This is a genomic window from Psychrobacter sp. 72-O-c (assembly GCF_904846605.1).
Classification (GTDB): domain Bacteria; phylum Pseudomonadota; class Gammaproteobacteria; order Pseudomonadales; family Moraxellaceae; genus Psychrobacter.
Genome location: NZ_CAJHBI010000009.1, coordinates 57,672 through 108,818, shown reverse-complemented (window position 1 = coordinate 108,818; position 51,147 = coordinate 57,672). Strand labels below are relative to the sequence as shown.

General features: G+C 44.3%; 59 protein-coding genes and 1 tRNA gene (1 of these 60 cut by a window edge). 33 read left to right on the top strand and 27 right to left on the bottom strand.

The features are described 5' to 3' along the window. Positions 1-124: 124 nt before the first annotated feature. Positions 125-322, bottom strand: coding sequence for a hypothetical protein (locus tag JMX97_RS04985; protein WP_227671454.1), 198 nt, complete (start codon positions 320-322; stop codon positions 125-127). Positions 323-719: 397 nt separating this feature from the next. Between JMX97_RS04985 and asd the strand changes: the two genes are divergently transcribed. Beyond that, positions 720-1,853 (top strand): aspartate-semialdehyde dehydrogenase, encoded by a 1,134-nt coding sequence (gene asd, locus JMX97_RS04980; RefSeq protein WP_201555835.1) that lies wholly within the window; start codon positions 720-722, stop codon positions 1,851-1,853. Positions 1,854-2,003: 150 nt separating this feature from the next. Here asd and JMX97_RS04975 read toward each other — a convergent pair whose 3' ends face one another. After that, on the bottom strand, positions 2,004-2,669 hold the full coding sequence (locus JMX97_RS04975) for an SOUL family heme-binding protein (RefSeq protein WP_201555834.1): 666 nt from the start codon (positions 2,667-2,669) through the stop codon (positions 2,004-2,006). Between the two features lie 279 nt (positions 2,670-2,948). On the opposite strand from JMX97_RS04975, the gene tgt reads away from it, so the two are divergent. Beyond that, entirely contained in the window at positions 2,949-4,100 is a 1,152-nt protein-coding gene (gene tgt / locus JMX97_RS04970) for a tRNA guanosine(34) transglycosylase Tgt (protein WP_201555833.1), read from the top strand. Between the two features lie 202 nt (positions 4,101-4,302). On the opposite strand, the gene JMX97_RS04965 is transcribed toward tgt, so the two are convergent. From JMX97_RS04965 to rimO, 12 genes are all read right to left on the bottom strand, one after another. Beyond that, the gene (locus JMX97_RS04965; protein WP_201555832.1) at positions 4,303-5,655 is read right to left on the bottom strand and encodes a sodium-dependent transporter; all 1,353 of its coding nucleotides are present in this window, start codon (positions 5,653-5,655) and stop codon (positions 4,303-4,305) included. Positions 5,656-5,924: 269 nt separating this feature from the next. Continuing rightward, complete coding sequence (gene lpxA, locus JMX97_RS04960) at positions 5,925-6,704, bottom strand: acyl-ACP--UDP-N-acetylglucosamine O-acyltransferase (RefSeq protein WP_201555831.1); 780 nt, start codon at positions 6,702-6,704, stop codon at positions 5,925-5,927. A 236-nt stretch (positions 6,705-6,940) separates the two neighbouring features. Continuing rightward, on the bottom strand, positions 6,941-7,450 hold the full coding sequence (gene fabZ / locus JMX97_RS04955; protein ID WP_201555830.1) for a 3-hydroxyacyl-ACP dehydratase FabZ: 510 nt from the start codon (positions 7,448-7,450) through the stop codon (positions 6,941-6,943). A gap of 176 nt (positions 7,451-7,626) precedes the next feature. Next, positions 7,627-8,643 (bottom strand): UDP-3-O-(3-hydroxymyristoyl)glucosamine N-acyltransferase, encoded by a 1,017-nt coding sequence (lpxD, locus tag JMX97_RS04950; protein ID WP_201555829.1) that lies wholly within the window; start codon positions 8,641-8,643, stop codon positions 7,627-7,629. Between the two features lie 124 nt (positions 8,644-8,767). Next, positions 8,768-11,191: an outer membrane protein assembly factor BamA gene (bamA, locus tag JMX97_RS04945; RefSeq protein WP_201555828.1), complete on the bottom strand. Its 2,424-nt coding sequence runs from the start codon at positions 11,189-11,191 to the stop codon at positions 8,768-8,770. 263 nt (positions 11,192-11,454) lie between these two features. After that, on the bottom strand, positions 11,455-12,831 hold the full coding sequence (gene rseP, locus JMX97_RS04940) for an RIP metalloprotease RseP (protein WP_201555827.1): 1,377 nt from the start codon (positions 12,829-12,831) through the stop codon (positions 11,455-11,457). Positions 12,832-12,864: 33 nt separating this feature from the next. Continuing rightward, positions 12,865-14,073 (bottom strand): 1-deoxy-D-xylulose-5-phosphate reductoisomerase, encoded by a 1,209-nt coding sequence (ispC, locus tag JMX97_RS04935; protein ID WP_201555826.1) that lies wholly within the window; start codon positions 14,071-14,073, stop codon positions 12,865-12,867. A 153-nt stretch (positions 14,074-14,226) separates the two neighbouring features. Next, a complete protein-coding gene (locus JMX97_RS04930; protein ID WP_201555825.1) occupies positions 14,227-15,036 on the bottom strand; it encodes a phosphatidate cytidylyltransferase in 810 nt (269 codons plus the stop codon). 176 nt (positions 15,037-15,212) lie between these two features. Beyond that, entirely contained in the window at positions 15,213-15,965 is a 753-nt protein-coding gene (uppS, locus tag JMX97_RS04925) for a polyprenyl diphosphate synthase (RefSeq protein WP_201555824.1), read from the bottom strand. A gap of 257 nt (positions 15,966-16,222) precedes the next feature. Continuing rightward, a complete protein-coding gene (gene frr / locus JMX97_RS04920; RefSeq protein WP_201555823.1) occupies positions 16,223-16,777 on the bottom strand; it encodes a ribosome recycling factor in 555 nt (184 codons plus the stop codon). An 89-nt stretch (positions 16,778-16,866) separates the two neighbouring features. After that, on the bottom strand, positions 16,867-17,592 hold the full coding sequence (gene pyrH, locus JMX97_RS04915) for a UMP kinase (RefSeq protein WP_201555822.1): 726 nt from the start codon (positions 17,590-17,592) through the stop codon (positions 16,867-16,869). 194 nt (positions 17,593-17,786) lie between these two features. After that, entirely contained in the window at positions 17,787-19,370 is a 1,584-nt protein-coding gene (rimO, locus tag JMX97_RS04910; protein WP_201555821.1) for a 30S ribosomal protein S12 methylthiotransferase RimO, read from the bottom strand. Positions 19,371-19,505: 135 nt separating this feature from the next. Between rimO and JMX97_RS04905 the strand changes: the two genes are divergently transcribed. From JMX97_RS04905 to JMX97_RS04895, 3 genes are all read left to right on the top strand, one after another. Then, a complete protein-coding gene (locus JMX97_RS04905; RefSeq protein ID WP_201555820.1) occupies positions 19,506-20,861 on the top strand; it encodes a two-component system sensor histidine kinase NtrB in 1,356 nt (451 codons plus the stop codon). Positions 20,862-20,912: 51 nt separating this feature from the next. Next, entirely contained in the window at positions 20,913-22,763 is a 1,851-nt protein-coding gene (locus JMX97_RS04900; protein WP_201555819.1) for a sigma 54-interacting transcriptional regulator, read from the top strand. A gap of 197 nt (positions 22,764-22,960) precedes the next feature. Further along, positions 22,961-23,045, top strand: a tRNA-Leu gene (locus JMX97_RS04895). A 142-nt stretch (positions 23,046-23,187) separates the two neighbouring features. On the opposite strand, the gene JMX97_RS04890 is transcribed toward JMX97_RS04895, so the two are convergent. The 12 genes from JMX97_RS04890 to JMX97_RS04835 form a co-directional block, all read right to left on the bottom strand. Further along, complete coding sequence (locus JMX97_RS04890) at positions 23,188-24,324, bottom strand: tyrosine-type recombinase/integrase (RefSeq protein WP_201555818.1); 1,137 nt, start codon at positions 24,322-24,324, stop codon at positions 23,188-23,190. A gap of 523 nt (positions 24,325-24,847) precedes the next feature. Next, positions 24,848-25,048: a TraR/DksA C4-type zinc finger protein gene (locus tag JMX97_RS04885; RefSeq protein WP_201555817.1), complete on the bottom strand. Its 201-nt coding sequence runs from the start codon at positions 25,046-25,048 to the stop codon at positions 24,848-24,850. A 64-nt stretch (positions 25,049-25,112) separates the two neighbouring features. Then, positions 25,113-25,949 carry a DUF2303 family protein gene (locus JMX97_RS04880; protein ID WP_201555816.1) on the bottom strand — a complete coding sequence of 279 codons (837 nt, stop codon included), beginning with the start codon at positions 25,947-25,949 and terminating at the stop codon, positions 25,113-25,115. A gap of 81 nt (positions 25,950-26,030) precedes the next feature. After that, complete coding sequence (locus JMX97_RS04875; RefSeq protein ID WP_201555815.1) at positions 26,031-26,384, bottom strand: hypothetical protein; 354 nt, start codon at positions 26,382-26,384, stop codon at positions 26,031-26,033. Between the two features lie 70 nt (positions 26,385-26,454). Then, on the bottom strand, positions 26,455-26,673 hold the full coding sequence (locus JMX97_RS04870) for a hypothetical protein (RefSeq protein ID WP_201555814.1): 219 nt from the start codon (positions 26,671-26,673) through the stop codon (positions 26,455-26,457). Continuing rightward, positions 26,673-26,876, bottom strand: coding sequence for a hypothetical protein (locus JMX97_RS04865; protein ID WP_201555813.1), 204 nt, complete (start codon positions 26,874-26,876; stop codon positions 26,673-26,675). The genes JMX97_RS04870 and JMX97_RS04865 overlap by 1 nt, the downstream gene beginning before the upstream one ends. Further along, complete coding sequence (locus tag JMX97_RS04860) at positions 26,873-27,115, bottom strand: hypothetical protein (protein WP_201555812.1); 243 nt, start codon at positions 27,113-27,115, stop codon at positions 26,873-26,875. The genes JMX97_RS04865 and JMX97_RS04860 overlap by 4 nt, the downstream gene beginning before the upstream one ends. Further along, positions 27,112-27,621 (bottom strand): hypothetical protein, encoded by a 510-nt coding sequence (locus tag JMX97_RS04855; protein ID WP_201555811.1) that lies wholly within the window; start codon positions 27,619-27,621, stop codon positions 27,112-27,114. The genes JMX97_RS04860 and JMX97_RS04855 overlap by 4 nt, the downstream gene beginning before the upstream one ends. Continuing rightward, positions 27,614-27,979: a hypothetical protein gene (locus JMX97_RS04850; protein WP_201555810.1), complete on the bottom strand. Its 366-nt coding sequence runs from the start codon at positions 27,977-27,979 to the stop codon at positions 27,614-27,616. Before JMX97_RS04850 ends, JMX97_RS04855 begins: the two co-directional genes overlap by 8 nt. Further along, complete coding sequence (locus JMX97_RS04845; protein WP_201555809.1) at positions 27,972-28,838, bottom strand: hypothetical protein; 867 nt, start codon at positions 28,836-28,838, stop codon at positions 27,972-27,974. Before JMX97_RS04845 ends, JMX97_RS04850 begins: the two co-directional genes overlap by 8 nt. Further along, the gene (locus tag JMX97_RS04840) at positions 28,835-29,071 is read right to left on the bottom strand and encodes a hypothetical protein (RefSeq protein ID WP_201555808.1); all 237 of its coding nucleotides are present in this window, start codon (positions 29,069-29,071) and stop codon (positions 28,835-28,837) included. The genes JMX97_RS04845 and JMX97_RS04840 overlap by 4 nt, the downstream gene beginning before the upstream one ends. Positions 29,072-29,170: 99 nt before the next feature. Continuing rightward, positions 29,171-29,884: an XRE family transcriptional regulator gene (locus tag JMX97_RS04835; protein WP_201555807.1), complete on the bottom strand. Its 714-nt coding sequence runs from the start codon at positions 29,882-29,884 to the stop codon at positions 29,171-29,173. Between the two features lie 155 nt (positions 29,885-30,039). Here JMX97_RS04835 and JMX97_RS04830 point away from each other — a divergent pair, with 155 nt between their 5' ends. The 17 genes from JMX97_RS04830 to JMX97_RS04750 all read left to right on the top strand — a co-directional run bounded on the left by JMX97_RS04830 (position 30,040) and on the right by JMX97_RS04750 (position 42,455). After that, a complete protein-coding gene (locus JMX97_RS04830) occupies positions 30,040-30,288 on the top strand; it encodes a transcriptional regulator (RefSeq protein WP_201555806.1) in 249 nt (82 codons plus the stop codon). A 41-nt stretch (positions 30,289-30,329) separates the two neighbouring features. Continuing rightward, complete coding sequence (locus JMX97_RS04825; RefSeq protein ID WP_201555805.1) at positions 30,330-30,830, top strand: phage regulatory CII family protein; 501 nt, start codon at positions 30,330-30,332, stop codon at positions 30,828-30,830. After that, positions 30,820-31,875 carry a primase-helicase zinc-binding domain-containing protein gene (locus JMX97_RS04820; RefSeq protein WP_201555804.1) on the top strand — a complete coding sequence of 352 codons (1,056 nt, stop codon included), beginning with the start codon at positions 30,820-30,822 and terminating at the stop codon, positions 31,873-31,875. Before JMX97_RS04825 ends, JMX97_RS04820 begins: the two co-directional genes overlap by 11 nt. Continuing rightward, the gene (locus JMX97_RS04815; RefSeq protein WP_201555803.1) at positions 31,872-32,264 is read left to right on the top strand and encodes a hypothetical protein; all 393 of its coding nucleotides are present in this window, start codon (positions 31,872-31,874) and stop codon (positions 32,262-32,264) included. The genes JMX97_RS04820 and JMX97_RS04815 overlap by 4 nt, the downstream gene beginning before the upstream one ends. After that, entirely contained in the window at positions 32,261-33,961 is a 1,701-nt protein-coding gene (locus tag JMX97_RS04810; RefSeq protein WP_201555802.1) for a primase-helicase family protein, read from the top strand. Before JMX97_RS04815 ends, JMX97_RS04810 begins: the two co-directional genes overlap by 4 nt. A gap of 351 nt (positions 33,962-34,312) precedes the next feature. Beyond that, positions 34,313-34,714 carry a hypothetical protein gene (locus JMX97_RS04805; protein WP_201555801.1) on the top strand — a complete coding sequence of 134 codons (402 nt, stop codon included), beginning with the start codon at positions 34,313-34,315 and terminating at the stop codon, positions 34,712-34,714. A 154-nt stretch (positions 34,715-34,868) separates the two neighbouring features. Then, positions 34,869-35,171, top strand: coding sequence for an HNH endonuclease (locus JMX97_RS04800; RefSeq protein ID WP_201555800.1), 303 nt, complete (start codon positions 34,869-34,871; stop codon positions 35,169-35,171). A 151-nt stretch (positions 35,172-35,322) separates the two neighbouring features. Further along, positions 35,323-35,784 carry a hypothetical protein gene (locus tag JMX97_RS04795; protein ID WP_201555799.1) on the top strand — a complete coding sequence of 154 codons (462 nt, stop codon included), beginning with the start codon at positions 35,323-35,325 and terminating at the stop codon, positions 35,782-35,784. Positions 35,785-35,793: 9 nt separating this feature from the next. Further along, positions 35,794-37,512 (top strand): terminase large subunit, encoded by a 1,719-nt coding sequence (locus JMX97_RS04790; protein ID WP_201555798.1) that lies wholly within the window; start codon positions 35,794-35,796, stop codon positions 37,510-37,512. Positions 37,513-37,522: 10 nt separating this feature from the next. Then, entirely contained in the window at positions 37,523-37,747 is a 225-nt protein-coding gene (locus tag JMX97_RS04785) for a hypothetical protein (protein WP_201555797.1), read from the top strand. A 57-nt stretch (positions 37,748-37,804) separates the two neighbouring features. Then, on the top strand, positions 37,805-38,455 hold the full coding sequence (locus JMX97_RS04780; protein WP_201555796.1) for an HK97 family phage prohead protease: 651 nt from the start codon (positions 37,805-37,807) through the stop codon (positions 38,453-38,455). Between the two features lie 3 nt (positions 38,456-38,458). After that, positions 38,459-39,823 carry a phage major capsid protein gene (locus tag JMX97_RS04775; protein ID WP_201555795.1) on the top strand — a complete coding sequence of 455 codons (1,365 nt, stop codon included), beginning with the start codon at positions 38,459-38,461 and terminating at the stop codon, positions 39,821-39,823. Positions 39,824-39,951: 128 nt separating this feature from the next. After that, a complete protein-coding gene (locus JMX97_RS04770) occupies positions 39,952-40,131 on the top strand; it encodes a hypothetical protein (RefSeq protein ID WP_201555794.1) in 180 nt (59 codons plus the stop codon). Positions 40,132-40,136: 5 nt separating this feature from the next. Next, positions 40,137-41,429 (top strand): phage portal protein, encoded by a 1,293-nt coding sequence (locus JMX97_RS04765; protein ID WP_201555793.1) that lies wholly within the window; start codon positions 40,137-40,139, stop codon positions 41,427-41,429. Next, positions 41,410-41,700: a head-tail connector protein gene (locus tag JMX97_RS04760; protein WP_201555792.1), complete on the top strand. Its 291-nt coding sequence runs from the start codon at positions 41,410-41,412 to the stop codon at positions 41,698-41,700. Before JMX97_RS04765 ends, JMX97_RS04760 begins: the two co-directional genes overlap by 20 nt. Before the next feature lie 9 nt (positions 41,701-41,709). Continuing rightward, entirely contained in the window at positions 41,710-42,033 is a 324-nt protein-coding gene (locus tag JMX97_RS04755; RefSeq protein ID WP_201555791.1) for a phage head closure protein, read from the top strand. Positions 42,034-42,155: 122 nt separating this feature from the next. Then, positions 42,156-42,455, top strand: a complete 300-nt coding sequence (locus JMX97_RS04750) for a hypothetical protein (RefSeq protein WP_201555790.1) — start codon at positions 42,156-42,158, stop codon at positions 42,453-42,455. 79 nt (positions 42,456-42,534) lie between these two features. Here JMX97_RS04750 and JMX97_RS04745 read toward each other — a convergent pair whose 3' ends face one another. Further along, positions 42,535-42,852, bottom strand: a complete 318-nt coding sequence (locus JMX97_RS04745; protein WP_201555789.1) for an Arc family DNA-binding protein — start codon at positions 42,850-42,852, stop codon at positions 42,535-42,537. A gap of 110 nt (positions 42,853-42,962) precedes the next feature. On the opposite strand from JMX97_RS04745, the gene JMX97_RS04740 reads away from it, so the two are divergent. The 11 genes from JMX97_RS04740 to JMX97_RS04690 all read left to right on the top strand — a co-directional run. Next, positions 42,963-43,181: a hypothetical protein gene (locus tag JMX97_RS04740; protein WP_201555788.1), complete on the top strand. Its 219-nt coding sequence runs from the start codon at positions 42,963-42,965 to the stop codon at positions 43,179-43,181. A gap of 18 nt (positions 43,182-43,199) precedes the next feature. Beyond that, the gene (locus tag JMX97_RS04735; RefSeq protein ID WP_201555787.1) at positions 43,200-44,093 is read left to right on the top strand and encodes a phage antirepressor N-terminal domain-containing protein; all 894 of its coding nucleotides are present in this window, start codon (positions 43,200-43,202) and stop codon (positions 44,091-44,093) included. Beyond that, positions 44,090-44,332 (top strand): hypothetical protein, encoded by a 243-nt coding sequence (locus tag JMX97_RS04730; RefSeq protein ID WP_201555786.1) that lies wholly within the window; start codon positions 44,090-44,092, stop codon positions 44,330-44,332. Before JMX97_RS04735 ends, JMX97_RS04730 begins: the two co-directional genes overlap by 4 nt. Positions 44,333-44,399: 67 nt before the next feature. Beyond that, on the top strand, positions 44,400-44,786 hold the full coding sequence (locus JMX97_RS04725; RefSeq protein ID WP_201555785.1) for an HK97-gp10 family putative phage morphogenesis protein: 387 nt from the start codon (positions 44,400-44,402) through the stop codon (positions 44,784-44,786). A gap of 13 nt (positions 44,787-44,799) precedes the next feature. Then, positions 44,800-45,150, top strand: a complete 351-nt coding sequence (locus tag JMX97_RS04720; protein WP_201555784.1) for a hypothetical protein — start codon at positions 44,800-44,802, stop codon at positions 45,148-45,150. 40 nt (positions 45,151-45,190) lie between these two features. After that, complete coding sequence (locus JMX97_RS04715; RefSeq protein WP_201555783.1) at positions 45,191-45,625, top strand: hypothetical protein; 435 nt, start codon at positions 45,191-45,193, stop codon at positions 45,623-45,625. A 98-nt stretch (positions 45,626-45,723) separates the two neighbouring features. Next, positions 45,724-46,077, top strand: coding sequence for a hypothetical protein (locus JMX97_RS04710; RefSeq protein WP_201555782.1), 354 nt, complete (start codon positions 45,724-45,726; stop codon positions 46,075-46,077). Positions 46,078-46,154: 77 nt separating this feature from the next. Further along, positions 46,155-46,445: a hypothetical protein gene (locus JMX97_RS04705; RefSeq protein WP_201555781.1), complete on the top strand. Its 291-nt coding sequence runs from the start codon at positions 46,155-46,157 to the stop codon at positions 46,443-46,445. 9 nt (positions 46,446-46,454) lie between these two features. Further along, positions 46,455-49,601: a phage tail tape measure protein gene (locus JMX97_RS04700; RefSeq protein WP_201555780.1), complete on the top strand. Its 3,147-nt coding sequence runs from the start codon at positions 46,455-46,457 to the stop codon at positions 49,599-49,601. 65 nt (positions 49,602-49,666) lie between these two features. Next, positions 49,667-50,008 carry a phage tail protein gene (locus JMX97_RS04695; protein WP_201555779.1) on the top strand — a complete coding sequence of 114 codons (342 nt, stop codon included), beginning with the start codon at positions 49,667-49,669 and terminating at the stop codon, positions 50,006-50,008. A 12-nt stretch (positions 50,009-50,020) separates the two neighbouring features. Further along, positions 50,021-51,147, top strand: partial view of a hypothetical protein gene (locus tag JMX97_RS04690; protein ID WP_201555778.1) — the 5' portion only. Its footprint extends 271 nt past the window's final position; 1,127 of the gene's 1,398 nt are visible here — the first part of the coding sequence; the start codon lies at positions 50,021-50,023; its stop codon lies beyond the right edge, outside the window.

Genomic DNA, 51,147 nt, shown 5'->3' with positions numbered 1-51,147 from the left:
AACCAGACTAGAATTCAAAAGGGCTTGGGCTATAAATCGCCAAGACAGATGTGGTTTGACTTTTATCGTCACGCTGCGTAATTATAATCTCCCAAGTTTATGTGTACGGGATTGACAGCAGGGGTCACTGTCCCATCTGCCACTGCGACCAAAATATCAGCATACTAAGCCAGGCAATAATACCGAGTACTAGAATTTGTATACGCGGGAAATCAACGCTACGTACCCACCAGTTATCCAGTGGCAGCCAACCCCAGAAGGTTATGAAAGCTATTAGCCCTGCCAGCAGCTGTACGCCATAATATAGTAGGGAGAAATCCATAGGGTCTATAAACCTATTATTAAGTTGATGGCCAAACCAATAGCCGATCGCAAGTGTGATGATAAAATTGTAAGTGTCATGATGAAATTATGTTTGCTTTGCTTTGATAGCCAATGCTTACTTTAGCATTTCACACATCAATCGCCTACTGCTAGCCTTTAGTTATCATAAGCTATAATCAAAAAATTACAATCATAGCGAACGTATTTAAAATCAGCGTTACTTATTTCATCTAGATCAACAACCTCTTGGTTAATAACCTAAAGTTATAGTGGCTATAGTTAATAGTGTTTGAAAAACAGATAAAATTGAGCAAAACGCCTTGCTTTTTATAGCCATTCACGGCATTGTTATTGGTTGGCAAAGCAATAAATTACTGCAAATAGGATGAGGTTTAATGAGTAACTTAACGGTAGGCTTAGTAGGCTGGCGCGGAATGGTAGGATCGGTACTGGTACAACGTATGCGCGAAGAAAACGACTTCGACGGTATAACACCCCTGTTTTTTTCAACCAGTAATGCAGGTGGCGATGCGCCAAGTTTTGATGGTATTAACGCAAGCCCACTAAAAGACGCTCATGATATTAAAGCGTTAGCTGATTGTGATGTAATCATTACTTGCCAAGGTGGTGATTATACCCAAAAAGTACATCAGCCATTACGTGATAGCGGCTGGAATGGGTATTGGATTGATGCAGCGAGCACGCTGCGAATGGAAGACGAAAGTATTATTATCCTCGATCCTGTCAATCGTAAAGTCATCGATAGCGCGCTTGCTAATGGCAAAAAAGACTTTATCGGTGGCAACTGTACTGTGTCGCTAATGCTAATGGCTATCGGTGAGCTGTTCAATAAAGGTTGGATAGAATGGGTCAGCGCCATGACCTATCAAGCAGCCAGTGGTTCAGGCGCGAACAACATGCGCGAGCTAATCAACGGTATGGGCGTGCTACATGATGCGGTAAAAGATGAGTTGGCTGATCCTGCCAGTGCAATTTTAGAGATTGATAAAAAGATTGCGCAGACTCAACGCTCAGAGGATTTTCCTAAGCAGTATTTTGGTGTGCCATTAGCTGGTAGCTTAATCCCATATATTGACTCGCAACTGGAAAACAAACAGTCACGCGAAGAATGGAAAGGCGGCGTTGAAACCAACAAAATCCTTGGCAATTCAGAAGCAGACAAGATTGCAATTGATGGTATGTGTGTACGCGTCGGTGCGATGCGCTGTCACGCGCAAGGCTTAACCATTAAGCTCAAAAAAGACATTCCATTAGAAGAAATTGAAGCGGCACTGAAAAACAGCGATAACCAATGGTTAGATGTGGTCGAAGATGATAAAGAAGCGACCGTGAACCGCTTAACGCCAGTGGCAGTCACTGGTACATTGACCGTAGCAATCGGTCGCTTGCGTAAGCTAAATATGGGTGGTGAATACTTAGGTGCGTTTACGGTTGGTGATCAGCTGTTATGGGGCGCTGCTGAACCATTACGCCGGATGCTAAACATTATCCGCGAGCAAAAAATCTAAGCGGATTTTTAATAGAAGTGTATTAGTAGTCATTGGCAATAAGATAAAAAAGACAGCTTAAGCTGTCTTTTTTTTGTGGGTTAATTTTACTGCTATGATTTAGTACAATGTATTTATTAAAAAACCAAGCTTGAAGAACCTAAAGCATTACTATTTCTGATAGGGAATCATAATCTCATTGCGACGCATAAACGGTAACGTCCACGGCGGATTATAACGTGCCAGCTCAGGGGAACCGGTTACAGTTAATTTTTGATTTTGCATCCATGAGCGCAGCGTTTTTGTCTTTTCTGCAACTTTTTTAGTGCCAGCCAACCCCGAGAACTTAATGACACCATAAGTTTTAACCGGCAGCTCTGTAATCGTGATGTCTGGGTTGTTTGGTTTGGGCAGCGTTTGCATGGTATAACGACTTGGCATGACAAATTTTACCCGCCACTTACCATTGGTTTGTTGCATACTCACGGGCGCGGTCATCGCAATTTTTTGTGACTCGCTGTCTTTATTGCTAGCAGGACCATCATCAGCACCTTGTGGCTGCATCATCACGGGTGCGGTCATACTTATTTTACTACTACTACCATTTACTGCTGTATTGTCACCAAAAATATAAGCGGCTAAGGTTTTAAACCCTTGCCGACTGGCGGCATCTTGGTCACCTGTTACCCATGTTTGCGCGACAATTTGTGGATCATAGCGCCGCAGTTCAAAGTCTTCGGTTTGCGCCAAAATCGTATAGTTAGGTTCTTCGGTTGCCATGGCAGCTCCTGATATCAACAATAAACTGCCAAGTAGTGGATAAATAGCGGTCTTCATAACCTGTCTCTCCATTCGAATGGCGATTTTAGTACTTTATTTAATGACCACTTTAGTTAATTAATATCTTAATTAAATCATACTTTACTTACAAGGCAGTCAACTTCTTACTTTACCAATCAACCAACTGGCTTGTCTGTGTCTTTTAAGTATAGGATAAAAAAGTGAATGAAGTCAGACTTTATTGATATGGGCTACCTTACTAATATCCATGTCCAAAAAAATACCTAGCAGTGCTATAATTAGCGCCATTTTCATAGCTTAAATAGTGATTACCATATGCAATTTACCCTACATAAAACTGCCAGCGGTGAAACGCGCGCGCGCCGTGGTACGGTCCATCTTAATCATGGCGAGGTACAAACGCCTGCCTTTATGCCCGTTGGCACTTATGGCACAGTCAAAGGTATGCTCCCACGGGATATTGAGGCTATCGGCGCTGATATCATCTTAGGCAATACTTTTCATTTATGGCTGCGGCCGGGCACTGAGGTCATCGACAAGTTCGGCGGTCTTCATAAGTTTATGCATTGGGATAAACCGATCTTAACGGACTCGGGCGGATTTCAGGTATTCAGTCTAGGCGCGACTCGTAAAATCACCGAAGAAGGCGTGCATTTTAAATCGCCTATCGATGGCGCAAAGGTGTTTTTATCACCTGAAAAGTCTATGCAAATTCAATACAGTCTAAATTCAGACATCGTTATGCAATTCGATGAATGTACGCCCTATCCAGCCACTCACGATCAGGCAAAAAAATCTTTAGAGTTATCACTGCGTTGGGGTCAGCGTTGCTTGGATGAACATCAGAACCTTGGCAGCACCAATGCCCTATTCGGTATTATTCAAGGCAGTATGTATGCTGATCTCCGTCAGCAGTCGCTTGAAGGCTTGCTTGAGATTGACTTCGATGGCTATGCAATAGGCGGTCTGTCTGTTGGTGAACCTAAAGACGAGATGATGGATGTCTTAGATTATATTCCAGATGCGATGCCAGCAGATAAGCCGCGCTATCTGATGGGTGTGGGTAAGCCTGAAGACATTGTCGAGGCCGTGCGCCGCGGAGTGGATATGTTCGACTGCGTAATGCCGACTCGTAATGCGCGTAATGGTCACTACTTTGTCACTGGTAATCTAGATAACGCCGGGGTGGTACGCATTCGTAATAGCCAATATCGTCATGATGAACGTCCGCTAGATCCAGAATGTGATTGTTATGCTTGCCAAAACTTTAGCCGCGCTTATATATACCATCTTAATAAATGTAAAGAAATGCTGGGCGCGCAGCTAGGAACCATCCATAACTTACGCTACTACCAGCGTTTGATGATAGGTATCAGAAAAGCCATTGAACAAGATAAATTTGATGCGTTTGTTAATGATTTTTATAGCAAGCGTGGCCAAACAGTTCCGGAGCTAAACTTACGTTAATTGCTTTACTCTGATTAATTTATGCTAATGATTACTTATTTTAAGACTAGCTTTTAGCACTAAAGAATAGTAATTGCTTTTATAACCTTCAAAACGCAAAAAGGGCTTAAGATTATCTTAAGCCCTTTTTTATTACGCGTAATCGTCAACGCCAATTTTTTGTATTTAATTCTTTGAGCAGTTTGGACTAATCTTAGCTATTTTAGCCTAGTAACGTAGTAACAAACACTACGATAATAGCGATTGGCGCGACAAACTTAGCGACAACTTGCCATATCTTCCAAGCCCCATTAGATAAGCCAAGCTCTTGTTGAATAGTGCGTTGATCCATTTTCCAAGCAAAGAAGATAATCCCCGCAAGACCTGTCAATGGCAATAAGAACTTACTAGTAATTTTATCTAGCGCATCAAATATACCGTTACCCATGATAGTAAAGTCAGACCATAGATTAAATGATAATAGTGCTGCGATACCTAATAGCCAAATGACAGTACTAGCAACAATGGTTGATACGGTACGACTCATTGGTGTCCGCTCTTCTAAGAACTCAACAGTTGGTTCAAGTAAGGATATCGATGACGTCAATGCTGCAAAAGTAATTAATAAGAAGAACAAGGTACCGATGATCGTACCAGCAGTCATGCTACCAAAGGCAATTGGTAAGCTGACAAAGATAAGCCCAGGACCTGCAGCGGGATCAAGACCATTATTAAAGATAATTGGGAAAATAGCCAAACCAGCGGCTAGAGCAATAACTGTATCTAAAATCACCACCGTGCGCGCTGTTTTGAGTAGGTTTACTTCACGGCCTAAATAAGAGCCGTAAGCAACCATAATACCCATACCAATAGAGAGCGTAAAGAAGGCATGGCCTAATGCCGCTAACATAACATCGCCCGTTAATTTACTCAAATCAGGAGCAAATAGATAATTAACTGCCTCACCAAAGCCGCCATTTACCACGTTATAACCGACGATAACGAATAAAATAATACCTAGTAATGGCATTAAAACTTTAGCCGTGGTTTCAATACCTCGGGTTACACCGACACCGACAATCAGCGCAGTTATTGCCATAAACACTGTGTGCCAAATAGTTAACGTACCGGCTGAAGCCAGCATGGCATCAAAGGTGGCGCCAACCGTATCACTATCTTGTCCGACAAAGCTACCAGTACCGATTTTGGTAATATAATTAAGCGCCCAGCCACCGATGACACTATAGAAGGATAGGATTAAGAAGCCACCCAAAATACCGGTAGCACCAATAATACCCCAGCTGCGTGACTTACCTTCGCTTGCCGCCACATCTGTAAAACTATTGACAGGATTTTTTTGCCCACGTCGACCAATTAACCATTCGGCAACCAGTACTGGAAAACCAACCAATGCAATACAGAATAAGTAAGCGATAACAAAAGCTGAACCACCACTTTCCCCGACCATATAAGGAAACTTCCAGATATTCCCTAAACCAACTGCTGACCCTACTGCTGCAAGCACGAAGCCAAAGCTTGAGCTCCACTGCGCATGTTCTTGTTTATTGTTAGCCATTTTGCCTTCCCTGTACTTTTCTTACCGTTTCTGATACCGGTAGCTTATGATTATAAATAGTATTTAATTGTTTAAAATATATATCAATGTGCAATGTGACACACCCAGCAACATTAAGAAAGAATTGTTTACAATTTTCTAGACAATTAGTTTCTGCTAAGCAACCTAAAAAGTCAAGTGGTCATAAAGACAAAAAACCATAACTATTAGTTATGGTTTAATAAGGCAATACATGCTTTCTTATATCATAAGAAAAGTAGTAGTAGTTTTTAGCGGACCACACCACGTTTACTCTGCTCGAGAGAGTCAATTAGCAGCTGAATTTTAGGCTCTTTCGGTAATAGCTCTTCTTTTAAAACACTAAGCGCTTGGACGGTCGTCAGGCCCGATCTAAAAATGACGCGATACGCTTGGCGTAGCATATCAATGGTCGGTTGAGACCATCCTTTGCGGCGCATCCCTTCTACATTAAGACCGTGCGCACCTGCTGGATTTCCCGATACCATAGTAAACGCAGCCACATCTTTTAAAATCAAACTGGCCCCACCTACTAAACTGTAATCATCAACTCGGCAAAACTGATGAATACCTGAATTACCCCCTATAATCGTATGATCGCCAATAGTGACATGTCCTGCAATACCCACATTATTAGCCAATACATTGTGATCACCAATCAAGCAATCATGAGCGATATGGGTATTTACCATCAGCAGGTTATGACTACCAATCTTGGTCAGTCCTTTATCCTGCGCCGTTCCGCGATGCAAGCTACAAGCCTCGCGGACAGTATTATGGTCACCTATCTCAAGCCAGGTACGCTCGCCAGCATATTTCAAATCTTGCGAATCTTCACCGATACTAGCAAACTGATAAAACTGATTGTGTTTACCAATACGAGTTAGCTTGGTTACTACCACATGCCGATGCAAAATGGTATGTGCGCCAATTGTCACCTCATCACCGACAATACAATAAGGTCCGATAGTTGCGGTGTCGTCAATCGTGGCGGATGGTGAGATGAGTGCTGTGGGATGGATCTGACTCATAATGCGGGCCTTTGTATCATTTAATGCGAGTAAATGGTAAAACAAAATACTTATGATTAAGTGTTCTAACAACTAACGATGTGAATCTAATAACTAATTATGTGAATAACATGATTTTTTATATCAATTATTTTCTTATATTAAGTAATCATTAGCTCTAGTTTTTATCACCAGTTATTGTAATACAGTTATTACGATAAAAACTATGTTATTCATTACCAGCAGTTATAAGAAGCTTATTGCTCTTGGCGAGCAATCATCACTTGCGCACTGGCAGCAAGCTCATCTTCGACATGCACGGTACAATCAAATTTATAAATACCATGCCTTTGCATGACTGTTTTTGCACGAATAATCAGCTGGTCACCAGGAATCACGCGCCGTTTGAAGCGAACCTTATCAACACCTGCGAATAAATACAAGTAACCGTCTTCTGCGGTTAATCCCGCGCTAATAAAGCCCAGTACGCCTGAGACTTGTGCCATTGACTCTACCATCAACACCCCTGGCATAATCGGCTCATCAGGGAAGTGTCCATTAAAAAACTCTTCGTTGATGGTAACGTTCTTGATACCAGTAATACATTCGCCAGGCTTACATGCCGTGATTTTATCTACCAACATAAAAGGGTAGCGATGCGGCAAATAGTGTTTGAGCGTATCATAGGTTAACGGTAACGTCAGACCTTGCTCAGACAAGGATTTGAAGTCTTCATCAGTTAGGGTATCGATATCTATGCTGCTCATAACGGAGCTTCCTTGCTATTTTTATAGGCTGTTGGTTTATAGGCTACTGTTGCTTGTTTTTGATACCAATAGGTTATGTTGTTATAAATGTACCTTTTGTTTTTTGCACTTTTTATTCGCTTACCACGACATTAATTATGACAGGGTTAATCGTAATAAGGCCAATTATGACAAAGCTAGTTCCGTCCAAGTTGACGAAAGCGTACAGCAGCGCGGCGCCAGTTAGCCGTTGGCATCGCTGCCGTACCTGAAGAGTAGGAACCGGCAGTTTTAATCGATTTAGTCACCATCGTCATACCAGATAAAGTAACATCGTCTGTAATCTCAATATGACCAGTAATACCGACAGCCCCGCCTATAATACAACGCTTACCAATAGTCGTACTACCAGCGATACCCGTGTTGGCAGCGATAGCAGTGCCATCACCGATACGTACGTTATGCGCCACTTGTACCAAGTTATCGATAATAACATGATTGCCAATTACAGTATCTTCAATGGCTCCGCGATCAACGCAGGTATTGCTACCAATACGTACATAATCACCAATGATTACACGGCCAAGCTGAGCAATACGCTCCCAGCCATGAACACTAGGATTCTGCGTTGGTGCAAAGCCAAAGCCTTCACTACCTATGCTCACTCCGGCATGCAGCCGAACATGACTACCTATGATGCAATCATGCCCTATTACTACTTGTGACTCAAAGACGCAGTCAGTACCGATATTGGTATGCGCTTCAATAACTACATGAGAATTTAAAGCGCTCCGTGCGCCAATTTGTACCTGCTCACCAATCACACAAAAAGGCCCGATATTGACATCATCACCAATCACCGCACTATCAGCAATCACTGCGCTAGGATGAATACCGCTGGCAAATGAGCTTCGTGCAAATAGCTGACTGCCACTAGCATATGCCAAATAAGGCGTTGCCACCACCAATGCCAAAGATGCTGTTGGTACTTGCGCGCGATATTGTTCAGTGACCAGTACGGCCCCAGCCTGACTGTTAGCCAGACTCGATATATAATGAGGGTCGGCTAAAAAACTCAGCTCTGTATCATTGGCATCGTTTAAGCTACCAACACCACTTAATCTGACACACAACTGTGCAGTGCTAAGCTCAGCTTTATTCAATACTGGCTGGCGCTGCTCAATTTGGGATATAAGTTGCTCAATCGTTATCATAGTTAAAATTAATATGATTAATATAAATAACACTAGCACCAAGCTAAAATATCAGCTTAGCAGCCAGTTAAAATAACCGGTATGAAGTAACAGGTATGGAGTAATACTAAACTATCAAGCTGACTTAGAAAGTACTACCAATTTGGAACTGAACTTTCTCAGTCTCATCGCCTTCTTTGTCACCAATCGGTACCGCATAGCTTAGTGATATCGGGCCAATAGGTGTATACCAAGTAATACCGGCTCCGGCACTAAAGCGTAAATTATTATCTTGCGTGAGCAACGGTACATCGGTATCGTCACCACTTGCTGGATCAATAAAGGTACGATCTTCCTTATCCGTGGTATCAAATACTTGGCCGCCTTCAGCGAACAGTACCGGACGCACTTGATCGGCCCAATCCCCTTTAAATGGCATGGGTAAAATCAATTCCGTACCAAAGCTAACTAGCGCGTTACCACCCACTTCTTCATCTTGATATCTTACCGTATTATCAATAGCATCATTATAACTTTGCGATTTAGGGCCAAGCGTAGAAGACTCATACCCTCTTACCGAACCATAACCACCAGCGTAAAAGTTTTCATAGAAGGGCAAGTCATTACCATAGCCAAGCTTGCCATAGCCCCGTGCAACCCAATCTTTGTAGATAGGATAATACAGGTTGCCACTATATATAAGCTTCTGATAACTGGTATCACCAAGACCAATGGTCGCATCGACAGCATGACTCATACCTTTGGTTGGGAATACGGGACGGTCTAAGGTACTATAATCCCAGCCAAATAGTAGGTTATAGGTATTATAATCGTTTTTAAAGCCGGTACGACCTAAAGGATTTCCTTCATCATCATTAAACTTTTCAAACGAACCGCCATCATCGATAATCTGCTGAACGTTGGAAACTCCAAGTCGACTACCACCACGCACCGAGGTCTGGTCAATATTAAGACCGGCACTAACGCGTTTGGTTTCATCGACCGGATAGCTGTAATTCAGCGTACCACCGTAGGAATCAGTCACATAGTTACTGACGTTTCTATCATCATATTTGGTTTCACGATAGTAGGCGCTAACCCCTTGCGAGACCCCATTTTCAGTAAAGTACGGATCCGTATAACCTAAGCTATAAGAGTCGCGAGTCTCTGAACGTGATAACGCCGCTTTGACTCGGTTGCCAGTCCCCATAAAGTTGTTTTGGGTAAGGTCTAACTGAAAAGTAACACCGCCACTTTGTGAATAACCCGCAGCGATGGTTGAGCTACCAGAAGGTTGCTCTTCAACGGTATAGTTGATATCGACTTGATCGGGCTGGTTGGGTACGGGCTTGACATCTACGTTAACGCCTTTAAAAAACCCTGTGCGCATCAAACGTGTGCGTGACAATTGGATCTTCTCACTAGAAGCAAGCGCGCCTTCTAATTGACGCATCTCACGGCGTAGCACTTCGTCTTGGGTACGTAAGTTACCATTAAAGTTAATGCGGCGCACATAGATAGGTCGCGCAGGATCAATATAGTAATCAACATTAACCACTTTAGTATCATCGTTAATGCGTGGTACTGGGCGAACTTGAGCTAAATAATAGCCTTCGTTACCATAAAGGCTTTTGAGCTCCGCAGTCGAGGCATCAAGCTTAGCTTGCGAATACTGCTCATTTGGCGCAAAAGTGACCAGCTCTGTTAGCTCATTAATATCAAATGTTGGCTGACCTAAGAAATTGACTTCACCAAATTGATATTGCTCGCCTTCATTTAGACTGATTTCAATAAAGACACTGCGCTTATCTTCACTGATATTGAGTACAGCGTTATCAACGTTAAAACGCACATAACCATCATTTTGATACAGCGCCTTTAGGTTCTCTAAACTGGCGGCCAGCTTTTCTTTGGCATAACGATCAGACTTAGATAACAGACGAGTCCATGACGATTCTTTTACGGCAAAAACATCTTTAATCTGCGAGTCGCTAAAATGCTTGTTACCAATAATATTAATATCGACGACTTTTGCTGGCTTACCTTCAATGAAGCGCACGTCTAATTTGACACGGTTACCATCAAGCACTGTTTGGTCAACTTCGATATTACTGTTGTAATAGCCTTGGCTGATATATTGCTGCTGTAGCTCATTGGCCACACCTTGTAACGTCGACTGCTTAAGCACAGCCCCAACTGATAAACCGGCGTTTTTTAACCCTTCCTCAAGCCCTTCTTTAGGGATGAGTTTATTACCATCAAAGTTTACTTCGGCAATAATCGGACGTTCAACGACCTCAAAGCGCAGCTGATTGCCTTCAACACGGCTTTGAATATTGGCAAAATTGTCGGTGGCATACAGTGCTTTAATACTGGCCGCCAGACTACTATCAGTAACCGTATCACCTACCGAAACGGGCAAGACCGGATAGAGACTATCCGCGGTTAGACGTTGCAGACCAGTAAAGCCAATATCGGTTACCACAAAGTCTGCGGCCTGTGCCGACACACTCATCATCGCTACCACTAATGGCAACCCAGCCGCGCTCATAAATAAAGGCGTACGCATAAACACTATCCGTCAATAAAAAACTTGCTTAAGTTAAGGTAAAAAGTACTGGTTGTCTAGCCCAATTATTGAGAAATCTTTGACTCAGTCATGGGAGACTCAGAACACTTTATATAAAACGTATCATAAAATAAACTAAAAATTACTATTAGTATAGTAGCCACACTGTAGCCATGCCAACGTATTACCTGCATAACCAGAACGCTAGCACCTTGTAGACGTTAGTGCATCACATCTTACTCTTATAAATAGGTATCGTGCAATCAAAACAGCCGACTGATATCATTACCAATCGCTAACACCATGAAACCTGCCAGCAAGAGTAAACCGATATTTAAACCTGCTATTTGTATACCTTCGGATAATGGCTTACCGCGAATAAGCTCAATCAGATAATAGACAATATGACCGCCATCTAATATCGGAATAGGCAGAAGATTTAGTACCGCAAGGCTCAAGCTGATCAAGGCGGCAGTAGATAATACCATCTCCCAGCTAATATCAAAACTCTGTTTGGCAACTTTAGCAATAGTAATGGGCCCAGATAAGTTATCAAGACCTATCGTTCCTGAAAGCATTTTGCCCATCGAGCTTACCGTCATCACGGCAAGTTGTTCAGTCTTTTCAAACGACTTGATCAAGGCTTCACCAGGACCATAAACTACCGTGGTTCTATACGCATCCGGAATGTTGATTTCGGTTTGTGCAACCATAGCACCAATTTGCCCATAGTCGTTACCCAGATTGTCTTTTTTACCTTGCGGCATAATTTGTAACTGTACCGGTTTATCGTCTCTCAACACAGTAAAGTTTAACAAAACCTCGGGGCTGTCCCGAATGATTCGGGTGGCGCTAATCCAATCGGTCACTGGGGTATCATTGATAGCCGTGATACGATCGCCGACTTGTAGCCCCTGAAGGATAGCAGCGCCATCGGCTGACAAACCACCAATAACAGGGGCAATTTGTGGCTGCCACGGCAACATACCAAAGCTACTTATGGGATCCTTACCTTGCGCATCCCCTTGCATAAAGCTAGTAACGGTCGCTTGATAAGTTTTTAGATTTTCAACAGAGGCTGAAGGCGACTGCAAAGTGACACTGACACTTTCTGTCTCGCCCATGCGTCCAGCGAGGCGGTAGTTAATCTCTTCCCAAGTCTGTACTTCATGACTGTCAATGGCGACCACCTTGTCACCAACCGGTAGCTGTGCCATCGCTGCTGGTGTATCTGGTAATACCTGTCCAATGTTAGTCGCCAGCTGCTCAGATGGGGTCATAAACAATACCCAAAATAGCCCAATAGCGATAATAAAGTTCATAATAGGACCGGCAGCAACGATCGCTATTTTCTTCAGTGGATGCTGGCGATTAAAGGCCAAGTGCTGTTCATCCTTTGCAACTTCCCCTTCACGCTCATCGAGCATCTTGACGTAACCACCAAGCGGCAGCATTGAAATACGATAGTCTATACCGCTACGCTTACTGGTCCAGCCGGTAAGCTTGGGGCCAAAACCGATAGAATAGGTCAGCACTTTAACACCACACAGCCGCGCCACGATATAGTGACCCCACTCATGTAAAGCAATCAGTGGACCTAAAACAAAAATTGCCGCTAGTAGCGTTAATAAGAACGTCATCACTGTTTCTCGTTTAAATTGCTCTCAATTGGGTTACGCCATTTTTGCAATAATAGCATCGGTGTAACGTCGGGCTGTCGCATCAATGGCTAAAATATCTTCAATATCTGCAGCCGTGCTCAACTTTGCTACTGGTACTTCACTCAGCGCTTGCTCATTAATATCAGCAATATCCGTTAAACGGACTTGTCCGGCTAAAAAGGCTGCTACTGCCATTTCATTGGCTGCATTGAGCACGATAGTCGCCTGCGCTCCTTCTTGCATCGCTTGACGCGCAAGACGCAAACAGGCGAATTTATGCAAATCCGGCTTAATAAATTCTAGATGACTGAGCGCATATAAGTCTAACGGTTGTGAGCCACTCTCGATACGCTCAGGATAGCTTAGCGCATGGGCAATTGGGGTTTTCATATCTGGGCTGCCAAGCTGCGCTAAGAAGCTGCCATCGCTATATTCTACCATTGAGTGGATGATACTTTGTGGATGAATAACCACATTTATCTTATCTTCTGGCAGATCGAATAAATGACAGGCTTCTATTAGCTCTAAGCCTTTATTCATCATAGTTGCAGAATCAACGGATATCTTTTGCCCCATTGACCAGTTCGGATGCTTAATCGCTTCGGCTACCCCTGCTTGTTGCATGTGAGTAAAAGATTGATTCAAAAATGGCCCACCAGAAGCGGTCAACCATAATTTGCGCACCCCGTGGCTCTGGTCATGAATCTGAGTATTATCCTGTTGAATAGAGGCTGGCAAACACTGAAAAATAGCGTTGTGCTCAGAGTCAATCGGTAGCAAAGTGGCATGATGGGTCTTTACGGCCTCAATCATCACTTGTCCTGCCATGACCAGCGCCTCTTTATTGGCAAGCAAGATACGCTTACCGGCACGTGCTGCCGCTAAAGTGGACGACAAGCCTGCCGCGCCGACAATAGCCGCAACCACAGTATCTGTTTGCGAGTCGGTGGCAATATCTATTAGGCCTGCCGCTCCGCCTACTACATCGATACGCAGACTTGCATCACTGAGCCGTTTCGCAAAATCATCGACGGCGGTCATCGGGACGCAAACACGCTGGGGCATAAACTGCCGACAGAGTGCAAACAACTTATCTAAACGCTGATAGCCTGATAAAGCGTAAACCTCGTAGTTATGAGGTTGCGCCGCCAAAATTGCCAACGTGCTATCGCCAATAGAGCCGGTTGCGCCTAGTACAGCGATGCGTTGCGTCATAATCATTCGTGCCTATAATTTTATGAAAGATATCGTCAAAAAATGAAGAGAATAAATAATAAAAAGCATACCTATGATAAACAGCGTATAAGCAAGGATAAAAAAACTAGGCTACTTTCAAAAAACTAAAGCGTTTTGAAAGCTGAGAAGTGTTTGAGTTTAGACGACCAATAAACCCAACTGTTGTAGACCCCAAAAGCCAAGTGCAAATATCGGAGTCGCAGACAACAGTGAATCAATACGATCAAGTATTCCGCCATGTCCCGGTAGAAAAGTGCCTGAATCTTTGACCCCAGCGCGACGCTTAAGCATCGACTCGAATAAGTCCCCAAGTACCGATACCAAAATCGTCAGCGCTGATAAAATGACAAAAGCAACTAGAGCCACACCAGTCAGTTGCAGCTTAAAGACACTAATGGCGATAACCACCAGCAAACCTGTAACAAGTCCGCCCGCCAGTCCTTCCATACTTTTATTAGGCGAGACGTTCGGTGCCATTTTGCGACGACCGAGCTTGCGTCCAACGAAGTAGGCGCCGCTATCAGCACACCAGACTAGCAAGAATACATACAGTAGCCACCATGGCGACAGTTGCCACAAATAAAACATCGCAGTGATGGATGCAGTTAGGATAACCACTCCCATCAGTGCCAGTTGCTTACCATACCAATTGGTATGTGTTGGGAATTTACCGACCCAAGACAGGGCCATTAGCCATATTACCAATGACGCCGCCCACCAAAACACCCAAGTCACTTCAAACATCAGTGAAACTAGGGTTACCGCCAGCACTAATACCACAAAACGTGCCGGCAGACGCCATTTTGGCATCAGTTTTGTCCATTCATGGGCAGCAATGATAACGCTAATTACCAACAAGGGCGCAAAAAGAATAGGTGTTTGGCTCGCAAACAGTGCAATACCAACGATAATAATTAAGATGACTGCCGTTTTAATCCGTTGCCACATACTTATCGAGCCTTATAATAATGAGAAAAATCTGGTCAAAAATGCATTATAACAGTTAATTGCTAGCAGCTCATTGATACCAGTTAACCCTACTTAGTTCGGCTTATTTAAATCAAATATTGTTTCGATGCTTGTTAATTTAATGACTATTGTTCTAATTATTATCAATTTAATGATTATGAAGTCTGTGTCTCTATCTGCTCACTGGTCTTGCCAAAGCGGCGTTGACGTTGGCCAAACTCTGCTACCATCGCTTTAAGCTCTGCTGTTTCGAAGTTTGGCCATAGCGTTTGAGTAAAGAAAAGCTCAGCATATGCAGATTGCCACAATAAAAAGTTGGAAAGGCGGTATTCGCCGCCAGTACGTATTAACATATCTACCGCTGGCTCGTCTGCTAATTGTACATACTGCCCCAGCATATTTTTATCGATATCCTTTGCACGTAATTGCCCATCTTGTACTTGCTGCGCAAGTTGTTGAGCGGCATGAGCAATATCCCACTGACCACCATAGCTGATGGCAATCACCAATGACATCGCATCAAAATGAGCCGTTTTGGCTTCGGCATCGGCCATCAACTCTTGCAAATCAGCAGTAAGTTGGCTGCGGTCACCAACAAAACGCAGCCGAATACGGTACTTCTGCATACGCGGCATTTGCTGGTTAATAGTCAAGGCTAATAAATGCATGAGTAACGCCACCTCACTCGGTGGACGTTGCCAGTTTTCACTTGAAAAGGCAAACACAGTCAGCACTTCAATCCCAGCATCAAGACAATACTCGACGATAGGATCCAAAGCATCTTTGCCGGCAACATGGCCTTCGCCTTTACCTAAATCATTGGCTTTACCATAACGGTTATTACCGTCCATAATGATAGCAATATGGCGAGGAACAAGGACAGGAGCCAAAGGAGCGGAAATTGACATGGACTATACTGCTTATTATTGAGGTAAATTTATTAGTGCTAACGACTTAGGAAGTCATATTTTTTATAATAACGTGCGTTTTGACTTTTAAAAAGCCCATATTCTAAATTTCACAAACTTATCATAAACATATGGTATTACGGGAGGTAACGACCCTTGCATTTAGTTATCCAATCTAAATGTCTCAACGACAAACAGCCAATAGCATCACACTACTGGCCATCCGCTTAAAATTATGACAGAAATAAAGTGACTGCTTATACTGCCATCAAATCAGTTTCTTTTTTACTCAGACGGCTATCGATGGTTTCGATAAACTTATCCGTAATTTTTTGAATATCATCACTAGCGCGATGTTCATCGTCTTCTGAAATTTCTTTTTCTTTGGCTAAGTCCTTGATATCGTTCATCATATCTCGGCGTATATTACGGATAGAAACCCGGCTGTTTTCGGCCTCACCACGTGCTAGCTTTTGCATATCGCGGCGGGTTTCTTCTGTTAAGGCTGGCATCGGTACACGGATAACGTCGGCAGTCATGGGGTTCAGACCCAAATCTGCTTCACGAATGGCTTTATCTATCGCTTGTACCATAGTGCGGTCGAATGGCTGTACTAATAGCGTGCGTGAGTCTTCAACGTTGACGCTAGCGACTTGGTTGAGCGGTGTGTCTGAACCATAGTAACTAACCATCACGCCCGATAGCATGCCTGGATGCGCGCGTCCCGTACGGACTTTACTAAAGGTACTTTCAAGCGCTTCTAACGTTTTTTGCATACGCGCTTCGCCGTCTTGCTTAATCTCTTTAATCATTACGTGTCCTTATTTATCGTTCCCGATAATATTCATTACTGTTCGGTGTTAATGGAGGTTGATTTTTTATCAAAAATTATAGCGTGGCATCAATGATAAACGCGTGTGCCTTCGTTTTCACCCATAATGACATTTAACAATGCATTGGGCTTGGTCATATCGAAGACTTGTAACGGCACATTGTGCTCGCGGCATAAGGCAATGGCAGTCAAATCCATCACACCCAGTTTTTGCTCAAGCACTTCGTCAAAGGTCAGGCCATCATATTTGACCGCATCAGCATGCAAGCTTGGGTCTTTATCATAGACGCCATCGACTTTAGTCGCTTTAAGAATCAAACCCGCTTCAATTTCAATGCCGCGCAGACAAGCGGCGGTATCAGTAGTAAAGAACGGATTACCGGTACCGGCAACAAAGATACAAACTTCGCCATTTTTAAGATAGCGAATAGCGTTACGGCTACTATAGCTTTCGGTCACTTCGCCAATGGGCAAGGCTGACATCAAGCGCGTTTTGATATTACGGCGCTCAAGCGCATCACGCATTGCCAGACCGTTCATTACGGTCGCTAGCATTCCCATTTGATCACCGGTAACACGGCCAACTAGGCCTTCTTTTTGTAGCTGCGCGCCGCGATATAAGTTACCACCACCGACCACGATGCCGACTTGCACCCCAAGACCCCGCAGGTGCGCGATAGACAAGCTCATCTTGTCTAGTACTTCAGTATCAATGCCCATATCTTTACCGCCAGCTAAGGCTTCGCCTGAGAGTTTAAGCAATATACGAGAGTAACGGGGATTTTTATCAGACATGGGGTCACCTTGTTATCATTGAATTATAATGGTCGTTAATATACAAATAGAAATCGTTAAAACACAAATAGAGTTAGCCTATAGACCAAGATTTGCTAAACAGGTTAAATTGCGCTAATTGTAGCAAAAACTGCCCACTATTGGGCAATCTTTACATTGAATTGCGAATCCGTTTCTCTAATGGATATACTTCTTCAATGGCTGTAACTGGCAAATAAGTCGTATTCGCTAGCATCGTCAATAGTAACCGTTAAAAATTGTCCCACTTGTACCGCAGGATTAATATCATCCACATAGACGTGGCCGTCAATTTCTGGCGCATCCGCATAGCTGCGACAAATAGCGATATTCTCTTCGCTATCAATCTCATCGACCAATACCGTTAAGGTCTTACCAATTTTCTCTTGCAGCTTCTGCGCGGATATCTGTTGCTGTAAGGCCATGAAACGCTCATAACGTTCTTGTTTAATTTCTTCAGGCACTGGATTGGGCAAGTCATTGGCAACTGCGCCTTCTACGTCTGAATAAGTAAAAGCGCCCACTCGATCAAGGCGAGCCTCAACTAACCAATCAAGCAAACATTGGAAATCTTCTTCGGTTTCGCCCGGGAAGCCGACTATAAACGTTGAGCGAATGACAATATCAGGACAAATCGCGCGCCAAGCGTGAATACGCGCTAAGGTATTTTCGCTATGAGCTGGGCGTTTCATCGCTTTTAGGACGCTATGGCTGGCATGTTGAAATGGAATATCGAGGTAAGGCAAAAGCTTCTTTTCGCCCATAAGTTCAACTACTTTATCCACATGTGGATACGGATAAACGTAATGTAAACGCACCCATATGCCTAATTGATTTAGCGCTTGGCATAAGTCATAAAATTTAGACTTGAGCGGCATACCATTCCAAAAGCTGGTCTTATACTTGATATCCAGCCCATAGGCAGAAGTATCTTGCGAGATAATCAGCAGCTCTTTGACCCCAGCGTTCTTAAGCGCCATTGCTTCGTTCATCACACTATCAATCGGGCGTGAGACTAATTTCCCACGCATACTTGGAATAATACAAAAAGTACAGAGATGATTACAGCCTTCTGAAATCTTTAAATAAGCATAATGACTGGGCGTTAATTTAATTCCCGCCTCATTAATCAAATCTATCTTAGGATTATAATCTTTATCGGTACTACGGTCAGGCTTCGGTACATGCAATGCGACGGCTCTAATGACCTCGTCGTAGGCATGTGCGCCAGTGACTGCCAATACTGCCGGATGCATTTGGCGTATTTTATCCGCCTCTTTACCCAAGCAACCAGTGACGATAACTTTGCCATTCTTACTAATGGCCTCACCGATGGCATCTAGCGACTCTTGTACGGCGGATTCAATGAAACCGCAAGTATTGACCACGACTAAATCAGCACCTGAGTAATCACTAGCCACTTGATAACCATCACGAGTCAGCTCTGTGATAATGCGCTCACTATCGACCAACGCCTTAGGGCAACCAAGCGACACAAAACCAATCTTTGGCGCAGCCGTTGCCGGACTAGAAGCTGTCGCGCTAGTAGTTGCATCGCTACTTTGTGCGATGCTACGGTTTTGATTGTGATTGGCCTTATGATGGCTGGCTTTAGAATGTTGGGGCTGAGCACTGTCTGGTGGGCTCTGAATTTGGCTTTGGGCAGGATTAAACATAGTAGCCGTGTCTTTTGGCGTTGTTGAAGCTGAAAGCGCTGTTGCTATGTTGGTATTGACTGGTTGGGTAGAAGTTTTGGGCATGGCTGACCTTGCTAGAGATAAATTGGCTCAGCGCATTGTACGTTTTTTTTGTGAGAATCACCAGTTTTGCCGCGCTAGTGTGTTGATTTATGGTTAAATATTACGCTGCATCTACTCATCAACGAGGCGTTTACAATGACAGCTGATCCCACAACCTTTAAATCGACTCCTGACTTAGCCTTTATGTCACAACATTTATTTACTGCTATCTTATTAGTCAATGATGATCTGTCCATCATATGGTTGAATGCCCAAGCTGAACAGTTATTGGCGATCAGCCGTGCACGACTATTAAATCAGTCTATATTGGCACTGCTCGCACCTGAAGAATTACCGCTAAAAAGCAATAATGTTATAGATAGCGACAGTCTGAATGACGGCCATGTCAATGAGAAAACCGCTAAAGATAGAATAGCTAGTGGAGATAAAACGTGCACTTTAACCGAACGCTTTAATCAAGCAAAGCAATATCAGCAGCCTTTTATCGACCATGACCACATGATAAATCCGCAGCTGAACGGTGGTGCAATGCTGTCCATTGACTATAGTGTGACCCCCGTCATCTACCAGCAGCAGGCTTATTTTATCGTCGAGATGTGGGGTAAAGACCGCCAAAGTCGTATCTCAGGGGAGGAGCAACGGCAACAACAACACAGCGTTGCCCGTCACATGCTCCGCTCTGTCGCTCATGAGATTAAAAATCCGCTGGCTGGCATTCGCGGGGCCGCACAACTGTTACAACGCCAGTTTGTCAAGTTTGGTGACCTTGCTATGCCTACAAACTCTACTGTTATGGCCAGCTCAAATACGGATCAAAATTTTCAAGCAACCGTAAAAAAACTACGCACTTATACCGATATTATCATCTCAGAAACGGATCGCTTGACCCAACTTATCGGCCAATTGCTTGGCTCCAATCAATTACCAAAATGGCAAATGATGAATATTCATGAGCCTATTGAGCACGTCTTGACACTGGTGCTCAGCCAGTACCCAAAAGTTGCGTTAGAGCGCGACTATGACTTGTCCTTGCCAGAGCTGTGTGCTGATGAAGATCAATTGATTCAAGTATTCTTAAACCTAATCAACAATGCTTGTGAGTCTATGACTGAATTTGAGCAAACGCCTCAGCAACATGAATTGTTAGAATCTAATGATTTACAAACCACTCACTCAGAGATAGACCCCGACTATCAAGCGCAATTACACATTCAGACCCGGGTTGTCTTTCAGCATACTATTGGTAGTCAGCAGCACAAAAAAGCGTTAAAAATTACCTTAACTGATAATGGTAGCGGTATCGACCCACTGCTTATCGGACAGATATTTTTTCCTATGGTGACTAGCCGTGCGTCAGGAACAGGTTTAGGACTGGCTATCGTGCAAGATATTATCAACCGACATCATGGTATGATTGACGTCAGCTCAGTCCGCGGGCAAACGCACTTTACAGTATATTTACCGTTTAGCCAGCCAGCACCTACCACTTAAATGCGGCTTTTAAATAATAGCTCCGACATAACAGCTCATTAAGGCTTAGATATGACTGACCACAGCATTAACCCTACTTCTGGAAATAATCACCAATTATCCACAGCGATTAGCGATAATACGCTTCGGGAAAATCCTTCAACCTTATGGCTCATCGATGACGACGCAGCACTACGCTTGGTATTAGCTGATACTTTTGTGGATGCTGGTCTGGAGGTCATTAGCTTCACGCAAGCACAAGCAGCGTGGACCCGTCTTAACGATATCTTGCAACAGCGCGAACCCACCTCCCAGCTACCCGATGTCATCTTAACCGATATCCGCATGCCGTTAATGGATGGCTTATCGTTTAGTGACTGGGTACACAAGCAGTTTCCTGATCTGCCCATCGTTATTATGACGGCTCATTCAGATCTGACCTCTGCGATTAATAGCTATCAAACCGGCGCTTTTGACTACTTGCCCAAGCCCTTTGACTTAGATGATGCGGTTGCAACTATCTATAAAGCGATTAACTCTAGCACTATCAATAAGCCGCCAACTACTAATGATCAGCCCGCTGGTAATACACCTGATAAAACAACTAAAACTGACACTAATACCGATGTAACACTTGATTCTAAAACAAAAACTAGCGCAAAAAAAGAAAGCAAACCTAACTCTAATAACAAGCCAGCTAGCAGCTCCAACATTCAAACTAATAGCAATGCCAATAGTAATCCCAGCGGCATTATTGGCCAGTCACAAGCCATGCAAACCGTCTTTCGCGCGGTTGGACGCTTGGCTCACTCACCGATTACGGTTCTAATTACCGGAGAGTCAGGTACGGGCAAAGAGCTGGTTGCCAGCGCCTTACATCAACATTCACCGCGTAAACAGCAACCCTTCATTGCGCTTAATATGGCAGCCATTCCACATGATTTGATTGAATCTGAGCTATTTGGCCATGAAAAAGGCGCATTCACGGGCGCAACCACGCAAAGACAAGGTCGATTTGAGCAGGCAAATGGCGGTACGTTATTTTTAGACGAAATTGGTGACATGCCCTTTAGCACGCAGACACGATTACTCCGAGTCTTGGCTAATGGCGAGTTTTATCGTGTTGGCGGTCAGCAGCCGGTCAAAGTCGATGTGCGCATTATTGCGGCCACGCATCAAAACTTAGAGCATCTCGTACAGCAAGGCAGGTTTCGTGAAGATTTATTTTATCGCCTTAATGTTATTCGTCTACCCCTACCGCCACTAAGGGCACGTCGTGAAGATATTGCAGAACTAACTACCCACTTTATGCAGCGTGCAGGTGAGCAAATGAACACTGCTCCCAAACAACTACATCCTAATGCCCTACAAATTATGCAAGCCTTTGACTGGCGCGGTAATGTCCGCCAACTTGAAAACGTTTGTCTATGGCTGACGGTCATGGCAACTGGAGACACCGTATTAACTGAGGATCTACCACCAGAGTTGCTAGCTGATGTCGATATACCCCTAAATACCAACGTCCATAATCATCAAAGCTTTACGCAACAATCTGATGGTCAAAATAACACTCAAGCCACGTCACAAGCTATTCCGCAGATTGCAGGAGCAAATAGCACGATGCATTCACAACCGACAGCTTCGCTGCCCTATCCATCTGCTAACCCAAGCTGGCAGCAAGCATTGGCAGATTGGGCTGAGCATTCGCTAAAAAAAGGCGAAGTAGATATTTTGCAAACAGCAGCGCCTGAGTTTGAGCGCGTATTACTAATCGCCGCTCTCAATCACAGTGATGGTAAAAAAATAGCCGCGGCCAATCTATTAGGTTGGGGCCGCAATACGCTGACTCGTAAGCTTCAGCAATTGAATGTTTCTATATCAGGAAGTCAGGCAGAAGAGCAACCAAACACGCAAAAAGACTGATATAAAAAATTAGCAATATCAAATATTTATAAAATCAAGTACAAAAAAATGCGAATAATTCAAAAATAATTGTGTAAAGGGCTTGCCAAACCATTCAAACTCTATATAATGCCAACCACTGAGACGCACTACCGAATCAGTTAGCTATTTGAATGATGTTTGAATTTAAACATTAATGATGATAGAGTAACGACAATGGGGCTGTGGCGGAATTGGTAGACGCACTAGATTTAGGTTCTAGCGCCGCAAGGTGTGAGAGTTCGAGTCTCTCCAGCCCCACCATTTAAGTAGTTGATTTATATAGTAAGTCTCAAACCTAATTAATAATTGTCGCGATTTTGTCGCAGTTATATAAAAGCCCCGCTTTCAAGCGGGGCTTTTTTTGTGTCTAAAATTTGGTAGCTTCATTGATAAGGGTACCAACTTAGTCGCCATAATCCAGCTTCATCATCTCAGCTTGCATACGTTCGGTATTTATCCATTTCGCATAGATTTTAGTGAACGTAATAATATCATGGCCCATTTGATACGCCGCTGCAGAAACATCAATCATACTATTAAGCATCGTAGTCGCGTAAGTATGGCGACAATTATAAGCGGGGCGTGCTCTTATGCTGACCACTAGCAGTACTTCCTGAAACTTTTCGGATAATTTATCGGGTCGTGTCCATGGCTCATCAGTATGTAAGCTGATAAACAGTCGCGATTGGTGACCAGTGAGCTGCTTGAGTCTACCCAACACTGCCAAAACTTTATCATTTAGATGGATATTGCGGATCTCGTTAGTCTTAGTTGATAACTGAACCATACCACTGCTCAACGTCTTGCTTATTTTGGCCAATCGATTGCTGATATCTATGTCGGCCCAATCAATGGCCAAAGTTTCACCAGGGCGACAACCAGTCCAAAACTGCCAGACAAAGTATAAATACCAAATTTCTTTATCATCCGTCCAATGGCTTTGCATATAATCAAGTATGGCCAAACGCTCATCAGGCAAAAAAGGATCTGGCTCATCCTTTTGAGTTTTCTTGTTACGTATACGTTTAGTGGGCAACTCTTCAATAACCTCATCAATAAAGGCTAAATCAAACACCCCGCGCAGTGGCGTGAGTGCGTCATTAGCAGTTTTAGCGCTGCTAAAGTCATTCTGTGCGAGCGCGGTGCGCACCATTGCCGGTGTTATATCAGCTAGAAACATAGATGCAAAAAAAGGCATCCACTTATTTTTGAGGATGCCTTTATATTTACGCCTAGTGCCTGTATTGCCGCTATCTAAGCTATCAAGATAAAGCTGAGCATAGTCTGCGAAAAGTGGTCTGTTATCTGCTGTTGTTTCATCGGTAATATTACAAGCCAATTCAACATCTGTTACCGTCAGATTCTCCCACTTTCTACGGGCCATCAAACTAGCTCGTAACTTTCCCGCTTGGGCAATATTTTTTGGTGTCGCCGTGTACGGCAAGGTGAAGGAGCACCGCTCACCGCCGATTGGGATATTAATTTCAACGCTGTCGCCTCGTACTCGGACGCCTTTTGGGTACCCTGCTGACTCATCCACTCATTCCACCCCCGTAGACTAAAGTAAATCTTGTTATTAATCTTTTGCCAAACCAGACCTTCAGGCCAGTTGTCTTTTGCCTGGTAAAGTCGAGCCTGTGGTAAGCCAATTAGTTTACCAAATTGTGGCTGCGTTACCCAGTCCAAAGGTACGTTTGATTCAATAATCTCAATGACTTCCACTTTAGTTACTCCTGTTCCGATCTTATGCCATCATTCTCTTTACGAGAATACCTGCCTCTATATTCATGCCTCGCTGTACAACCGTTACACCCTTTACCACACCCCGCCATAGATCGAAGGTAAGCTGTTGTTATTGTTTTACAGAACGGGCATTTTATATCTATAGTAGACTTCCCGTTTGGCGCAGCGGTCTCAGAGACAATCTTATATTCCAATTTAATCACAATTACTCTCCCTTGCTTAACTCAATCGATATCAGCCAAATCACTGCGACAACCAGCTCAGCAAGTATCGTCGCGCCGAGCCCGTGATTGCTAAAAGTTGCTCATTATTGGTTAGCATCACCGTCCCCTTTTCTCAAACTCATTCTGACAGTCAACGCATCGGCTTACTGCACCAAGCGCTTGGCGCTTAAGGGGGATATCTTCACCGCACTCTTTGCACTCAGCCAAGGATAAAGTTATAAATTTAGGTGAGTTATTTAAAATATTAGCAAGTGATAATTCTGCTATGTCGTTTGCGCGATCCGCTTCGTCTGCCATATTAAAATCCTTATAAAAACCCTACCTAAATAATAAAGGCAGGGCTTTTGGTAAAAGTAAGCAATTAGCCTTTGAAAGACCCAATAGCAATTGGAATATCGCCTAATCGCTCATTTAAGAGAATTTCGACAAACTCTTTAGCTGATTCATCTTCTATAAGTTGAAGACCGATAATCTCTAACTTAAAGACAGGCGATCCATCAACGTTACTAATACCCATTCTTAGCTTTAAAGTACGATCTGCAAATCCGCTATAGCAATTGTCTGTAACTTCGAGGTAAGAAGGCAAAGCGCCATCGATGCTCTTAGCTTCAACTGACTCAAGACGCGACCGACTCTCACGATAATCACCAACGCTGCTATCTGTCTGTGCATTTTCGCTTATTTGCATATTACGAATGGCATTAATGGCTTTGGCATTCTCGATCTCATTACCATCTTTATCTTTAGCAATGACTTGATGGCCCCAGTCTTCAAGAAACTCAGCAAATACTTTTTGATTGCAACGACCTTGATTGTGCATCGATAAAAGCTTGCTAAAAGTGACTGTTTTTTGAGCTAGCAGCGCAGCCTTGTCGTCTAAGTGACCTTGTTCAAACCCATCAGCCCCAAAATTTAAAATAGCAAGGGCGCTCATGTGGTCTTTATCAATAAAGATTTTGATATGTTCTGGTTGCTCAACGTTCTCAATATAACCAACAAAACTATCGATATCCTGAGTAGTGAAACAACCACGCTTACGGCTGCGACCCGCTTCAAATTGCTCCACATCTAGAGTTTTAGCGTTTGGTGCGACAAGAATGGTTCGGTCAGCAATGTGTGTAAACTTTAAAGTATTTGCTTCTAAAGCTAGATCAGCTGCAACTGCTGATTCGGTTTTATAATCTTGATAATTTTCCATGATACAATCCTAATAGGGTGAGTTTGTTTGATAGTGATAAGTGGGTGTTGACGCACCCACTTATGGTTAAAATGACTTTGGTTAGACGTCTGTTTCTTGGTTGGTTTGGTCAAACAGCCCAGCTGTATGATTCGCAAATAGACTCACCTCTCCACCACCGTTTACATACATCGGGGTCTTACGAGCATAATCTTCTTTACGGCTACCAAACTTCTCAGGCGCGTTATATTCAAGCTTATGTTTGATACCAACTTGCAAAGATTCCTTGTCACCCATCTGCTCGATATCCAGTGTAATTTTGACTTGACCTTTTTTGCCAGTCGCAACTACCGCATCAGCAACATCACTTAGCGCATGTCCGATTTGGTCTATAAAAGCACCACCAGTCAAATCACCTAGAAATTTAGTGGTATCAGTTGGTTTTAAATTACTCATAGTCTTGCTCCAGTTTTGCCCTTTTGGGCAGTTTAAAATTAATTTAATAATAGAGATTGGCTTTCAGGTGTTACCCCATCATCTCAACATTAGCGTTAATACGCGTATAGCTTGAGCCATCGCGATATTCTATTTTCATCCCACGGTCAGCCAGGCGACATGCCCGACCGATTAAATGCCGACCGGCACCGCAAGCATCAACGATTTCCCAGCACCGCGTGTCTACTTCCAACCAGCTCAAGCCGTAGCCATTGCTTGCAAACTTAACTCTTTTAATTTGTTTGGCCATTACTTAATCTCACTCTCGTTTATTATTTCATCCGCCCAATCGCGGATTTCTTTTAGTCGGCTAATACTGAATTTTTTAATAATATAAAAGTCAGCCTTATCCGGGTTTAAGTTGTGCGGACGTTGTAACTTGATAAAGAGCGCACTATCTTTGATAAACAGATGCGTGCGAGGGCTAAGTGATAGTGTTTTACGCATCTTCATCTACCTCCTTTGAATTCTAGCCGAACTTCAAAGCTTTGCTCGCACTCCCAACCAGATAAAGCCTGTTTAACCTCCTCTGAACTTAACGACTCAAAATCACAGCCAAAATCGCTGCTGTTCATCTGCTTTATAGAAAAGCTTTTTATTTCCATTAGAAAATTAAATTCAATAAGTTGGATACGTTCTGCGACTATTTTCTGAATATCTTGATTACTGGTTAATTCAAATGAGACTCTCATCGCCCCAGCTCCTTAAATATCAAGCTCTTAATCGTACCCGCCGCATACAGCTGGCCATTTTTACCATCTATATCGACAGCATGATGATTGCGAGTGCCGTAGTGTTCTTTACCCGCTGACAGATACGCTTCGTGTTGCGCTGCCATCTGACGCTTTGACCCGCGATTTCTCGTGTGGCGCTGATACACTTCTAGCGTACAGCTCATCAGTACGCTGATATGAGGGAGGACACCGTCGTCAAACCACAAGGGCTGAATCAAACGGCGCTTGATAGCCGACTCGGTATTGCGATGCTTATCAAACAAGATGACGTCGAGGTGCATATAGTTGCCAAGCACGAAATCATCCTCAAAATTCACGACATCAATACCGCGCTCGAGCGTGAGCACGTCTGTGATGACGCCTTGCGCATTCAAGCAACGCTGTACGCGCTCACAGGCAGTAGTCACACCGATGCGGGGCGCACCGCATATATTGATCATCAACGGTTTTTTAGAATCACGCATTGCTCACCTCATCTAAGTTGGTATCGTCATTGGCAGCGATTGGGAATGGATTGGGCTCTAAGTTGATACCGTGATCGAGCGCGTACTTTAATACCGCGTCAAGTTTGTGCAGCTCAGCCCACATCAGCGGATTGATACGACACACTCGACCGATGACTTGGGCGATGATTAATGCGATATTTCTGCGGATAGCGACCAGCATGTTATTAGTACGCATATGGTCATATCGGCTTTGATAATGAGCCCACGCAGCACTAGCAGCCGCCAGTGCTTGAGCACTGACGCTGTTACTTAGTTGGGACTTGGATTTGATAAGTTGAAGTTGAGCGCTGACGCTAAAGGCATGAATATTACGCATAGCAAGCCTCCAATGCCGCCAGAAATGCTGGCAGTTCGGCTTCAGTTATGGTGCGTAACGTTGCAAATGCTTCGCTTAGAGTATGCCATTCTGTATCTACGACTGGACCGGTGTTGTTAAAAATTAATAAGTCCGCAACTTTATGTTTTTTATTGCGTCGTATTAAAATCGAGTAAGTATTTAGAGGTTCGTAAATCAAAATATCCCAAACCATCAGCTTGTTACCACCAATGTGACAGTCATCTTCACTAAAGCGGTCCATGCTGTGCATACGCTGGATAAGAGTGGTTGCTAGGTTTTTTATAAAGATAAGCTGCATATCAGCTTGGGTGATTTGTGGGAATACTTCAGCAAGCTCTTCATCGCTAAATATAGGAGATTCAAGCGCAGTATCATCATCTTCAGGCGTGTCGCTTAGATACTCGACATCGTTGACGGTTTCGCGGTTGATAGCAGAATTACGCCAATCAGAGCCGTCAAAATCGCCTGCTATGCACTTCCAATAACTCCTAGTGCCTTTAAAAATCCCGTCAACCATCGCCGCAGAAATCTCTGTTTTATCGCCAGCGCAGCAATACGCATGACCTTCTTTATCAACACCAGCTGATTCAATATACTCAGGCTCGCCTTCAAACACCCACTGCCCCATCTGCTCAAGCGCAGGCTTAGGCGTGTCATTAGCTGCTTCAGCTTGCATAGCAGCAAGTAAGCGCTCGCCGTGACTGCCATCTTTTGCTGACAGACCACGGGTTAATTCATCAATTTTACTTTTTAGTGCACTGATTTCAGCTTTGGTTTCATCATCAAACCCGATTTCAAAGCGACTGATTAATTTTGGTATAGGTTTTGACTTGCTCATGCGAAACCTCCCATCACCAAAATAGCGATGAGAACAATCAATGCGAGCACGACAAGACCCAGCACTTGGCGGTAGCCACGGACTGTGATTTTGAGTTGTTGCTCGGAATGAGTGAGTTGCTGCTCGGTTGCGTGGAGCTGTCTATTACGCCACGCTAGGGTCTTTCTGATACGATCAAGTTGCGCTTGAACGCGTGGGGATTGGAGAATGTCTGGACGATTAGAATGTGACATGACGATATACCCGTTTTGTTGATTACGGGTATATTAAAGCAATTGCATTAACACTTGTCAATGCAATTGCGATATTTATTTATATTTTTAGTTAAATAATTACCATTTAGCCAGTGTTGACCACCAAAACACCCAACCGACGATACGATAAAGCTTTGAAAATTCTGCCATATCATATACCTCATCAGCATACATAGTGTTTTCGCTTATCAGCTTAATTTTACCGCCCGGCACGCGTTGGATATACTTACAGCGCAAATCCCCATCAGTCTCCAGCGCGTAAATCCTATTGTCTTTTATAGGCAGTCCAGCCTTGCTAGTGTCTACCGCAATGGTTGCGCCGTCTAAAATCAGACGTTCCATGCTATCGCCCGTTACCTTTACGACAATTGCATCTTTAGAGTTTACATTTGCATCTCTAAGAGATCGCTTACTAAATCTCAAGTTACGATAAGACTTTAGATCATCATTTGCCATGCCATTCCCCGCCGCAATCTGGACCTTACTATAGAAAGGCAGCTCTACATCGTCATCAGACATTACCGTGTCATCATCCCACAGAGACAGACCAGAATCATACGTGGCCTTGTTACTAGCTACCTTTAGCGTGCCTTTACTGCCTTTGCCTGTGAGCAACCAATCTAAATTTACTGACAGCTCTGCGGCTATCTTAGACGCATGTTTAGACGTTTCACTGTCACGCGACTCAATACTCCCAATAACAGGCTGATTGACGCCAATAGCGTCCGCTAATTGCTGTTGAGTTAGACCTTTTTCAATACGCTCATCGCGCACTCTATGACCGAATGCCATAACTCACCTTCTTAATTTGATTATTAGAATGCAGGCAATTGCCTTACATAGGTCATATTAAAAGCAAATGCTTTTATAAGATAATCCATTTTGCATTTGCATATTTAAAGCAATTGCATTATATTAGGGCAATCAAACGCAATTGGAGTTAAATAATGACTATCTCACCAAAGCAAGCATTAGAAAAAGCAATCAATAATGCTGGCTCACAGACAAATCTTGCAAAGCTACTAGGGTTGAAAAATGCCTCCCAAATATCTTCAATGCTAAACCGTGATGGCAAATGTAGTACTAAGTACGTAGTGAAAGTATCGCAAGTAACGGGTGTGCCATGTCACGAGCTACGTCCTGATGTATTTCCCGAACCCGCTAACGATGCTAGTAATCAACAAGACCTAGCATAACCAATCGCGACTAATAACAGAACGACAATAACGGGGGCAATATGTCGACATCACTATTTACAGCAGCAGAACGCGCCGAACGCTGCGTCTTATCACTTGACCAAGCGGTCTACCAGGCATGCAAAAAAGAACGCGGGACACTAGGCAAGATAGCCGAAATTTATGGCGTTAATTACAACACGCTCGCATTGCAAACGAATCCCAATCGCTCATGCCACACACTAGCGCCAGAGACCATTGAGCTAGTGCTTGAGCACACTCAGTCGCCCGCGATTATGGATGCTATCTGCTGCGCTCATGGCAACGCCGGATGGTTTTTGTTGCCTGACTCTAACAATCAATGTGATGAGATAGTTGATATCGCGCTATTAGGTCAAAAGTTTGCAAATCTTAATACCACCGCATTGGATGCTTATGCAGACAAGATTATTGAGGCTGACGAATACGCGAGAATGCAAAAAGACGGTCAGGCCCTACTACGTCATATCCAAACGATATTAGAAAATGCCCGGATAAATATGGAGAAGAATAATGTCAGATAAACGTACCCCACTAGACTTTGAAGCAATCCGCGCTGGGGCTGTCGGCAATTATGTCTCGACCATTTTCCCCGCTGCTGGCATTACTTTTAGCAATGCTGCTCATCAACATCAAGCCTGTCCGATGTGCGGTGGCAATGATCGATTCCGCTGTGATGACAAGCGCGGCGAAGGTACTTGGATATGCTCACAGTGCGGTGCTGGTAACGGCTTCTTGCTAGTTAAGCAATACACCAACTTAGACGTGTATGACACCAATGCTTTGATAGCCGGCGCTATTGGACTAGATGCAACCAGTGAAGTGACTGATGAGCAGCGCACCCAATGGCAAGCCGAACAGGTCAAGCGCGAGGCGATTGAGAAAACCGCTAAGCGCCAGGCTCGTATTGATGCTGCCAGTCGGGCTCAAAGTATTTGGAATAATTCAAAACCAGCTGCCGACGATCACCCTTACCTACTACGCAAAAACGTTTCAGCCATTGGCCTACGCCAAGATAAGCACGAAAACTTAGTTATACCAATGCATTACTACAACAGTGAAACTCAACAAACAACACTGGTCAACCTTCAACTACTCGCGCCTGACGGACAAGACAACCAATTTGAAAAAGAACCAAGCGCACTTGATGAAGAAAAGCTGTTTTTGAAAGGTGGTTTGGTGAGCGGTGCGTACTATAGCATCGGCACAGACGCTATGTTTGCTGGTGGCATTGTGCTGATATGCGAAGGCTATGCGACCGGTGCGAGTGTGTTTGATGCAATGGGTTATAGCTTACCCGTAGTAGTTGCTTTTAATGCCGGTAACTTACTGCCAGTCGCCCAGTCTATCCGCGCCCAATATCCTGGTCATCGCATTATCATCTGCGCTGATGACGATAGCGCCACAGCTATCAAGCTACGCGATATAGATATCGAGAAAGGCAAAGAACCCAAGCCACTGGTCGAGTATAACGCGGGTATTCGTGATGCTAGACTCGCAGCCAGCAGCATTGGTGGTGAAGTTATCACCCCAAACTTTGATTTACTGGATAGTAAGGATGCAGCATGAAAACAATATATCAGCATATAGAAACGAGCCATCATAGAACCGAAAAGCTCGATATGCATAAATGCGGTCAAGGCGTCTATATTGGCATACATAAAATCCAAGAGATGCCCTATGGCGAATTGGACGAAGCTAGAGAAAGTATTGTAGTTCCTTATTCGGAAATACCTGAATTGGTATGTGCCTTGCAAAAAACCGTAGATGAAACCGCAAAAGATTATACGGTTATCCGCATGAACGGAAGTAAATTAGAATTGGTTTTGAGCATCATAGAACTTGCAATACCTATTGCTGAAAATCGCATTAATGTTCCTGTTGCGCTCTATGAGTTTAAGAAAGAGCTTGAACAAAAATTGGAAGATATAAATAATAAAGACGGGGTTACTAAATGATCCCCGATAAACAACTAACTGATTTTAACGACCTTGCTGCCGCTGCTGGACTTAATGAAGTATCACGTCAGATTAAATATGCACTAGAGCATCAAACTATCATCACTGACGCAGCAAACGATGCGCTTAACCCTATCACTGCTCCTATCGAGACAGACGGCATCATACCCGCAAATATCGAACAGGACATGCGCTTATATCACATGCTCAAGCGTTATGCGCAAATTACTGATATTGGCAAAGTAACCAATAAAGTCTATGACACTGAGCAAAAGATTGAATATACCAAGACCCAGTTTGCAAATGAGATTGGCAATAAGAAGTTAGCTGATCGCTGGTGGCAAGGTAAGCACGCCAAGATTAGCAAAGCTGAAGTCAGCAAAGACCGTGATGAGCTCATGGCTGTCGAAGCGCAATCGATGTTTGACCGGTACTTTTTGATTTATGGCACTAAAGAAGTATGGGACGATGCTGAGCGCACACGGCTGCCAGTAGACACGATTAAACTGGCGCGTCCTAATGAGTACGAGATATGGCTCAAGTCCGAACAGCGCATTATGGTAAAGGCTGAGAACATCTGGTTTGACCCAACGCGCCGCAAAGAACCTAAACATCCAAAAGATATCGCTGTCAATACTTTTGACGGACTACCGCTCAAGCCTATCGAAACCACTTACGATGACGCTCAGTTAATGTGCAAGCCGATCACTGACTTATTGCTTCACTTATGCGAGTACGACCAAACTGTATTCGACTGGGTAATCAGATGGCTCGCTATCCCATTACAGCATCCCGGCACTAAGCTCGACACCGCATTGATATTTCATGGTGAGATACAAGGCGCTGGTAAGTCGCTATTCTTTGACCGCATCATGAGCCGTATCTACGGTGATTATGGCGTGACATTGGGTCAAGGGCAGCTTGAGTCTCAGTATAACGATTGGGTTGCTGGTAAGCTCTATGCGCTATTTGAAGAGATATTCAGCGGTAGCGATAGATACTCCCAGATGGGCATGGTTAAACAGTTAATCACCGGTAATACAATCTATATCAATCAAAAGTTTATGAGTGGTTGGCAGCAAGACAACTATGTTAATGCAATATTCTTATCAAACAATATGATGCCATTATCTCTAGAACAGAACGACCGTCGCCATGTTGTTTGTTACCCCACCAAAAAGATTCCCGAACCCTTGTTAAATGAAGTCGCGAAAGCACTAGACGACAGCAATGATGAAATGATACGTGCATTCTATACATTGCTAATGAAAATGGATTTAAAAGGCCAAACAGCCCACTCCCCAGCGTTAATGACGGGCAGCAAACGCCAATTGATACGCCTAAGCCAACCCAACTGGGAAGTATTCTACGATGATTGGGTAAAAGGCGACACCGGAATACCTTATTGCAGCTGCTTGACTGACGACCTCTATGACTATTATCAATACTGGAGCCGCAAGAATGGCGAACGTGGTACCACTAAGACCAAACTAATGACATATATTGGTAGACGCGAGCACAAGGAGCGGTTAAGATACCAACTGCCCGGAGGCATTAGACCCATTCAATCGACCGTAATCGCGATTAGGATGCCTTCAGACTATCCAACGAATGGCTCAGCCAATCAACAAGTATGGCTTGGACAACAAATTCAGCGCATGAAAGGCGCAATCGGTGTCAAACTCGACCCAAAATAACAAACCATGTGCATAGTGTGCACCCCATGTGCACAGTTCAAATACCAACCATGCACGTCGCTAGACCATAACCCATAAGGCTTACCGTAACCATGTGCATAGTGTGCATGGTTTTTTACGTGTGCGCGCGGGTAAATAATTAATTAAATAATATAACACCCTAATCCTATAATTATTTTTATTCTCATGCGTAGATATAACTATGCACACTATGCACACTATGAACATGTCTCTTTAAAGCTATTAGTAGTAAGGGTTTCAGATGTGCATAGTTTAAAACCATACCCTGCACACTTGACCTAACTATGCACATCACTCTATATTTGCTATAAATAACGGGGGATATTTATCATGAGACAAGAATACTTAAGAGCAGCAGCCGAAGCCTATGCCAACCTAAACGAGCTACAATCGGATTGCTATCATTATCTGAACGATGGCTTTGATACGTCTATCCAATCACGCTTGGCATCTAGCTATACCGCACTACTCTCAAAAGAAGTACCAAGAAAGTATATCGATAAGATTGTTTGCACCGCATTGGTCGAATGTCAGTACCCGATTAATGAATCCACTGGCTATGCTTGGAGTGGTAACGAACGTGCCGCCTTTGCTAACATCCCCAAAGCCACATGGTCACGCAATCAGATGTCCGATCATATCGATTTTATACTAAATAATATGAGTCAGAACGCAGCATCAGCAAGGGCTAAGATACAATTACAACTGGTCGGCTATTCAGAGGCTACTTGAATAATGGAACAGTTTGGCCTATGATTTAAACCTAATCGAAGCCTATGCCCAAACACTAACCAAACATTACCATCTAAGCCCATATCCCCCGATATGGGCTTTCTCTTTTCCTACCCACGTTAACGCGTGGGCTTTTTATTGGAGGTAACAAAGCATGGCACTCAAAACCCTACGCCCACGCCTCGGTATCATTAGAACTAAAGCTGCCCGCACTACTCACCAACCAAAATCAAGATGGGGACATGGACGCGGCGGTCGACCTTGGCGGCGCAAGCGTGAGCAGATATTCACCCGCGATAAGTTCACCTGCCAAGTTTGTGGTCGTGTCGGCGGTGACCTTGAGTTGGACCATATTGTTAACGTTGCCAAAGGTGGCACTGACGATGATGACAACTTACAAACCATTTGCACCACTTGTCATAAGCCGAAAACACATGCGGAATCTCAAGAAATTTAAGATTATTTTGAGAAAAAAGGGAGGGGGGAGTCATTTTTATTTCTGGGCAAACCCAGCGGACACCACTCCCCCTCCCACGCGCAAAAAAAATCCTAAATCAAATTTATTTTTCCAATTTTCCAAATGTATTTAATTGAGAAAGGTTCTCATTATGTCTCTAACTAAAAGACAAGAGGCGTATTGTCAAAATGTCGCTGAAGGTCTTGATGACTTAGACGCAATGGCAGACGCTGGATATAAAGCTAAGAATCAAGCGAACGCAGAACGGTCGCTAAAAAACCTAAACGACAATGAAGCGGTTCAAAATCGCATCACTGAGTTAAGAGCTATCAATCTCTTAGAGTCGGGCGAAAGTCCTGAAGGCGAAACTGCCGAAGTAGTTGAGTTAGTCAATGCTTTGCATTTCTTTGAGACCGTGTATAAAGATCGCAAGCAACCAATGAAGACACGGATTAGTTGTGCTGCCATTGCCATCCAATACGAAGAACCAAAACCTGCGCCAGTGGGTAAAAAAATCCAAGGCAAGCTTGACGCGAAGGCAGCAGCTAACTCAGGCCACTTTAGAACGCTAAGCAACCAGCTCGACCTGCCTACGTCTAGAACTACTCAATAAGAGACTGCCATGATAGACACCTGGTCGACAGCCTTACCCGATTGGGAGAAGCGCATAGTCGCCGGTGAGTCTCTAATGCCATGCAAGCCACTTAATCAAGACGTGGCTGATATTGCGCTTAAAATATTTGACAGTCTAATACTGGTGGATATCATCGGCAGGCCAACGGCGGGTGAAGTAACTCGTGAATGGGCACGCGAATTCATTGCTGCTATCTTTGGTGCTTACGATACTGAGAGTCAAGAACGGTTAATCACTGAGTTTTTTTTGCTTATCAGCAAGAAAAACACCAAGTCCACGCTTGCTGCTGGCATCATGATGATAGCGCTAGTGCTTAATGAGCGCTTTAGTGCAAGCTTAGCAATTATTGCGCCTACTAAAGAGGTCGCTAACGCTAGTTATGGCCCAGCAAGCGATATGATTGCTGCGGACCCTGAACTCTCCGCAATTTTTAGTGTGTCCGATCATACTCGCACGATTACCCATTTGGGAACTAACTCAACATTAAAGGTTTATGCGGCTGAATCAGATACGCTTGGCGGCAGTAAGTTTAGCTACGTACTCATCGATGAGCTTTGGCTATTTGGCAAACGCGCCAATGCGGCATCAATGTTGCGTGAAGCGACTGGCGGACTGGCATCGCGCCCAGAAGGGTTTGTGGTTTATCTCAGCACCATGCCCGATGAGCAGCCCGCTGGCATCTTTAAACAAAAACTAGATTATGCCCGCGCTGTACGCGATGGCAAAACAGTTGATCCGCAGTTCTTAGGTTTGCTCTATGAGTTCCCACAAAAATACATTGATGATGAGTTATATCTCGACCCTGAAAACTGGTATATGACCAACCCCAACCTTGGCGCATCAGTCAGCAATAAATTCTTGGCCCGGGAGTTTAAAAAAGCTCAGGACGAAGGCAAAGAAGAATTACAAGATTTTACTGCCAAGCACCTCAATGTCCAAATCGGTATCTCAATGAGAGCCAACCGATGGGCTGCTGTGGAGTTTTGGGAAGCGGCAGCAGCTCCTCTACCCTTTACGTTAGAAGAGCTGATTGAGGCATCAGAGGTTATCACTATCGGCATCGATGGCGGTGGTCTTGATGACTTACTAGGGTTTGCTGCTGTTGGTCGTTTGCCTATCGTGCTAAGAGAGTATGAAGACAGCATCACAAAAAAAACAGTCCAAATAAAACCGTGGTGGGTTTGGACCCGCGCTTGGTGCCATAAGATAGCCCTTGAGCGCCGCAAGTCTATCGCACCAACACTAGAAGGGTTCGCCAAAGATGGCGACCTAATCATCGTTGAGAATATTGGCGATGAGACAGAGCAAGTTGCGCAGCTGTGCAAACAAGTAGAGGATAGCGGCAAGCTTGACCAAATAGGACTTGACCCACTCGGCATTGGCACACTAATAGAAGAGCTTGATGCGGTAGAGATACCTAGTGATAAGATTATTGGTGTCAGTCAAGGTTTCAAAATGTCAGGCTATATCAAAACATCAGAAATCAAGATCGCAAAAAAGCAACTGATACATGCTAGTCAACCGCTAATGACTTGGTCAGTGGGTAATGCCCGCACTGTGGTCAGAGGTAGTGGCACGATGATTAGTAAGGCTGAGTCTGGCACTGCTAAGATTGACCCAGTCATTGGCATGCTCAACGCTGTCGCGCTTATGAGCCTCAACCCAGAACCACCCAAGACTGGTGCACCTACTATGTTTTTTGTTTGAGGATTTAACTATGTGCATCTATCTAACCGATAACGCTGTTTTTATGATTATTTTTATTGTGGGTTTAGTTCTAGGCGCGATTGTTCATCGCATCATCACAGCTCCAATGAACAATGAAGATAGAAAGAGTCTTGAAGTAATGCGATACGAGCTTGAAGCTTTTGAAAAACGCAACCGTCCACCACCACCAAAGCCCTTGCATCATCCGCCACCGCTTAAGAAACCAAAAAAATAAACACACCGCCAACTAGGCGGTTTTATTTTGCCCAAAAATTAATAACTGAGAACAACTATGAGCAAAGTCTACGGGACACTTGTTGTAAAAAGTTTTGAAGAGACAGATGAAAAACGCATCATTAAAGGTATCGCATCAACCCCAAAGCAAGACCGTGACGGCGATATTATGGAAATGGCAGGTGCTGAGTTTGCTTTACCTATGCCCTTTATGTGGCAACACGATCATTGCCAACCCATTGGTGATGTTACTAAAGCCGAAGTTATTGACGATAAAATTAGCGTTGAGATGGAAGTTCTCGTCATAAAAGAAGCGGGTAAATTAAAAGATCGACTCGACGAAGCCTGGCAGTCATTAAAATCAAAACTTGTCAAAGGCCTGTCTATTGGTTTTAGAATTCTTGAGTATCAATACACACCTGATGGGCTTGGCTTGCACATTCTAAAATGGGAGTGGTACGAGCTATCAGCCGTAACCGTCGGTGCAAATATAGATGCAATTATTACTGACGTCTCGCAAATCAGCAAGGCATTTACCAATGCCAAAAACCCAACACCAACCCCTATAAAAACAGTTGCCGATGCACCAGCACCTGAAACAACTAACACTCAACCTGTCGAATCTAACGAGCCGCCAGCTCCAAACCCTCAAATCATCACCCTAGTTGACCCAAATCTGGGCAGCATATCACTACAAACCGGAGAGTAACCTATGAATTGGGCCCAACAACGTGCGCAACTCCTTGCGACTATTAAGTCGAAAAAAGGCAGCCGAGTAGCTGTCGTCGAAAAGTCAGCTGGTCGCACCAGCAGCGATGCTGAAGAAGCGGAAATTGAAGCGCTCGATATCGACATCGGAAAGCTTGAAAAGAACCTCAAGCGTGTTACCGATATTATAGCTGATATTGAAGCCGCTGAAAAAACAGCCACACCTGCCGCTGGCGAAAGTGAAGAAGAAGCTGCTGAGTCTGCCAAAGGTGCGGCCGACCCTGTCGAAAGCGCTAAGAACGTGCATACTAGCGTTAAACCTAACCACGCCAAAAAAGGTATCGGCTTTGCGCAGTTAACAAAAGCTAAGGCACTGGCTGTATTGCAACAAAAACAGGGCAACTATGTGAGCCCGATTGATATTGCCAAATCACAAGGCATGGACCCCCGCGTTATCCAAGCTCTTGAAAAAGCCGCCACCGTGCTAGATACATCAAACTCAAGCGCTTTGATTGTAGAAAATCAGCTCGCAAATGAGTTTATCGAGATGCTACGCGCTGAGACCATTGTTGACAAGTTATCATCACAGATGCGAGCCGCACCCTTTAATGCAACTATCCCAGGCATGGCGACTGGCGGCATCGCTGCTTGGGTTGGTGAAGGTGAAGCAAAGCCTGCGACCAATCCAACGTTTAATACTGTCGAAATCAAGCATCATAAATTGGCTGGTATCGTGGTCCGTACTGATGACTTGCTTAAACTATCCTCACCAGGCACCGACCAGATGCTGCGTGACGATATGATTGAGGCGTGTGCCGCCCTTATTGATAACACGTTTATTGATACTGCCGCACAAACCACCAAGCGGCCTGCCGGTGTGCTCAACGGTGCTACCAAAATCGACCATACTGGCACAACCGTCACTGAGTATAAAGCCGATCTTGCATCTCTACGCGCGTCATTTATTAGTAATGGCTTGTCATTAAAAGGCGCTTATTATGTAATGAGCGAGACCCGCGCCAGTGATATGAGCGAGCTAACTGATGCTCTGGGCAATCCTTACTATCGCGGTATGGACGCACCCTTTGGTGAAAAAACCCTCAAAGGCTTACCAGTCATTGAGTCTGAAACTGCCACTGATGTCATCGCCCTTATCAAACCATCTGAGCTGTACTTGGCAGATGATGGCGCGGTTGAGATTGCATTTAGTGATCAAGCAACTATTAATATGGGCACCGACGCTGAGCAAGTGCTAGTAAATCTATGGCAGCAAAACATGACGGCTATTCGTGCGGAACGTCATATCACTTGGGCGAAACGCCGCGTAACTGCCGCCGCTTACATCAATTACACTAACGTAATCGCATAAAAGCCATACCTACATAGTTTGAGACTGACCAAAATCCCAGCCACCGCGTTGGGATTTTTTACGAGTAGGTATTGGCACTGCCTTTCCTTCAGTTTCAGCATCTACTCCTAAAAAATATGAGGTTAACCATGCAAATTGAATATATCAAAAACGCGCCCAATGGGCCAAAAGGCATGATTGATAACGTTACTGGCTTTGAGGCCAATGTCCTTATCAAATCTGGCTTTGCCAAAGCTTATGAGCCAACCGAGCCAAAGGCTAGAAGCAAATCTAAGCCCAAAGCAGCGACTAAAACTGAAGACGAGTAAATATTATGGGCATGTTTGATTGGATGACCGGACAAAAATCAGCAAACACCGCCCAACCAGTCAATGGCGGCGATGTTTGGCACACGCTACATGAGCCATTTACTGGTGCATGGCAGCGTAATGAAGAAATCGAAGTTAGCAAAAACGATCAGATGCGGCATCATGCGGTGTTTGCTTGTGTGTCTTTGATCACTTGTGATATTGGCAAGCTCAAGCTAACGACACTGACCGAAGTCGATGGCGTTATGCAACCTATCAACAGTCGTGTCAAAAAGCTATTGGACAAACCCAATCATTACCAAAACGCCCAACAGTTTTTTGAAGCATGGGCCACCAGCAAAAGCACTAGTGGTAACACTTACGTCTGGAAAGTACGTAATATCTACGGCGAAGTATGGCAGCATCTTATACTTAATCCTGAACGCACTAAGCCACTGGTCGATCCTAATGGCGAAGTATTTTATCAAGTACGCCGCGATCGACTATTCAACTTAGCTGACGATGTCGTGATTCCCGCGTCTGAGATTATTCACGATCGTTTTAATTGCTTTTATCATCCGCTTGTTGGGCTATCACCGATTGTCGCTTGTGCGTTAGCGGCAAGCCAGGGTATTAGCATCCAACGAAATGCTCAAGCGTTCTTTGCTAACGAATCCCGACCATCTGGCCTATTGACTGCACCAGGCACTATAAATTCCGAAACTGCAAAAGAGCTAAAAGACAACTGGAAAAAGAACTATTCAGGCGCGGCGCGTGGCGGCACAGCAGTATTAGGCGACGGCATGACTTATACCGCGATGTCAGTACCTGCTCATGATGCGCAGCTGGTGGAGCAGCTAAAAATGTCAGGTGAAATCGTCTGTACGGCATTTAGAGTCCCTGCCTTTAAAATCGGGCTTGGCACACCGCCATCTGGCAAGGTAAGCGACTATAACGACATCTACTATAGCGACTGCTTACAACATCATATCGAGAGTATTGAAAACTTACTTAATGAGCATCTGGCCTTAGAAGATGGGGTTGAAGTCGAGTTTAATCTTGATGGACTCTTAAGAATGGATGCCAGCAGTCAAATGGATTATCTAGTCAAAGCCGTTGGTGGATCTATATTTAGTCCTAATGAGGCTCGCGCTAAGCTTAGAAAGTCAGCCGTATCCGGTGGTGAGAGCCCGATGATCCAGCAGCAGAACTTTAGCCTAGCAGCCATCGCTAAGCGTGACGCTAGCGACAATCCTTTTGCTAAAGACAGCAAAAACGACACAGGACAAGGAGACAACGATGGTTTGGGTGACGCTTGAGGAAGTAAAACATCATCTGCGCTATGACAATGATGCTAACGATACGACATTGACTATGTATATCAAAGCCGCTGAGTCAGCCATCGGGCGTTATATCACTGAAGATATACCCGTCGAAGGGACTGACGATATCAAGGTCGCTACGCTGATGCTCATCGGTTACTTTGATGACAACCGGAACGCTGATAAAGACACGCCCATCAATGGCAACTATCTACCCGCACCGGTTGTCAGCTTGCTGTATTCGTACCGTAAGCCGACCGTAATATAAGGAGCTGCTGTGAAAGCTAATAAATTACGTCATCGAGTGACGGTATATAAATCAGAGTCAACCCGATCTCCATCGGGCGCGGTATTACCTTTACCTTCATCGCCAGTGGTCACGCTCTGGGCATCCTTTGAGCCGTTATTAGTCAAAGATATATTGTCAGCGCAAGCGGCTGATAGTGAGACCCGCGCGCGGTGTGTCATCCGCTATCGGAATGATATTAATAGCACTATGCAAATAGAGCATAATGGTCAGCGCTATGAGATAGACGGCGATCCCTTGCCAGATGCCAAAAGTGGCCGTGAGCATATGACACTCATGCTAAAAACCGTATAACTGTCAATTACTCATCATAGTTGCTAGTTATATCTAAAAGGTTTCTATATTGTTTTGGTGGATTAATGTTGTTACTCGTAATATACTTGACTGTGTTTTTAACTGATTAAAACGGATTTATTATGAAAAAGGTTTTATTAGGTTTAGCATTATCACTAGGAATAACCACCCCATCGCTTGCAGCGGATAAAGCTGAGTTCTGCGTTGATGTTAAAGGGTTGGCTGAGATCATCATGGAGTCACGATTAGTAGGTGTCGATGTTGTCAATCTTATGAAAGTGGCAGGCGAAGATAAGATGCAACAAGCAATGGTACGCGACGCTTTTTCTAAGCCTTCATACCAGACGCCTGAACATCAAGCTGATGCTACTCGCGAGTTTGGCGCTAAATACTATCTTGATTGCTTAAAACGCGCTAAGTAATAACTAAACCGGCTCGCACTTTAACAATAAAAAGCCCACCAATCGGTGGGTTTTTTATTATCAATCATCTGCCAAATAGTTAATCATCAGCAACCGCATTGTTATAATTCTTTTTAATGAAATCCATATCTAATAATTTTTTAACAGAGTCAGTAATCACTTGCTCGGCTTTATCATGGGTATAGCCTTCCTCTCGTAAGGTCTGGTACATCGCAGTGATAATAAGTACGTTGCTGGTGCTGGGTGTGGCGCTATCTTCTTGATTAAAGGTTTGCTCCACTCTGGCAACAATATCAGATCCCATAGAGCGGTTATGCTTATCAGCAGAAACACGGATTTTTTCCTTTAACTCTTCAGGGATTCGAACTCTAAAATCAGGATGTTTATTTGCACTCATAATAATTCCAAAATAATTATTGACACGACTCTACTATAGGCGTACTATCTATTTATGCCTCTACTATAGGCATGATTAAATATTATTAATAATACTAAATGAGGTGTCAAATGGGTATAAATCGTACTCGTCCAATAGATTATAGACTACGGTTATCTAAAGATATGCATCAATGGTTAAAAGATAGAGCGTCAAGCAACTATCGAACCATGATGGATGAGATAAATATGCACTTGGAACAAGCTCGTGAACGCATTGAAAATCAATCAGGCACAAAAAAAGCAGACATCACCCGCCAAGATGAACCGTCTGCTTCTACTAAAATTTAATTCGTAAAGGAACTAAACATGACTATTATAGCAAATGACCCTAGTAGAGGCAATAACTTAAAAACTATCGACTTTAACGGTCAACCACTGTTAACGATTGAAAAAGATGGTATTCAATATACCGCTGTTAAACCAATATGTGAAAATATTGGTTTGCATTGGCGCGGTCAACATCAGCGGATCGAGCGCGATGAAGTGCTTTCAGAAGGTGCGTGTATGATACACGCACCTTCAAAGGGTGGTTCACAGCAAATGCTTTGTTTGCCCATCGGGATGCTAAACGGCTGGTTATTTGGTGTTGATACCAAGCGCATCAAACCTGAAGTTAAACCTGCCTTGGTTATGTATAAAAAAGAATGCTATAGCGCATTGCACGACTATTGGCATACTGGCGCTGCTATCAATCCTCGTGCTAATGAGGATCTACCCTCAAGCGTAAAAGATCGGAATGGGTTGGTCAAAGCGGCGCGAATCACTCAATACAAACTTGGTATTGGCTATAATGATGTGTTTAGTCTTATTCATCATCGTTTCAATATTGATAGAGTGGGTGATTTGACAGTTAGCCAAGTTGGTGAGGCGACAGAATACATTCAGCGAATGAGGTATCCCCAGCTCGCTGAGACGACTCATAATTCTAAACATACACAAGAAATCGAGCAGGACTATCATTACCGTAATAACGAACGCTTGGTATCACAACTCGACAGCTATGGCCATTTGTGGACTCGCCCATTAGCCGATCATGAATTTATCTCCTCAACCACATCACTAGCCCAATTCATTAATGAGTGTGATGATTTTGACTTGCAACAGTTGACCGCATTAAGCTTTTCTGTCTCCAAAAAAATGGTAGAGAAGCACGCTTGGTCAAATGTGGTCATGGTCGGTAATAATGGAGAGCCGTTATGAGCGTTAATAATATAACGATTAATAATCATGTGCCTAGTACGCATCCTTATTACACCTCACAGCCGCATAGTAATGATGATGCCATGACCGCTACTTGTAGTCACATTAACTCTGCCAAAGCGGTGCTTGAGCTGATGATGGATAAGTATGAGAACGATAGAAAGTTACCCAGTGAGCTTGCCGCACTAATGGCGCATTTAGACAGCGCCTACGACTTGGTACAGTTCTTACCTAAATAAATTTATATCAGTAATAAAAAGCCCCGTCATCCGATGGGGTTTTTATTATCCAAAGTAAGGAATCATCATGAGTGCAGAGTTCCGAATAGAGGGGCTTGATGAGCTGGACAAACAGTTTGACAGGCTTATAGACACCTCCAAGCGTAAGGTCATGATGAAAGCACTTAATGCTGGCATCCAACCTATCAAAAAAGAAGCTAAAGCTAAGGCTCCAGAGAGAACGGGGCTACTTAAAAAGAATATCCGGTCAAAGCAACTGAGGTATACACAAAAACCGGCTGTTGGCATCTATGTCGCGGGCAAAGCGTATTACTGGTACTTCATAGAGAACGGCACTAGTCAGATGTCCGCCACGCCATTTCTGCGACCAGCAGCAGATAGCAAGTACGAGGAAGGCGTCGGCAAGTTTAAAGAAAAATGGAAAATCGAAATCGATAAATTAATGATTGGCTAAAAAGGAATAACCCATGAAAGCCAGTGAAACAATTTATAGCACCCTCAGCGTTTTATTTAATAGCAACGTCTGGCCGCTAGTCAGACCTGAAGGCGAAAAAGGGACGCCTTATCTGGTCTATACCGTAATGAATGCCAATGCTACCAACGTGATAGCAGGCTACACAGGCCGCGAATTGGCTTATATGCAGCTGGATGTTTATCACAATGACTATGACAGCTGTGAAGACATCACCAATCAGATGATCAAAATCCTGAAAGACACGGTAAAGCCGTTTTACTACGATAGCCGTAAATACCTCCATGATGAGGATGCTGGGTTATACAGACAAAGCATCGAGTGCCATATCTGGCAAACCAATTAAACAACCCCACACCGACCACCAATAAGAGAGAGTGATGATTATGGCTATTTCAGCTGATAACTTAGTGAATGTACAGTTTACCTGGAGTATCGCAACTGATGATATCCCTACTTTTAATCAAGTAGAGTTTTTGAATGAAATGGAAATGCCCAAGCTGACTAAGCTCGTCGTCGATGTCACGCCCACCGATGCAATCTCTACTGTCAATGCAGTGCCTAACTTTAGAGAAACATCAGAGATTCCATTTACTTTGTATTACGTCCCGACCGATCCGCAACACATGGAATTAAAAGCGGCCTACAACAACTCTACGGTCATTAAAAATAAGATTGAATTTATTGATCCTGCCGCCGCCAGCGAAGGCTATGTGTTCGACGGTATGATTAAAGAGTTCACTCTCATGGCAGAACAAAAAGACATGCTCAAAGTTGAGGGCGTGCTGGTCATTAGCTCTGAGATCACCCAAACCCCTTAGTAAGTAAAATCAACCACCAAAACCCCTAAGCGAAAGGCGTAAAGCACTAAACAGCTCTACGCTTTTTCTTTGTTTATAAATAATAAGCGAGCAATGAAATGACCCAGAAAGCCTCTAAAAAAGTACTAAGCAAAGCGGACTTTATCAAGTTAAAGACCACCGTCAAGCCACTGGATATTCCCGAGCTGGGTGAAGTATTTATCAAGGAAATGACTGCTGCCGAGCGTGAGGGGCTGGAACACCTGATGCAGAAAGAGGTAGAGACCAAGGGTGTGCGAGCCACTATCTTTGTCTACTCAGTCTGTGATGCCGATGGCGTACTAGAATTCAATGATGACGATATCGAGCTGGTCAAAAGCTTCCCAGCCGCTATTGTGTCCAAGGTGTATGACTTCTCAAGCAAACTAAACGCACTACAACCTGAAGGTAAAGAAGACGCCGCAAAAAACTAATAGCCCACCCTCTACGGATATTTAAATTCAGGCTTGCCGCACACTTATGTAAAACAGTCGAATGGATCGACAACAACATGAGCGCCCGTGAGCTGACTGAGTGGCAGGCCTTTTATCTATACGTAGAGCCGTTCGGTGGGAAATTCTTAGATATGCAGTTTGCTTCTCTGCGTAGGCAAAACTATGCAGGGAAAGAAAAGAGAAGCTTGGACGACTTCATGCTATACGACTATAGCCTGCTGACGCCTGAGCAAAAAGAACAAGAAAGACTAAACGTCGCTAGGGCTAAGGCACGCAACCAAGTCGCCGAGCTAAGAGACTTCTTTGCATCGAAAGTCAATGCGCAAAAAACTGCAAATAAACCATAGGAGGATGTCATGGCTTCGGTGCTGAGTAGAATTCAGGTAATCATGGAGGCGAACACAGCCAACTATAATAACGAGCTACGTAAAGCGCGTAAAAATAGCAAGTCAGCGTTCAGCGATATCAGCACCAACGCTGCCAAGATGGCGCTGGGTGTTGGTGTGGCGCTTGCTGGTATGGGTGCATTATCAATAAAGACCGCCATGTCATTTGAGACTTCAATGGCTGAGATTGATAAGACCGTAGAGTTTACATCAAGCAATGGCTTGGCAAATATGCGTAAAGAGCTGCAAGCATTAAGCACACAGATTCCTCAAACGTTTGAGGAACTGGCAGCCGTAACCGCCACAGGTGGACAGCTAGGTATTGCAGAAAAAGATCTGGTTCACTTTACCGAAGTCATGGCAAAGATGGGTGTGGCTTTTGACCAACCAGCGCAGCAAGTTGCTGACAGTATGGCAAAAATCGCTAATGTGTTTCAGATACCGATTGCAAATATTGATAGGCTTGGCGATGCGATTAATACGCTATCAAACAACACTCCTGCCACCGCTGCACAGCTCATCGACTCATTACAACGTGTCGGCGGTGTCGCTAAAGTCTTTGGCTTATCAGAGGACGCAACGCTAGGATTAACAGGTGCATTGATTGCTATGGGTAAACCTGCCGAGGTTGCCTCTACTGCAGTCAACTCATTACTAACGTCATTTTCTACGCTAGACAATGCCACTAAGTCACAGCTTATCGGGTTTGAGCAACTAGGCTTGAATATTGACGACTTTAGTAAATTAGTCGCAACCGATGGTAAGCAAGCAATTACTACTTATCTTGAGGCTATCAATCAGCTAGACCAATCTAAGCGCATCGGTACAAACGCACTTATTATTGGTAAAGAGTTCGGGGATGATATAACCCTGCTCGCAGGTAGTGTGGGCGTACTAGAAAATAACTGGGCAATGCTAGGGGAAACGGTCAACACAACCAAAGATTACTTTGGCTCAATGGATATTGAGTTTAAGAAAATCAGCGCAACAACTGCCAATAAAATGGTCTTGCTTAAAAATAATATAGATGGTGTGGCTGCTAGTGTTGGTGATGCCTTTATACCGGCATTAAATGAATTGCTACTAAACATGACACCTATGGCCGCAACCATCGGAACATGGGCGTCTGCTAATCCTGAATTGATTCAGCAAGTCACACTGGTTGGCGGGGCTCTTTTGGGCGCTATCGTCAGCTTGAAACTATTTGCTGATGGTGTGAGCGCAGCAAAGACAGCAATCGATGGATTAAAGATTGCGCACACCGCGTTGGCTAGCCCAATGGGTTTAACGATCTTAGGTTTAGGCATATTACTTGCGGCTGGCGTTCTTGTCTATCAAAACTGGGATGAGATTAAACAGGTCGTTAATGATAATCAGCCCGCATTTATTGCGCTTGGGGTGTCAGTCACTGCGCTTTCGGTTGCTTTGATTGCGGCTAACGCGCCTTTGATACTGTTAAAAATACAAGCAGCACTAGCCGCTGTACAAGCAGGCGTAATGACTGTAGCAACTGCTGGTTGGTCAGTGGCAGCAGGTATAGCAGCAGCCGCTACTTGGACATTTAACGCAGCACTAGCGGTATTGACTAGTCCTATACTTGCGGTAGTAGCTGCCATTGCTTTAATCGCAGCAGGCGGTTATCTCGTTGTTAAAAACTGGGCAGCTATCAGTGCAGGTTTAAAAGCTGAATTTGACAAGATAAGCAATGCTGTTAAATCAGCAGTCAATTCAATGCAAGCATCTTGGGATAACGCAGTATCCAGGACTAGGACAGCTTTTGTTAATATTGGCAACAGTATATCGACAACACTAAAGGCACTACCCAGCAAGATGCTAACCATCGGTAAGCAGATTGTAGATGGCTTAATTAACGGTATTAAAAACGGTGCAAGCAGTGTCGTGAGCGCTATCGGTAACATGGCATCAAATGCAGTTGCTAAGGCTAAGAGCGTTCTTAACATTCGTTCGCCATCTCGTGTTATGAAAACAGTTGGGGAGCAAACTGCGCAAGGCATGGCCGTCGGCATCATCAAAACCACCCCAAAAGCCGTACAAGCTGCTGCTGATATGGCCAAACGAATCTATGATGGATTTGTCAACCAGTGGGACGAGCTTAAAAAAGACATTGCGCTATTCGGCACCAAGGGCGACCCACTTGCTGAGTTTGACTTTGATGTCGCACAAGGCAAGTATGCCGGCATCGCTGACAGCATGATTCAAGGTTATCGCGCTGAGGTTGAAAAGTTTGAGCAGATGAAGCGTGAAGTTCAGGATCGCGCCAAAATAAGTGCTGAAATTAAAGACCGCGCTACGCAGTTTCAAACCGATCAAACAAGCGCCGCTGATGCCTTTGGCGGTTTAGAGGTCAATGGCCCACAGACGGAAGCTGAGAAACTAACGCTCGCTTATACCAATAAGATGGCTATCGTTGATCGGTTTGAGCAAATGCATACTGATAAGACAGCACAAGCTGAACAAGCTAGATTGACGCTGACCGAGGGCTTTAATCAAAGCATCAAAGATTTAGAGATGCAAAAGCAAGCGCAAACAGTTGGCTCAATTACTGCTATGCTCGGCATGGCACTGGGCGAGACAAGCAAGGGCTACAAAGCGATGTTCTTGGTGCAAAAGGCCTATGATTTTGCGAGCGCTCAATCGGCTAGTTTTGCTACTATCGCTAAAGCATGGGCATCAGCACCCTTCCCCGCTAATATACCAGCGGTCGCTATTGCTACATTGGAAACTGGTATCATCCCTGCTGCTATCCAAGCGATAAACCCAAAAGGCTTTAAGTCAGGCGGTTATACTGGCAATGGGGGTACATCAGATGTTGCCGGATTGGTGCATAAAGAAGAGTTCGTCGCCAACGCCCCAACCACCCGCAAGTACCGCCCCGAACTGGAAGCCATGCACAACGGTACTTATGATCGTTCAAGCAACAACACCCCTAATATCAACGTCAGTGTCCAAGTGACAATGGACGGCAAGTCATCCGTTGAGTCAAACGATGCTTACGGCAAGCAAATTGGGAAAGGTCTTGCGGCGGTCATTAGTAGTGAGATCATCAAGATGACACGGCCAAATGGCATGCTAGATAAAAAATATGCGCGACGTTAGTTGCTTCAACATCACCCATCAATCAAAAGCCCACTATCGCAGTGGGCTTTTTAGTGAGCACTCATATGACAATCAAGACTTTCCGTTGGCAAATGGATATGGGCGCAGCTGCTGATACTCAGTACCGCGTCAATAAAACCCAGTTAGGCGACGGCTACGCGCAGCACACATCAACGGGTATTAATAACAAAATTAAGAACTGGTCAGGCACTAAGACCGGCGACTTGGAAACGGTCATCAAGCCCATCGAAGCGTTTCTTGATGATCACGCAGGCGTCAAACCCTTCTTATGGACTGACCCGCACGGAAATACTAAACAATACACTTGCGCTGGAGCATCTACGCCGCAGCGGCAAGGTAACTTTTGGCAAATCACGCTCAATTTTGAGCAATTTATGAGCGTTTAAAGGAGCAAACCCATGTCGCTAAGACTACCCGACCCCGGTAATGGTGTACCAGAAGACAAGACAGGGGATGATGAGCACACCATGTGGCTCAAAACCCGCGACAACTTCATCGATATTGATGGAGAGTTAAAACGCATATCTGACAACCTATCACCCGAACTTACTGATATCGGCGTGGCAGGCGAACTAGGATTTGGCACGGGCGTGACAGACGCCCTGCCTCCGGGTATGTACCCAATGGTCGGCACCAATATTCGTGGCCATGAGAATTATGGGAATTACAGGTACAGTGACGGATCAGTAATGTGCTATGTACCCATGTTTTACTACCGATGGGGCAATGGCAGTAGCCCAAACTATGCCAAATATGGCGTCAATGCTTGCGATGTTAAACCAAAAGATTACTTCGCATCCGTAGCAGCTGCCAAGCTAGAGGGCTACGCAGTCCATCGCGCTTTCTATGACGACGGAAGACTGCAAGACGGCTTCTTTGTTGATAAATTCCAGTGTAGCAATAATGACGGTACTGCTAGCTCAGTAAAAAACGGTATTCCATTATCATCAAGTGGTTCTAACGCACCCTTCAGCGGCCTAACTGGGTCAGCGGGCAACAACCTAGCGGGATCTATTGACGCTGTTAAAACCCGCGGGGCAAACTTCTTTCCGACTACCATCTTTATTCAGCGCGCACTGTCATTACTTAGCATGGCCCATGCCCAAGCTTCAACTAGCTCAGCAGCCTGCGCTTGGTACGATGCTAGCGGCGTCAACAACTTCCCCAAAGGATGTAACAATAACGCGCTACGTGACGTTAACGACACAAGCGTAGTCTACGAAGAAACGGGATATTCATCAGCTGGAAAAACAGGGTCAGGTCAGCCGTTTGCAAAAACCACGCACAACGGCCAAGCAAGCGGAGTTGCGGATCTGAACGGCAATATGTACGAAGTCGCTCTGGGACTCACGCAAACCGATGGCAATTTCTATACCTTAAAAACCACCACCAAGGCCGCAGCGCTCACAAGCGGTGCTACACTCGCTACTGATGCGTGGGGCACCGCAGCAATGACAGCGAGTTATGACTCTCTGGGCGCAAGTTATGGGGAGTTAACGGGCGAAAGTCGGAACTTTGCTATTGG

Bases quoted from the DNA above. Each gene is read 5' to 3' on its own strand.
- JMX97_RS04985 (WP_227671454.1), bottom strand. From the start codon at position 322: ATGGATTTCTCCCTACTATATTATGGCGTACAGCTGCTGGCAGGGCTA.
- asd (WP_201555835.1), top strand. From the start codon at position 720: ATGAGTAACTTAACGGTAGGCTTAGTAGGCTGGCGCGGAATGGTAGGA.
- JMX97_RS04975 (WP_201555834.1), bottom strand. From the start codon at position 2,669: ATGAAGACCGCTATTTATCCACTACTTGGCAGTTTATTGTTGATATCA.
- tgt (WP_201555833.1), top strand. From the start codon at position 2,949: ATGCAATTTACCCTACATAAAACTGCCAGCGGTGAAACGCGCGCGCGC.
- JMX97_RS04965 (WP_201555832.1), bottom strand. From the start codon at position 5,655: ATGGCTAACAATAAACAAGAACATGCGCAGTGGAGCTCAAGCTTTGGC.
- lpxA (WP_201555831.1), bottom strand. From the start codon at position 6,704: ATGAGTCAGATCCATCCCACAGCACTCATCTCACCATCCGCCACGATT.
- fabZ (WP_201555830.1), bottom strand. From the start codon at position 7,450: ATGAGCAGCATAGATATCGATACCCTAACTGATGAAGACTTCAAATCC.
- lpxD (WP_201555829.1), bottom strand. From the start codon at position 8,643: ATGATAACGATTGAGCAACTTATATCCCAAATTGAGCAGCGCCAGCCA.
- bamA (WP_201555828.1), bottom strand. From the start codon at position 11,191: ATGCGTACGCCTTTATTTATGAGCGCGGCTGGGTTGCCATTAGTGGTA.
- rseP (WP_201555827.1), bottom strand. From the start codon at position 12,831: ATGACGTTCTTATTAACGCTACTAGCGGCAATTTTTGTTTTAGGTCCA.
- ispC (WP_201555826.1), bottom strand. From the start codon at position 14,073: ATGATTATGACGCAACGCATCGCTGTACTAGGCGCAACCGGCTCTATT.
- JMX97_RS04930 (WP_201555825.1), bottom strand. From the start codon at position 15,036: ATGTGGCAACGGATTAAAACGGCAGTCATCTTAATTATTATCGTTGGT.
- uppS (WP_201555824.1), bottom strand. From the start codon at position 15,965: ATGTCAATTTCCGCTCCTTTGGCTCCTGTCCTTGTTCCTCGCCATATT.
- frr (WP_201555823.1), bottom strand. From the start codon at position 16,777: ATGATTAAAGAGATTAAGCAAGACGGCGAAGCGCGTATGCAAAAAACG.
- pyrH (WP_201555822.1), bottom strand. From the start codon at position 17,592: ATGTCTGATAAAAATCCCCGTTACTCTCGTATATTGCTTAAACTCTCA.
- rimO (WP_201555821.1), bottom strand. From the start codon at position 19,370: ATGCCCAAAACTTCTACCCAACCAGTCAATACCAACATAGCAACAGCG.
- JMX97_RS04905 (WP_201555820.1), top strand. From the start codon at position 19,506: ATGACAGCTGATCCCACAACCTTTAAATCGACTCCTGACTTAGCCTTT.
- JMX97_RS04900 (WP_201555819.1), top strand. From the start codon at position 20,913: ATGACTGACCACAGCATTAACCCTACTTCTGGAAATAATCACCAATTA.
- JMX97_RS04885 (WP_201555817.1), bottom strand. From the start codon at position 25,048: ATGGCAGACGAAGCGGATCGCGCAAACGACATAGCAGAATTATCACTT.
- JMX97_RS04880 (WP_201555816.1), bottom strand. From the start codon at position 25,949: ATGGAAAATTATCAAGATTATAAAACCGAATCAGCAGTTGCAGCTGAT.
- JMX97_RS04875 (WP_201555815.1), bottom strand. From the start codon at position 26,384: ATGAGTAATTTAAAACCAACTGATACCACTAAATTTCTAGGTGATTTG.
- JMX97_RS04870 (WP_201555814.1), bottom strand. From the start codon at position 26,673: ATGGCCAAACAAATTAAAAGAGTTAAGTTTGCAAGCAATGGCTACGGC.
- JMX97_RS04865 (WP_201555813.1), bottom strand. From the start codon at position 26,876: ATGAAGATGCGTAAAACACTATCACTTAGCCCTCGCACGCATCTGTTT.
- JMX97_RS04860 (WP_201555812.1), bottom strand. From the start codon at position 27,115: ATGAGAGTCTCATTTGAATTAACCAGTAATCAAGATATTCAGAAAATA.
- JMX97_RS04855 (WP_201555811.1), bottom strand. From the start codon at position 27,621: ATGCGTGATTCTAAAAAACCGTTGATGATCAATATATGCGGTGCGCCC.
- JMX97_RS04850 (WP_201555810.1), bottom strand. From the start codon at position 27,979: ATGCGTAATATTCATGCCTTTAGCGTCAGCGCTCAACTTCAACTTATC.
- JMX97_RS04845 (WP_201555809.1), bottom strand. From the start codon at position 28,838: ATGAGCAAGTCAAAACCTATACCAAAATTAATCAGTCGCTTTGAAATC.
- JMX97_RS04840 (WP_201555808.1), bottom strand. From the start codon at position 29,071: ATGTCACATTCTAATCGTCCAGACATTCTCCAATCCCCACGCGTTCAA.
- JMX97_RS04835 (WP_201555807.1), bottom strand. From the start codon at position 29,884: ATGGCATTCGGTCATAGAGTGCGCGATGAGCGTATTGAAAAAGGTCTA.
- JMX97_RS04830 (WP_201555806.1), top strand. From the start codon at position 30,040: ATGACTATCTCACCAAAGCAAGCATTAGAAAAAGCAATCAATAATGCT.
- JMX97_RS04825 (WP_201555805.1), top strand. From the start codon at position 30,330: ATGTCGACATCACTATTTACAGCAGCAGAACGCGCCGAACGCTGCGTC.
- JMX97_RS04820 (WP_201555804.1), top strand. From the start codon at position 30,820: ATGTCAGATAAACGTACCCCACTAGACTTTGAAGCAATCCGCGCTGGG.
- JMX97_RS04815 (WP_201555803.1), top strand. From the start codon at position 31,872: ATGAAAACAATATATCAGCATATAGAAACGAGCCATCATAGAACCGAA.
- JMX97_RS04810 (WP_201555802.1), top strand. From the start codon at position 32,261: ATGATCCCCGATAAACAACTAACTGATTTTAACGACCTTGCTGCCGCT.
- JMX97_RS04805 (WP_201555801.1), top strand. From the start codon at position 34,313: ATGAGACAAGAATACTTAAGAGCAGCAGCCGAAGCCTATGCCAACCTA.
- JMX97_RS04800 (WP_201555800.1), top strand. From the start codon at position 34,869: ATGGCACTCAAAACCCTACGCCCACGCCTCGGTATCATTAGAACTAAA.
- JMX97_RS04795 (WP_201555799.1), top strand. From the start codon at position 35,323: ATGTCTCTAACTAAAAGACAAGAGGCGTATTGTCAAAATGTCGCTGAA.
- JMX97_RS04790 (WP_201555798.1), top strand. From the start codon at position 35,794: ATGATAGACACCTGGTCGACAGCCTTACCCGATTGGGAGAAGCGCATA.
- JMX97_RS04785 (WP_201555797.1), top strand. From the start codon at position 37,523: ATGTGCATCTATCTAACCGATAACGCTGTTTTTATGATTATTTTTATT.
- JMX97_RS04780 (WP_201555796.1), top strand. From the start codon at position 37,805: ATGAGCAAAGTCTACGGGACACTTGTTGTAAAAAGTTTTGAAGAGACA.
- JMX97_RS04775 (WP_201555795.1), top strand. From the start codon at position 38,459: ATGAATTGGGCCCAACAACGTGCGCAACTCCTTGCGACTATTAAGTCG.
- JMX97_RS04770 (WP_201555794.1), top strand. From the start codon at position 39,952: ATGCAAATTGAATATATCAAAAACGCGCCCAATGGGCCAAAAGGCATG.
- JMX97_RS04765 (WP_201555793.1), top strand. From the start codon at position 40,137: ATGGGCATGTTTGATTGGATGACCGGACAAAAATCAGCAAACACCGCC.
- JMX97_RS04760 (WP_201555792.1), top strand. From the start codon at position 41,410: ATGGTTTGGGTGACGCTTGAGGAAGTAAAACATCATCTGCGCTATGAC.
- JMX97_RS04750 (WP_201555790.1), top strand. From the start codon at position 42,156: ATGAAAAAGGTTTTATTAGGTTTAGCATTATCACTAGGAATAACCACC.
- JMX97_RS04745 (WP_201555789.1), bottom strand. From the start codon at position 42,852: ATGAGTGCAAATAAACATCCTGATTTTAGAGTTCGAATCCCTGAAGAG.
- JMX97_RS04740 (WP_201555788.1), top strand. From the start codon at position 42,963: ATGGGTATAAATCGTACTCGTCCAATAGATTATAGACTACGGTTATCT.
- JMX97_RS04735 (WP_201555787.1), top strand. From the start codon at position 43,200: ATGACTATTATAGCAAATGACCCTAGTAGAGGCAATAACTTAAAAACT.
- JMX97_RS04730 (WP_201555786.1), top strand. From the start codon at position 44,090: ATGAGCGTTAATAATATAACGATTAATAATCATGTGCCTAGTACGCAT.
- JMX97_RS04725 (WP_201555785.1), top strand. From the start codon at position 44,400: ATGAGTGCAGAGTTCCGAATAGAGGGGCTTGATGAGCTGGACAAACAG.
- JMX97_RS04720 (WP_201555784.1), top strand. From the start codon at position 44,800: ATGAAAGCCAGTGAAACAATTTATAGCACCCTCAGCGTTTTATTTAAT.
- JMX97_RS04715 (WP_201555783.1), top strand. From the start codon at position 45,191: ATGGCTATTTCAGCTGATAACTTAGTGAATGTACAGTTTACCTGGAGT.
- JMX97_RS04710 (WP_201555782.1), top strand. From the start codon at position 45,724: ATGACCCAGAAAGCCTCTAAAAAAGTACTAAGCAAAGCGGACTTTATC.
- JMX97_RS04705 (WP_201555781.1), top strand. From the start codon at position 46,155: ATGAGCGCCCGTGAGCTGACTGAGTGGCAGGCCTTTTATCTATACGTA.
- JMX97_RS04700 (WP_201555780.1), top strand. From the start codon at position 46,455: ATGGCTTCGGTGCTGAGTAGAATTCAGGTAATCATGGAGGCGAACACA.
- JMX97_RS04695 (WP_201555779.1), top strand. From the start codon at position 49,667: ATGACAATCAAGACTTTCCGTTGGCAAATGGATATGGGCGCAGCTGCT.